This window comes from Stygiolobus sp. RP850M (assembly GCF_037389295.1).
GTDB lineage: Archaea > Thermoproteota > Thermoprotei_A > Sulfolobales > Sulfolobaceae > Stygiolobus.
In genome coordinates, this window is the sequence record NZ_JBBHKU010000056.1 from 1 (window position 1) to 50,330 (window position 50,330).

The window sequence follows — 50,330 nt, forward strand, 5'->3', positions numbered from 1 at the left end:
TATAATTAGGTCCGCCCTCGTTTATACAAACTTTTCTACGAAAAATCTTATTCTTTCGACTTTTTATGTATTTTATTCATCTCATTTTTTACGCTAAAAAAGAGATTCCCATACTGACGTCCAACATCTCCTTGGCCAAGTCGATCTTGGTCTTGAACTCGGTGACCATCCCCAAATCCAACATCTTCCTCACGGCGTAGGGGAAGGCTCCCACCATGAACGCCCTGCCCGTGGAGAGGTCTACTATGGCGACCGTGAGGAGTTGCACACCCCTCTCGAACCTCCCGTGGGTGTGGCAGTAGATCCAGTAGTTCCCGTGGGGGCTCACGTCCTTCCCCCGGGAGTACTCCTTGTGGTCCACGGTGTCGTCTATGATTACTGCCACCTCACCCTTCACCAGCCCCGACAGGACCTTCAAGTAGTCCCTCCACGCGTCTTCGAGTTCCCCCAACGCCTCCAGCAGGTTCGCGTAGTCTAACCCGAACGTCTCAGCAACATTCTTCACGCTGGACCTCCCACCTAGCAGGGTCATGAGGGCTAGTGCTAGTCCTACCCTCCTGCTCCTCTCGTTCCTCCTCACTATGCCCAGTATCTGGTTCACTGCCTTGACCAACTTCTCCTTGGCTAACTCGATTTGTCCTTTTCCGTTTGACATCTTTTCAGTATGAAGACGTCTAAAATTAAAAACTTCTCGCTAATACCGACTTCTTAGTATTACCTCCCTAAGATTCCCATAACTGCTGTTATGTGATTAAAAATATGGTAATGAGAAAAAACATAGAAAATTATTTTAAGTAGCAATAATTTTATATTTTTGAGAAATATCAGATCCAATGATGAAAGACGAGGAAATAACCGATATTAAAGAAATAAGGAAGAAAATAGGAGAAGCAACTGGTAAATTAATTTTTTATATAGTGCTCTATGTGGTAGTAGAAGCGATAATCAACAACCTAGTTTTTCCCATTTTAGAGAAAGTGACTACCTCATTACCTAGTATACCTTATATCAGTTCGTCTAGCAGTTCTACCAACGCCTCTGCAAGTACACAATCGGTAGCCGGCTACGAACCTTACGTAAATGTTCTATTATCGCTATTGTTTGGATACTTTATAGTTCAAGCATTTGCTAATGTTTTATACTGGAATTTGAGATTAAAGTACGACCATTCGACCGCTGCTTCAATGAGAAGTGTTTTTAGACTAATAGGAATTGGAGCATTAGTAGCTACAATAGCCGGTGGAGTAGCTGGAGGGGCCGCAGGTGTAGCATTAGGTGGTTTTATAGGAATTGTAATAGGTTTTGCATCACAACAAGTTCTAGGCCAAGCAGTAGCTGGCATGTTCATCCTTCTAGCTAGGCCATTTAGGATTAAGGATCATGTTAATATTCTTAGCGAAGAAGGAATAATTGAAGAAGTTAGTACATTATTCACATATTTAAGCAAGCCAGACGGAACAACGGTATTAGTGCCAAATAACTCTATAATAGGGAATAAGATCTATCTACTACCTAAATCGGGACAACAAGAAAAGAAGAGTTAGTTACTTTCTGAGTTCTTTTTTTAAATGCCTTTTAATACTCAGTAATACTTAACGTAATTTGTGGATAGAATAAAATTTTGGAATAAGTTCGTCTTACGTTTTTTAGAGATTTTTGCTGCACCGTACTCAGTTCTTAGAAAAATATACCCTCAATTAGCAATTCTATCAATAGTAGTTTACGTAATAGCACTAGTATTCGTCTATTATCAACATCTCGACTGGATTTCAGCAATTTACGCTGCTGTAAACGTCATAACTACTGTAGGTCTTTACGCTCCAGACATCAACACAATGCCTAGTAATGAGAAATTGTTCTTAACCGTACTGATCTTGTTCACTGTAGGTCTTTTTGCATCTATGGTTCAATCTTTAATTGGAACCCTTGTAAATAAAAATACATGGATAGATGCCAGAGCGAGATGGAGAGGACAACATATGGTAAACCACATAGTCTTGATAGGAAATGCTGAAAGCATAGTTTCAGCTGCCAGAAAGTTACAGCAATTAGGAAGGGATTACGTAGTTTTAACTTCGTCTAAAATTCTTTATGAAGAACTAAAAGGGGATAATGTAATACTGGGAGATCCAAAAGAAGAAAATAATCTAATATCAGCAGGAGTTGAGAAGGCATCAGCCGCGATAATTGCAATGGACGACGATTCCGAAACACTTCTAGTAACATTAAGAGTTCAAAAACTAAATCCTCCTTTAAAAGTAGTTACTATGGTTAAGGACATTTCAATGATAGATATTATGAAAACAGCTGGTGCAGATGTGGTTATACCCTATGAGGATATAATGGGAAGAATGCTAGCATTTGCCTCACTTTCTAACTCCTTTGCAGGTATTATCTACTCAAGCAGAGAAAGAGAGTACTCAATAGGAGTGTTCGACGTTAAGAAGGGAATAAAGCTAAAAGATCTTCCTCCCAAGGTAATTCCGATCGCAATTCTTAGAGACGGTCATTTAGATCCCTATTTCGATAAAGAAACTGAAGTGAAGCCTGGGGAATCCTTGTTCGTTTTAGGAGATCCTTCAGCGTTTAAAGAAGTTGAAAAACTTCTGAGCTAAAAAGATTGTTTTAAGTTCCGTATCTCCACTGCTTCATATATTCTATCTGCTCCTTGGTCATGGGCTCTAACTCTATTCCCATTCCTCTTAGTTTTAGCATAGCTACAGTTTCGTCAATCTCTTGAGGAACATTATACACTTTCGGCTCCAACTTGTCTTTATTCTCGATAAGGTACTTCACTGACAAGGCTTGATTAGAGAAGCTTAAATCCATAACTTCGCTCGGATGTCCTTCAGCCGCCGCAAGGTTCACTAATCTACCGTCAGCTAATAAGTATATTCTTTTACCGTCATCTAGCGTATACTCCTCAAGGTAAGGTCTTATAGTCCTCACTTGCTTTGCTATTTCTCTCAACCCTTTCACATTTATCTCCACGTTAAAATGACCTGAGTTAGCTAATATCGCTCCGTCTTTCATTTTCAGAAAGTGTTCCTTATTTATAACGTTAATATTTCCAGTTGCTGTTACGAATATCTCTCCGATTTCCGCAGCCTTACTCATAGGCATGACGTCAAAACCATCCATTACCGCTTCTAAAGCCCTTAAAGGCGATACCTCAACGACAATAACCCTAGCTCCCATACCTCTAAGCCTTTGAGCTATACCTCTACCTACCCATCCGTAACCTGCCACCACGGCAACCTTACCAGCTATCAAAATATTGGTAGCCCTCAAAATTCCATCGATAGTGCTCTGTCCAGTCCCTATTCTGTTGTCGAATAAATACTTTGTAAATGCATTATTTACTGCTACCACGGGGTATTTCAACACTTTCTCCTCTTCCATAGCCTTTAGTCTGATAACTCCTGTCGTTGTCTCCTCAGTTCCTCCTATGATTTTCCCTGAGTAATTCTCGTGTATGTAAGCATGTAGGTCACCACCATCGTCCATAACTATTTGAGGCTCATACTTCATTATCTCTTTAATGTTATTGTAATAATCATTCTCGTTCTCGCCTTTCCATGCGAAGACGCGTATACCTTCTTCGACTAAGGCTGCAGCAACATCATCTTGTGTTGATAAGGGATTACTTCCAGCTAAAGCAACCTCAGCTCCTCCGGCTTTTAGCGTCTTGACTAGCGCAGCTGTTTCCTTAGTCACATGAAGGACTGCACTTATTCTGATCCCCTTAAGAGGTTTTTCCGCTTCGAACTGTTTTCTAATCTCCATTAAAGCTGGCATGTGAAGTTCTGCCCATTCTATTTGCTTTTTACCTTGCTCTGCGAGTGAGAGGTCTTTAACCTTATAGTCCATATTTTAACCTCCTTTGCTTAATCTTCACATGGAAATTTAAGTATACCTACGGCGAATTTGTTAAAGAGATGATTTAATGGATGGCAATGTCTCTTCCTTACTTTGATATGTCAATAATGGTCATAGCTACTTCCTAGGTGCTCTTCCTATAACCCTATCATCATATTGGATAAGGAAAATCAATTTAGATTGGGGCTCTCCCATTTCGAAGTCAGATTCAATTAGAATGTGTGCGATTTACTAGGAAAAACGAAAAGTTACAGATAATTTTACAAAGATGTTAAACTCAATTCCTTTTCCTTATGGATTAACTTAGTTAACTAATTCTGATAGTGTGCAGTATTGAGGGAGAGATGGGATTCCTCTGTTAGGTTTAATTGGTAAAAACGACCATAACATTTTTAAAACATTCCTTAACACTATTATAGTGTTAGGGCCCGTAGCTTAGCCCGGTAGAGCGCCCGGCTCATAACGTCTTTGAGAGACCGGGTGGTCCGGGGTTCAAGTCCCCGCGGGCCCACTGGTTTTCCTTGGTTAGTTTAATAAACATGATGAGTCTTATATGCTAAAAAGTAAAATGGTTATGAAGAGCTTTTCTTAAGGATTTGCTTTCTTGGCTGAAATGCAATTTAACGATAAAGAAAATAGGAATATGAAAAGTATGCGGGGGGTGGGACTTGAACCCACGCAGGCCTACGCCAGCGGATCACTTCCGCGGAGTCTTAAGTCCGCCCCCTTTGACCAGCTCGGGCACCCCCGCGCAAGTATTTCATATTATGTCTGACTTTATATTTCTTTCCCATGCTATTAAGGATTTATTTTACCCGCCTATACGTGAACTTATATGATACAATGAACAGCTTAGGGATTGTAATAAAAAGCAAAAATCTTAATTTATACTCTGATTGTAGTTTTTAGGGGTAAATATAGTATGGTTGCTCACTCTAAAGGTTATAGGACTAGGACTAGAAAGTTACTAACAAAAAGCGTTAGGGAGCGTGGTGCTGTACCACCTTTAAGTTCTTTAATGTATGAGTATAAGGAGGGAGAATACGTAACAATAAGAATCAATCCCTCTATACATAAGGGGATGCCCCACAGAAGATATCATGGTAGAGTAGGTATAATAGTGGGAAAGAGAGGAAAGGCTTACGAGGTTAAAGTAACCCTTGGTGATAAGGAGAAGGTAATTATCGTCAGACCTGAACATTTAGAACCTTTTAATGGCGTTAAAAGGTGAAAATTTTTGTCCTATTCCATTCGAGTTATAGAAGAGCATCATATTCCTTATTCTGTAGCTAAAAAATACCTACAAGATTTAATAAGTAATGGTAATTCATCGAATCTACTTCAGAGGACGTTCGATTACTTAAATTCTATCTCAAAGTGTGATAGTAAGGGAGCAGAACAAATAATGGAGGAGTTAAAGGAAATAGTTAAAAAAGAAGAACTTAGGGCTATGATTGCTAGCCTATGCCCTCAGACTATAGACGAGGTTAGAATTATTTTGGCAACTGATACTTCCACAACTTATACTACAGAACAAGTCCAAAAGATTATTGAAATAGTTAAGAACCATATGGAGAGTTGAGGTTTTTACTTTTAAAATTATATAATACACTGTATGCAAAGGAAAAGACCAATTAAGGAGCGGATGGAGAAAGCAGTATACGTCCTAGACTATCTAAGGGAAGGTAATCCTCTTGACAAACACACTGTACATAAAAACAGACCAGTACTCCAACTAGTAGGAGAAGATTATTTCATGCTTATGGAAGCTTCTCCTCTTAATTCCCACCAAGACTTTCAGTTGGAGCAGAGAATAGAGTTAGTAGACAACTCTTATCTGAAGATAGACTTTCACATCACATATGAGGATCTCACGTCTGTTGCTAAGGATGAACTAGTGAAAGTACTGAGATTAATAGTAGAAAATAAAGCCAAGTTGTTTACGGAGTTTTTCAATAAAGCTGAGCCTTTAACGTTAAAATTACACGCACTCGAGCTATTACCTAATATTGGGAAGAAGACGTTGAAGACAATCTTAGAAGAACGAAAGAAAGAACCCTTTAAAGATTTGAGAGATATAGAACAAAGAGTCGGGATAAAGGACGTTATCGGAATAATAGTAGAAAGAATAATAAAGGAAATACAAGGAGGTGAAAAATACTATCTCTTTGTATATCCATTGGAAGAGAAGAAAAAACCTACAGAACACTTCGTGTATTTGGGCTATTTGGAAAGATTGAGTAAAGATGCCCAGTAAGGGTCAGCATTTTTTAATAGATTTAACAGCCATAAACAAAGTAATTTCTTACGTTGATTTTTCCAAGAGACCTATTATCGAAGTAGGAGGAGGAAAAGGTGCTTTAACTACATTACTAAGACCGGACTTAACTGTTGAAATTGATAATTCATTAACTAAGTATTTGAAGGATTATAACCTCGTAATAGCCGATGCCGTAGCTTCGCCTTTTTTTAGGGGTCAGGTAGTTTCATCACTTCCTTACTATATAACTTATGATTTTATGAGAGAAATGGTAAAAAATTCTAGGATATTTAGACTAGTTCTTCTATTACAAAAAGATTTTATAGACAAAGTTTTCAACAAGGCTACATATATATCATTTACACTCCACTATCATTTTACCATCCATTCTAAAGATATAATTCCTCCGAGAGCTTTTTCACCTAGACCTAGAGTTTATTCTCAAATAGCAATCTTCGAGAGAGTTAGAGATTATAATCGGCATGTGGACGAAGTTCTAAAGTGTGTTAGTTCGTATAAGAATAAAAAACTCAATTCAGTAGCTAAATTGTGTGGATTAAATGTCACTTCAGATAGGAGGATAAGGGACTTTAAACCATGTCAAGTAATAGAGTTATTGAATTTTCTGGGTATAGAATATGTATAAATGAAAACGTTTATGAACCAGGGGAAGATACAGAAATACTCCTAGATCTTTTGAAGATCAATCAAGGAGACAAAGTATTAGACATGGGATCTGGAAGCGGCATTCTAGGTTTCTATGCAATAAGAAAAGGGGCTAAGGTTACGTTTATTGATATAAATCCTTATGCAACTGAGGCAACTCTATGCACCCTTAAACTAAATAACGTGAACCCCGAGAAATTTGATATAATTAACTGTGATCTTCTCTCTTGTTTACGTAAGGATGTAGCTTATGATGTAGCTATTTTTAATCCACCTTACCTTCCTTACGAAGAGTACAATTCTTGGATAGGGTATAGTTGGTCTGGAGGTAAGAATGGGATCGAAGTCCTTCTGAGATTTCTTAATAGTATTAGAGCTAAAAGAATATATATTGTATTCTCCTCTTTATCGGATTTAGACAATTTACTTATAGAAATTAAATATATAAATTATAAAATAACAGATAAGAGGGAAATAACAATAGGTTATGAGACAATTATGGGATTGGAGTTGGTAGCTAATGATAAGGCTCATCGTCGTGGAACCTGAAGGAGCATATAACGTAGGTTTTATAGCTAGACTTGTAAAGAATTTTAGTGTAGATGAATTCTATTTAATTAATCCTAAATGTAACATGCAGGAAGCAATTAATTTCTCTGCCCAAGGTAGGGAGATATTAGAAAAGAAAGTCGTTATAGTTTCCAATTACGATGACGCGATTGAAGACCTTGATATAAAGATAGCTACCTCAAGCATAGCAGATAATGAAGGAGATTTATTGAGAAAGTCGATTAAACCATGGAATCTGGACAGATTTATTGAGGATAACAAGAAAATAGGGTTAATATTTGGTAGAGAAAGCGTAGGGTTAACAAGAGAGGAGATCATGAAGGCAGACTTCTTACTATATATACCTGGAAATCCTGAATACCCAGTCTTGAATTTATCCCATGCAGTCAGTATAATTTTATATGAAGTTTTCAAGTTACGAAACGTTAAAAAGGCAGAAACAAATGAGGGTGAGAGAATTTCGAGTGAGTCCATCAAACTCCTAGATTATTACTCTAAAAAAATAGTAGATATGTTAAAACGTAGTGAAGGAGACGAGTACATGTATATTGCCCTCAAGAGAGCTCTTCTAAAAGGTATCTCTAATGAGGTAGAAGCAAGGACGATTATAAGGCTTTTACGAAAGGTGTACGTAAAAGTTAGCATTGCTGAGGGAAAGAGTGAAGATGAAATAGAGTGAAAATTTTTTATAAAGGTTGTTGGATTAAAAGTTAGTCATGTCATCAAAAGCTAGCTCGACGATTAAGGACAAGTGGAAGCTTAAGAAGTGGTTTACAATCCTAGCACCTAAAGTATTTGGGGAAGTACCCTTAGGTAGTACTCCAGCTTTCGATGTCTCGCAGACGATTAACAGAAAAGTTGAGGCAACACTTTATGATTTAACCGGAGATTTTAGTATGGTTTATGTGCACTTATATTTTAAGATAGTAGGGAATGAAGGAGAAAGAGTAGTAACGAGATTCGCAGGTCATGAGTTATCCAGAGACTATATTAGGTCTTTAATTAGAAGAAAAAGTTCGAAAATAAACGCAATAATAGATGTAACAACTCAGGACGGGTATGTAGTTAGGGTTAAGGGATTAGCTCTTACTACATACAGGGCTCATAGGTCACAAAAAACAGCTATTAGGAAGATAATGGCTGACATTGTTACAAAGAAGGCTGCAGAATCGACATTTGATCAATTTGTACAAGACGTTGTATTTGGTAAACTAGCTAATGATATATTTCAAGAGGCTAAGAAGATATATCCTCTTAGAAAGGTAGAGGTCGAGAAAACTAAAGTAATTAAAGTTCCTGCATCATAACATTTTTATGAAAGCTGTAATATTAGCTGCAGGTCAAGGTGAAAGATTAGAACCTATTACTCATACTCGTCCTAAACCTTTTATTCCTATCTTGGATAAACCTTTAATTCTTGATACAATAGAGCAGGTAAGGAAGTACGTAAATGAGGTTTTGGTCGTAATAAGTCCTGATCATAAAGAATATTTTGAAAAAAACATAAGTGGTGTAGCATTAATCGAACAGAAGGAAGGAAAAGGAACTGGAGCTGCACTGAAAGCTGTATCTTCAGTAATTAATGATGACTTTATCTTAATTTACGGTGACGTGTTTATAGGAGATAAGAGTGTTCTTAAGCAATTCTTAAGCGAAAAAAACGCAATCCTTGGCGTAGAGGTGAAAAATCCTAAGGATTACGGAGTTCTGGTAATTAACAACGGTAACTTATCAAAAATAATAGAAAAACCAGAAATACCGCCTTCTAACCTTATCAACGGAGGGATCTACAAGTTTTCTCCTGACATATTTGCCTACCTAGATAAAATTTCCCTATCCGAAAGAGGTGAGCTAGAACTTACTGATGCCGTGACGATGCTAGCTAAAGAATCGCAAGTCAAGGTTATTAGATATCAAGGATTTTGGCTAGATATAGGGAAGCCGTGGAACATATTAGATGTGAATAAATGGGTTTTAGACAATTTACCTTCCAGTGAAAATTTCGGTAAAGTAGAAGAAAATGTAAAAATTAAGGGAAAGGTTGTCATTGGAGACGGAGTAGAAATAAAATCCGGTACATATATAGAAGGACCAGTTTTTATAGGGGAAGGAAGCGTTATCGGTCCCAACTCTTATTTACGTCCTTATACTGTTCTAGTAAAAGATAATAAGGTAGGAAATGCTGTGGAGATAAAGGAGAGCGTAATCATGGAAGAAAGTAAAATCCCTCATTTAAGTTATGTAGGGGACTCTGTTATTGCTGAAGATGTGAATTTTGGGGCTGGTACTCTAATAGCTAACCTGAGGTTTGATGAGGATGAAGTAAAGGTTAATATCAAAGGCAAAAAAGTAGGAAGCGGACGAAAAAAACTTGGTGCTATAATAGGAGGTCACGTGAGAACGGGTATAAATGTTACAATTCTACCTGGTGTTAAGATAGGAGCTTATGCTAGGATATATCCTGGGGCTGTGGTAAATAGAGATGTAGGGCGTGGTGAATTTTTCAGGGCTTAGCAGTAGATGAAACTATTTTTATTATATCGTTATTTTGTAACTTATAATCATCTCCTACTCTCATTTTGTTTCTAACATTTATTGCATAGAGAAAACCTTTAGCAAGCTCAGAGTGTATTTCTTGAGCTAAATCTTTCGGCGTGGATCCTTTTCGTATTAATATCGCGTCCGGAAGTACGTTACCATTATGGTCTGTCAACTTTTTCTCGTCCTCTACGGGATAAACCACTATCATTCCCAGAGCATCAAATACAGCTGAGTTTATCGCCTGCTGAACTCCGGTGCTCCCGTACTCTTCTAAAACGTTTTTCTTTATATAATCTAATGCGTCTCTCTGTTTTTGAGGGAGTTGTTTTAGCACCTTAAAGTCTCTTTCACCTGGGATATATTCTATCAAGCCGCTCTTAGCAGCTTTTCTTAGAGCTAATTCTGCCTCTGCACTAGTTGGTATTACCCACTTGTATTTTTTAGTAAGTTTTTGGATAAATTGTTTTGCTTCTGGTATATCTGACTTATTTGCTGCTATGATAATAGGTTTAGAAATTTTCCTAAGTTTTTTGCTAAAATTTCTGAGATCTTCTTCGCTCCATTGCATTAATTTTAGATTTTCTAACTTTGTTTCTCTGAGTGTTTCTATAATGTGATATTTGTTAATTGATAGCCCTGAGAGCTTAGATAAAAGCTCGTCCACGGGATCTCTGTTAGTGAGATCGACGGTTCTTGCAAACTTTTGCCAATCTTTAGATATAATAGAAAAGAACCATTCCTCAATTTCTTTTTCTATGAAACTTATATCTTCTTCAGGATCCCTTATACCCGGTTTTACTGGAATTCCTTCTTCATTTGTACTTCCGCTAGCATCTACTACATGAATTAACACGTCAGCTTTTCTTAACTCATCAAGGAATTTATTTCCTAAACCTCTTCCCTCATGGGCACCTGGAATTAATCCTGCCACATCTACTAGTTTAACTGGAATAAAGCGATAATCGTTGATGCATATTGAATTTCTGGGGTTACATTTAACATTAAACTCTTTATGTACACAGAGTTGTTTTACGTATGCAACACCCACATTAGGTTCAATAGTTACGAAAGGTCTATTAGCTATCTCTACATCTAACATAGTTGCAGCAGCAAAAAATGTACTTTTCCCTACGTTTGTTTTTCCTATCAGTCCTACAGTTATCATTCAAGATATTATCGGACAAATGAGTTTATTAATTAGTTGTTAATTAAGTGAGTAGAAGAATTATGGCATCATCAATGTATAGTCACATAGAAGCGACATGGCAAAAAGAGGAGTGGAAAAAGAGTGTGCTGAGGAAAAGGTTAATAGAATGGAGAAGAGATGAAGCTATTGTAAGAATAGAGAAGCCGACTAGATTAAATAGAGCGAGGGCTTTAGGTTACAAGGCTAAGCAAGGTTTTGTAGTAGTCAGAGTTAGAGTAAGAAGAGGAGGTTTAAATAAGCCTAGACCTAACAGCGGCAGGAGACCCAAAAGAATGGGTGTTTATGGATACTCCCCATCTAAGGGGTATAGGTGGATTGCCGAAGAAAGAGCTGCAAGAAAGTTCCCCAACTTAGAAGTCTTAGGTAGTTATTATGTCGGAGAGGACGGTTTGTATAAATACTATGAGATAATAATGGTCGATCCAAACCACCCAGTCATTAAGGCTGATCCTAACTTAAAGTGGTTACAAGACCCTGCTAATAGGAAGAGGGTATTTAGAGGTTTAACAAGTGCTGGAAAGAAAGCTAGAGGATTAAGGAAGAGTAGAGGGTTAAAAGGAACGATATCACATAAGTGGAAGAAGAAACAGAAGGAGAGAGAACTAAAGAAAAGACACGAAGCTTCAAAGTACTATAGATTACAGAATTTCAATAAGATACCTGGGAAATGAAGGTAGCTTTTATTTCAATTTCTGTATTTTGTCACGAAACAGAAGATAGAAATAAAATACTTAACTCATTAGAGTCCTTTTTTAGCTTAGACAATGCCGAAGTCAAGGATAGCGTAGTTCAAGGTCACTACGGCAATAGAATTGAAATTATAGAATACAAAATGAAAGGAAGAGAGGCTCAAAATGTTTTCGAGAAGATTCTTAACTCATTAGACAAGATGGATCTAATTTTGTTAGCGTCTACTTTACAGTCAAGGACTGACAAAGGAAAATTACATTTAAGGATAGATAAGCAGAGATTTATAGAGGAAAATAAGATTTTCCTAAGAGATGGGGATGATGTTATAAAATTAGTAATATCCTTTAAGAACTTTAGGAATACAGATGAAATTGTTGAAGAGCTGAAATATCTTGTTAGTAGAGACCTGCGTAAAGACAATTGAATTAAGAGAGTATGCAAAAAAACTGGGCTACGATGAAGTTCTTTCAGAGGATAAGTACGACTCCAGATATAGACTTTCTTTGGAATTAAGTTCTAAAGAGGAGATAGCTAAGTATATACGTAAGATTAAAGATAATAAGGTAATCTTGTTCGTAAAGCCACTATCATTTGAGGCTTTTAAGTATTCTTTACAATCTCCCAAAGTAGCAGCTTTGATACTAGACAGAAAAAACATAGGACTAATTGGTAAGAAGGGTAGTTTGAATTTAATAAGACAAGCCAAGAAGCCGGTTGAAGTGCAGTTAAAAAACCTAGAGGTAGACGTCATCTATAAAGTAATCCAGTGGAATAAGTGGATTGAATATCCTATTCTCTCATCGTGTGCTTCAAAGTTTAATGAAATATGGTCTCCATTATCTAAATTTTCCCTCTTAGTAACATTGGGTGCTAATGAGAGCGACGCGTTAAAGTGGATTTATAATAACCCTACATTACTAATTGGTAATTATGATAGGACAACTACTTATTGATGTCGTTATATTTATCTGGCTTGTCATTCTCACATTATATTCAATTAGGTATAAGGTGATATATTTCAAAAAATTGAGGGCTGGTAAAAACGTTAAGGTGAAAAGATATATCGTATTCGAAATGATCCCTACCCCTTTTCCACAAGCTGAATTAGAATCGGCAATTCGTAATGCTGTAAAGGAATTAGGAGGTAAGGCTTGGCTAGAGATTTCTAACCCAAAAGTAATATTAACTTACCAAAATTACGGGGTTATATCGAGTACTAGAGCTGGATACAAAATAGTTATCGCTAGTCTACCTCTCGTAAAGAGCATCAACGGGCAAGAAGTTTTACTAGTCCCCAGAAGAACTACAGGAAGCTTAAAAAGGGCAAAGAAATTAATAGGTATTAGATGATGACGCCGTCCCAGACTGTAAGAATGATGTGTACGCGACGAGCTGAATAACACTTTTTTACCTAAAGTATGTACTCATAATTGGGAGAAAAAATTGGCATTTGGACCAGCGGCAATGGGATATGATAGAGCCATAACCATATTCTCTCCAGATGGCTCATTATACCAAGTAGATTATGCATTTGAAGCTGTAAGAAAAGGATGGACTACTTTGGGAGTTAAAACAAAGTCTGCAGTAGTACTATTATCAGAGAAAAAGAAAGCAACACAATTATTAGATGTTGACAATATAGAGAAAGTTTATCTGCTAGATGATCATGTAGGTTGTAGCTTTGCCGGTTTAGCTTCAGATGGCAGAATTTTAATTGACTATGCTAGGTCTCAAGCACTACAACATAGGTTAATTTATGACGAGCCTATAAATATTGACTATTTGACCAAACTTGTGGCTGATATAAAGCAAGCCTATACACAACATGGTGGAGTAAGACCATTTGGTGTAGCACTGATAATTGGCGGAGTTGACAAAGGGGGAATACCAAAATTACTTATGACAGAGCCTAGCGGACAGTTCATGCCTTATTATGCAGTAGCAATTGGACAAGGAGGTTCTGTGGCAACTGAGTATCTAGAGAAGAATTATAAAGAAGATTTATCAGTAGAAGATACGATACTTTTAGCACTCAGGGCTTTAGCTTCTACATTAAAACCTGGTGAGAAATTAACTTCCTCTACGGTAGAAATAGGCTATGCCTCTACAGATGTCGGAATTTTCAGGAAGATGGCGGTTGAGGAAAGAACTTCTATTTTACAGAAGTTATAGGGGGGCGTTAAAAAATATATGACGAAAAAGGAGGAAATGGTTATTGCTAGATACGAACACGGGGGAGAAAGGTTTGAAATATTAGTGAGACCGAAAGAGGCTATGGATTTAAGAAATGGGAAGAGTGTTAGCTTGTCTGACGTAGTCGTTTCAGATACTATTTATAAAGATGTTAAAAAAGGTTTGAAAGCATCACCTTCTTCCCTAAAGAAAGTATTTGGTACTACTGATTTTGAAGAAGTGGCTAAACAGATAATACTAAAAGGTGAGATACCGCTAACGGCAGAACAAAGAAAGGAAATACTAGAGAATAAAAGGAAACAAGTGATAGATTATATAGCTAGGAACGCGATAGATCCAAAAACTAATTTACCAATTCCTAGAACTAGAATAGAAATGGCTATGGAACAAGCTAAAGTTCAAATCGATCCAAATAAGGACGTCGAGGGACAAGCATTACAGATTGTAAAGGAAATAGCTAAAGTAATTCCTATAAAGATAGCCAAGGCTTTAATTGAGATAAAAGTAGATCCTAAATACAGTTCAAAGGTTAAGTCTCAGTTACATAATTTGGGAGAGGTAAAGAAGACTAATTGGTTGGGAGATGGGACATTAGTAGCTGAAATAGAGATACCGGCTGGTGCTCAACAGGAAGTTATAGATAAGCTAAATTCTCTAACTAAAGGAGAGGTTGAAGTGAAAATTGTCCAGGTGAAATAGATGGTAGAAAATTCAGGTTCTAAAATTTTCTATCAAGATAGGAGTATTGTCACACCAGGTGATTTGATAGCTGAGGGAGAATTCCAAGTTCCGTGGTCTCCTTATTTTTACAAGATAGGTAATAAGTATTATTCGGCAATTACGGGACTTCTCAGCGTAAAAGAAGGAAATATTTTCGAGGTAATACCTCTTGAGGGTCAGCGTTATTATCCTAGAATCGGGGATACAGTCATAGGTTTGATCGAAGACATAGAAATATATGGATGGGTAGTCGATATTAAATCTTTTTATTCTGCATATTTACCAGCGTCTTCCTTGCTAGGAAGGGCAATAGCACCAGGAGAAGATCTGAGGAGGTTTCTAAACATAGGTGATTATATATTAGCAAAAGTTGAAGCATATGATAGGACAATTAATCCAGTTTTAACAGTTAAAGGTAAAGGATTGGGTAGAATATCTTCTGGGGTTATAGTGGAGATCTCTCCTGCTAAAGTACCAAGAGTTATAGGTAAAAATAAGAGTATGTTAGAGGTTTTAACATCAGAGACTGGTTGTGATATCCAAGTAGCTCAGAATGGTAGGATTCTCGTAAAATGTGCAAATAGCTTAAGTGAAGAAACGGCAATAAGTGCCATCAACATCATTCAATCAGAGTCGCATATAAAAGGCTTAACAGAAAGAATAAGAGCTTATTTGAGAGAGAAATTAGGTGGGAGTAAAAATGATGCAAGTGCAGAAGCCAAGACTAATACTTGAAAATGGGCTAAGGACTGACGGTAGAAGACCTGACGAAATGAGGCCTATAAAGATAGAATTGGGAGTATTGAAAAACGCAGATGGTTCGGCTATTTTTGAAATGGGAAATACCAAAGTACTAGCGGCGGTTTATGGACCAAAGGAGATGCACCCAAGGCATTTAGCTTTGCCAGATAGGGCATCTTTGAGAGTAAGATATCATATGACACCTTTTTCGACAGATGAGAGGAAAAATCCTGCACCCAGTAGACGTGAAATTGAGTTATCTAAAGTTATAAGAGAGGCTTTAGAGTCTACAGTGTTAACTGAATTATTTCCGAGAACAGTTATAGATGTCTTTATGGAAGTCTTGCAGGCAGATGCAGGAACTAGGTTAGTGTCTCTTATGGCAGCGTCGATGGCTTTAGCTGATGCTGGTATACCTTTGAGGGATTTGATAGCAGGGGTGGCAGTAGGAAAAGCTGATGGAATAATAGTTTTAGATCTTAATGAGCCGGAAGATATGTGGGGAGAAGCTGATATGCCTGTCGCAATGCTTCCCTCTCTAGGACAAGTAGCTTTGCTTCAACTTAACGGTAATATGACTCCTGAAGAGTTTAGGAAAGGTCTTGAGCTTGCTCAAAAAGGGATTAATATTATTTATAATTTACAAAAAGATGCTTTGAGGAAGAAGTACGCAGAATATAAGGAGGAGTAAAAGAAATGTCAGTTACACCTTCTAATCAAAATATAGTCCCGTTTGTTAAAAAGGAGAATATACTAGCAGCATTAGATAGAGGAGTCAGGATAGACGGCAGAAAGTTGAACGAATATAGAAAACTTTCGATAACTTTGGGATATGCAAAAAAAGCTGAGGGCTCGGCTCTAGTTAAGTTAGGTGACACTACTGTTTTAGCTGGTGTAAAACTAGAAGAAGAGGAACCATTTCCAGATACTCCAAATCAAGGTAATTTGGTCGTTAACGTTGAGTTATTACCATTAGCTTATGAGACTTTTGAACCCGGTCCACCAGACGAGAACGCTATTGAGTTAGCAAGAGTAGTTGATAGAAGTTTAAGGGATTCCAAGGCTGTAGATCTATCAAAATTAGTGATTATACCTGGTAAAAAAATATGGACAGCATGGGTTGACGTCTATGTACTTAACTATGACGGAAATATACTTGATGCTTGTACTTTAGCTTCAGTAGCCGCGTTGTATAATACAAAGTTACCTAAGATAGAGGTAGAGGGAGAGAATGTTCGTATTATAAGAGAGGAAAAAACTGATATTATTCCAATTAATTATCCAGTTGTTACTGTAACTGCAGCGAAAATAGGAAACCATATTATTGTAGATCCGAACATTGATGAGGAAAGTATAGCTGATGTGAAGTTATCAATCTCATATACTAGAGATGGTAGGATAGTTGGTATGCAGAAGAACTTCAGTGGTAGTCTAACTTTGCAAGATGTAGATATGATGGAGAATATAAGTAGGAGTGCAGCTCAATATTTACTCGAAGAACTTAAAAAGTACCTTAACCTTTAAGAGTGTGAAGAACTATGGGGAAAGTTACCGGAATAGCAGGTAGATTTGGACCGAGATATGGATCATCGCTGAGGAAAAAGTGGAAAGAAATAATGGAGAAAAGGTATAAAGATCATCAATGTCCTGTGTGTAAAACTACCGGTAAGGTAGTCAGGTTAGCGGCCGGTATATGGTATTGTGAGAAGTGCGGCGCAAAGTGGGCGGGGCTTGCCTATACGCCGTACTAGAGTTATTCTCACGTCTACTAGAGACGCCCCGGTTAGAGTTAGATCGTTTTTGAATGAACTCGAAGATATTATACCTTTCTCAAAGCGTATAAACAGAGGTAGACAAAGCCTAGATGCAATTCTTAGGAAAGCCAAGTTTTTTCAAGCATCGTATCTTGTGGTTGTTGGGATAAGAAAGGGTAATCCTTGGTTTTTTCTAGTTTATGATCTTTATACCTCTTCTCTAGAGTATAACCTTAGAATTTTGGGAGTAACATTGAGGAAAGAGATACTAAAGGTCGAAAAAGATTCAAAAAAAGTAAGAAAAGGATGTATAGGGTCAATAGAACATGATACAATAAAGAAATTGTTACTAGATTTAGGCTATTATTCGATATCTTCATGTGATGCATATGCATACGGCGAGGCGATTATCACTGAAGGTAATAAGAAGTTGTATCAAGTAAAGTTCTTAGATAACCAAAATAATATTTTAGGTCCCATAATTAGGTTTGATTATAATGAAGGTATTGATCGAAATCAAATTTGAGAATGTAGATGACAGCTTGAGGAAAATTTTGTTTAATTCGATATTATTGGAGAAGGTAGACCAAAGAGTAGTAAATATTGACAAGGATAAAAGTCTTATTATAATAAGTGCTAATTCGATAAGTAGGGGAAGAGCTATAATGAACTCTTATATATCCTGGATATACACAATAATAGAGACATTAAACAGGGTGAAAAATAATGACCGAAAGAATACCCCCCGAGCTTAAGGCTGAGATTGTAAAACTTCAGCAATTACAAGATCAACTTAATAGAGTATTAACAGAGAAAAGTGTTATAGATAATCAATTACGTGAAGTAAATAAAGTTTTGCAAGAATTAACTCAGCTACCTTCCGATGCTATAGTATATAAAATGGTAGGAAACTTATTAGTTAAGGTCAATAAAGACGAGATTCAGAAAGAACTAGACGAACAGAAGACTATACTTGAGTTAAGGTCAAGGACTTATCAGAACCAAGAGGCTAAGTTGAGAGCACAACTCGAAGAGAGGCAAAAGAAGGTCAACGAATTAATGGCTAAGTATTATCCACAAGGCAGTGGAGTACCAAAGGCTTAAGTAGTCATTACAACGATTTTTTATACTGTGTTACGCATTTATGCAGACTATAGGGAAAAGGAAAGTGGGATTCCAGATCTTCTTAAAGATTTTGGTGTGGTTGTTGTTTTAGAAAATTTAAGCGTTGCAGATTATGTTATATCCGAGAGGATCGGGGTAGAAAGGAAGTCGGTTTCTGACTTAGTAGCTTCAGTTTATGACAAGAGGTTTTTCGACCAGTTGTCAAGGCTGAAGGAAGCTTATGAAGAACCCTTCTTACTCGTTGAAGGAAAGCTGGATTATGTGAGAAATATTACGGATAAATGGGACGCAATAAATGCTGCCCTTATATCCGCATTAGTGGACTATGAAGTTAGGATTATCTATTCTACGAGCAAAAGAGATACTGCTTATATTCTATATAAACTAGCTGATAAAGTAGTAAATCATCAAGATAATGGATACAGAAGTATTATCAATCTTCATGATAAGCCTAAGTTTGAGAGCTTGAAAGATATGCAAATATACGTCGTGGAGTCTTTGCCTCACGTAGGTAGTAAATTAGCGCCTAAGCTTTTAGAAAAATTCGGTTCAATAGAAGGATTATGTAAGGCCTCTATTACAGAACTGGAAAAAGTCATAGGGAGCAGAAAAAGAGCTGAAGAAATTTACAGAGTTCTTCATACAAAGTATGTTGCTGATAGCGAAAATAGGCAGGAGAAAAAATCAGGAGGGATATTAGATTTTCTCTAAGTTACAATCTTAATTGCATACTGAATTTCTTTTTCTCGGCCTTCCAATCAACATTGACCGGTGGTAAGCCAGATTTACTCCTAAGATAATTGTATGCCGATAAGGCTGCCTTAACTCCCTCCGCTGCTGCTACTACTGCTTGTTTGTAGGGAGTTGATGTCACATCACCAGCCGCAAATACACCCTCCATACTTGTTTTTCCTAGCTCATCAACTATAATTTCTCCTTTATCATTTAATTTCACTAAATCTTTTACAAAGTCAGTTCTCAGCTCATAACCCATCTCTATAATAACTCCTTCTACCTCTAACACCTCAGTCTTTCCGTCTTTTAAGTTACTTATCACTATTCTAGAAACTTTCTGGTCTCCTTGTATTTCCTTTACAGTATACCCTAAATATAACTTTATATTATTGTTACTAAGTACACCCTTAACTAGATTTTCGTCTGAACCTACTAACACTGCGGATCTAGATATATAATAAGCTGGCTTTGCATATCTGGAAAGTAACTCTATCGCCTCTAACCCCGGTTCTCCTTCACCTACTACAGCCGCAGGTTTGTCTTTAAAGAAAGCGGCATCGCATATTGCACAATATGACACACCTTTTCCTTTAAATTCTTGTTCTCCTTTCACATGGAGTTCTCTAGGAGTTTTACCGAATGCAAGGATCAAAGCCTTTGCTGTATACTCTCCTTTTATTCCCTTTACTAAGAAAATATCTCCCTTTTTCTCGATCTTATTTATTTCTTCTCCGTAAATAAACATAGCTCCGAATTTTTTAGCCTGCTTCTCTACTTTTTGAGCTAAGGCAAGTCCGGTAGATGACTCTATTGCGGGATAATTCTCTATAAGTTCGGTCAACGTAAGTTGTCCTCCTAAATCTTTTGACACTACTAATGTCTTCATTTTCTGTCTTGCTGTATAAAGGGCTGCACTCAAACCTGCTATTCCGGCTCCAATTATGATCACATCATATACAATATTTTCGCTCATATATTGATTAAGTAAGTTCTTATAATAAAAATTTAATTTATGAAACAATCTTATTGGATATTTTCGCTCATATATTGAGTAAAATTGATAATCAATGAACTTTAATTAATTATTCTCACAGTTGAGAAAGTTATAAACTATCGTAAGTATAACTCCCAATACACTTTAATATTCAAACTCATTACTTACTAACTAAATACGGTGATATAAGCCTTGCCACGTTATAAGACAGTAGAACAAGTACTGTCTTTAATGAAAGATGTAACAAGAGTTAGAAATATCGGTATAATTGCTCATGTAGATCACGGTAAAACTACAACGAGTGATACATTATTAGCAGCATCAGGAATTATTTCCCAGAAAGTTGCTGGTGAGGCATTAGCGTTAGATTATCTATCTGTAGAGCAACAAAGAGGTATCACAGTAAAGGCTGCTAACGTCAGCCTCTACCACGAGGTTGAAGGTAAAGGTTACGTAATTAACTTGATTGATACACCAGGTCACGTAGATTTTAGTGGTAGAGTAACTAGAAGTCTTAGAGTTTTAGACGGATCCATTGTTGTTGTTGACGCAGTAGAAGGAGTAATGACACAGACAGAAACAGTATTGAGGCAGAGCCTCGAAGAAAGGGTAAGACCTATTCTATTTATAAACAAAGTAGATAGATTGGTAAAAGAGCTAAAACTTAGTCCTCAAGAAGTTCAGAAGAAACTTACGGATCTGATAATGGAAGTTAACAACTTAATAGAGATGTATGCTGAACCAGAATTTAAAGAGCAATGGAGAATAAGACCAGAACTAGGTAACGTGGTATTTGGTTCAGCTAAGGATAAGTGGGGATTCACGGTCCCCATGGCAGCTAAAAAGGGAGTCAAATTCAGTGATGTAGTAAACGCTTACTCGAGCGGAGATAAATCAAAGATCGAAGAATTAAGTTCAAAATCTCCCATACATGAGGCTCTTTTAGACACTGTAATTAGGTTAGTTCCGAACCCGAGAGAGGCTCAGAAGTATAGAATTCCGAAGATATGGAAAGGCGACTTAGACAATGATTTAGTAAAGGCAATGCTCAATGCAGATCCTAACGGACCTATCGTACTCATGATCAACGATATGAAAGTTGACCCGCATGCCGGTCTTGTTGCTACTGGTAGAGTGTTCTCAGGAACTTTGAGAGCCGGAGAAGAAATCTGGCTTGTGAACGCTAAGAAGCAGCAAAGAGTTTTACAAGTAAGCCTTTACATGGGTGCAACGAGGGAATTAGCCGAAGAGATTCCAGCTGGTAACATTGCAGCTGCACTAGGTCTTGACGCGGCGAGGTCAGGTGAGACAGCAATAGATGTGAGGTTCAAAGACACTAATTTTGGAAGCTTTGAGAGCCTACACTACGTTTCAGAGCCAGTAGTGACTATTTCAGTAGAACCGAAGAATCCGAAAGACTTAACTAAGATGATTGATGCGTTAAGAAAGCTAAGTATTGAAGACCCTAACTTAGTTGTAAAAATTAATGAGGAGACTGGCGAATACTTGCTTTCAGGTATGGGATTCCTTCATTTAGAAGTATCGTTACAACTACTAAAAGAGAATTACGGTGTAGACGTAGTAACAACACCACCAATTATAGTTTATAGAGAAAGCATAAGAGCTAAGAGTCAAGTGTTTGAAGGTAAGTCGCCCAATAAGCACAATAAGTTGTATATAAGTGTAGAGCCGTTAAATAATGAGACTATCGAGCTTATTGCGAACGGTACAATAAAGGAGGATATGGACAATAAAGAGATGGCTAAGATATTGAGAGATAATGCTGGTTGGGACTATGATGAGGCTAAAAAGATAGTAGCAATTGATGAAAACATAAACGTCTTCGTTGATGCAACCAGTGGTGTACAACACCTGAGAGAAGTAATGGACACTATAATCCAAGGATATAGGCTAGCTATGAAAGAGGGTCCATTAGCATTTGAACCCGTTAGAGGAGTAAAAGTAGTGCTTCACGACGCAGTAATACATGAAGACCCAGCCCATAGGGGCCCAGCTCAGTTATACCCAGCAGTGAGAAATGCGATTTTCGCGGGCTTCCTAACCGCTAAGCCCACATTATTAGAACCTTTACAGAAGCTTGACATAAGAGTACCAATGGAGTACGTAGGTAATGTATCTGGAGTTATAACTAGGAAAAGAGGAAAAGTACTTGACATGACTCAAAGCGGAAACGTTGCCAGGATTACCGCTGAGATCCCAGTATCAGAGTCTTTCGAATTAGCCAGTGAATTGAGAGCAGCAAGTGCGGGTAGAGCATTCTGGGGAACTGAGTTTAGCAGATGGGCTCCAGTTCCAGACAGCTTACTAACTGATATCGTTATGAAAATAAGGGAGAGAAAAGGAAAGCCCAAGCAATTGCCTAAAGTTGAGGACTTCTTATCGTGATTGTATATGGAAGAGATTAACGTTTTTAGAAATACTAGTGCTATTTTTTTCGACTTTGATAATACATTGGTTTCTTTTGAGGAAAAATCACACGAAGCATTACAGAAAGTAGTAGATGATATTTACAATTACGTAGTAGAGAATTATTCAAATAATAAGCTTGAAAAAAATGAAATTAAGAAAGTTGTTTTTGAGGTAGCTAAGTCTTTAGATGAAGAAGGCGTTTATGACAGAAAAATATGGTGGCAGACAGCTTTAGATAGGTTGGGAATCAAAGCAGGGATGGAGGATTTATACGAATGGACGCAAATTTATTGGAGCGTTGTATCCAATAACGTGCCTTACGAGGATGCATTAGACCTTATTGAGTACTTAAAGAGGAAAGGTTTCAAACTAGGCATAATAACAAATAGTGATGGAGAGTGGGGAGATAAGAAATCAAGGCTTTCAAAGTTTCCTCTAATTTCTTATTTCGACATAATCATCATAGGAGGAGAAAATAATATCAAGCCTAAGCCTAATGTAGAACCGTTTATAGTTGCTTGTGAAAAGATGGGCCTTAATACTAGTTCATGTGTTATGGTAGGCGACGATCCAGTAAAGGATTGTTTAGCGGCTAAAAAAGCTGGATTAAGAGCTATACTTGTTGATAGAAAAGGGCGAGTTAAATACGCCGAATTATATGCGGATTACGTCGTAAATAATCTAAAGGAATTAGAGGAAATATTCTAAAATATATCTGATAATAGAGCGTAGAATTTTTTAGTCTCTTCTCTGTATAGACGATTTAAATACGTGAAATAATTGACCTCGCTAGAACCTTCCTTGTGTTCTATTTCTCCAAAGTCTTCTAGTGCTATATAAATATCAAAGTAACTTTCTTTTATTCCCTTAAGCGTGTGGAAAATTGTGGTCATTATTTTTCCGTTAGAATAGAGGATTGATTTATAAAGAGGAAGGATTGTATTATAATTAAATCTTTTACCTTCAATGTTAGTAATTAGTGTTTTAATTTCTACTGGTAGCTCAATAACTTGGTTTTTAATATAGTTCATAAAAACTTGCAATGAAGTTAGCCTAGTATTCCTTAAGGTGTTTATTATCAAAGGGATAATATTTTCCTCTATTATTTTAGCCTCCTCTACTGTCAATATATCGTGACTAGAATGATAATACTTGTAATTTATGGAATGAAAGGATATGGTTGGGATTCCAGCACTTAAGAATCTATAACTATCTGTGTAAGGCGACGGATAACTCACATCTGTGATGTTATTAGAAAGGGGTATAGACAATATTGGCGTGTAGTATACATAGAGAGAGTCGGTTATATTATCAAGCGAAAGAACAAACTTTGTACCTTCAAGTCTCTTTGCATTATTTTCCACGAACGTTTTAGAGCCACATGCCCACGAGAAACTTTCAAAATAGCAACCGCTCTCTTCTGCAGTAAATGATATAGCATGGATTTCGTTATCATACTTTTCATTCATGAGTTCAGTCAGTAACGCTACTCCAACGAGATCGTCATGCTCACCGTAAAACCAATGGTCGTGATGCGCAGTAACATATATTTTTTCATCATTCTTTCTGTTAGATATGCCTTCTATACTGTAACCAATAGAATTTTTAAAGATATTCTCAGTATAGAATCTGCATTTACCTTTAAGAAATTTAAGCGTATTTTGGGTTACGAAAAATGCTGGAGTATAAGGTGGAGGTTGAGGAGAATTCTGGAGTAATATTCTATTTTTCAAAACTACCTTTCGTAAAGTATCATCGTTTAATGTAAAAATTAGTACTTTTCCTTCGTTACCAAGTAATCCGTATTTTACGTTTAGTTCCGTCAAGTTATTCAAACTAATTATCTTATAGTTCTCAGTCTCGAGATCAGCTGAAGGCGAGTAAGGTAGTGTAACTATATCGCTTTTAGGAACTTTTCCCCCCTCACATTCTATTTCTAGTTCCTTATTAGACCAACTAAGGACTTCAGTCGGGTATATCTTAATTTCATCGAAGTGGGGCTCGAACTGAGCCTTAATTTGCTTTACAAGATATTTTTCTTTCCTATCTCCGCTAACTACTTCCCCGTATCGTGAAAGCTCTTTTACCTTTTCATATAATCCCATATTTATGAGTGTGGTTGAAGATTACATAAATAAGGTATTCCCTCACAATGGAGTTTTTGAGATCATACTCGGAACCTCAGGAATATCTGAAAATCTTTCTCCTATCGGTATAATTAGGGACGGAAATAATTACTTTTCAAAAATTTTTAGGAATACGTTAACTTATTATAATCTAAAAGCCAGAAACTCATGCATAATTAACGTTACTCACGATCCTATGATTTTCTACAAACTTTTATTTGACGAAAACAGTCCTGACTTAGGGAAAAAAATATACGACGGTATCCCTTACTTAGAAAATGCCATAAGTATTCTTTCTAACTGCAAAGAAGCGGAAGTAAAAGAGGAATTCTCTATTTTCGAGTATAGATTTGTAAAAATAATTAATGAAGGAGTTATCTATAAAGCGTTCAGCAGGAGCGATTCACTATTTATTGATTTACTTGTGCATGTAACGAGACTCGATATTTACTCGAAGGAGGAATTGGAAACGTATTCAACAGTGATACAGTATGAAGTGAAAACTATAGCCAGGCTATCGCCTAATCTTTTGGAAATTCTTAGGGATCTTGTCGCATTAATTAATGCTAAAGGGTTAAAAATCAGTTTATAATGCTTATTATGATGAGCTTCACAGTAGCCCTTATTCAAGGAGATGGGATAGGTCCAGAAATAGTGTCAAAGTCAAAAATAATCTTAGCTAAACTCAATGAAATATACAGCTTACCTATAAACTATGTAGAGGTAGAGGCCGGTGATAGGGCTCTAGCTAAATACGGGGAGGCATTACCTAAAGAAAGTCTTAAAATTATAGATAAGACTGATATGATCCTTAAGGGACCTGTAGGGGAGTCAGCTGCTGATGTTGTTGTAAAACTAAGACTTATGTATGATATGTACGCCAACTTAAGGCCTGCTAAGTCTCTACCAAATGTTGAAAGTAAGTACTCGAATGTAGACATTTTGGTTGTGAGAGAAAACACAGAGGATCTTTATAAGGGCTTTGAGTATATTGTGGCTGACGGGGTAGCGGTAGGTATGAAAATAATTACATGGAAAGCCTCAGTAAGAATAGCCCAAGTGGCGTTAAATGAAGCTTTAAAAAGAAGGAAGAAAGTAACGTGCGTTCACAAATCTAATGTAATGAGGGTTACGGATGGTTTATTTGCAGAGGCATGTAGAAGTGTGCTAAAGGGTAAAGTCGACTATTCTGAGATGTACGTCGATGCGGCTGCCGCTAATTTGGTGAGAAATCCTAATATGTTTGATGTAATAGTTACAGAGAACGTTTATGGGGATATACTAAGTGATGAGGCTGGACAAATAGCTGGAAGCTTGGGTATATCTCCTTCTGCAAATATTGGGGATAAAAAGTCTTTATTTGAACCCGTTCATGGTGCCGCTTTCGATATTGCTGGCAAAAATGTAGCAAATCCTACGGCATTCTTGTTGTCTGTGGCGATGATGCTAGATAGGATGTATGATTTATCTAAAGAGGATAGATATGCAAAAGCTGCAGATGCGCTGCGTAATGCCATTTATAAAGTATACGAGGAAAAGAAACACCTAACCCCTGATGTAGGGGGTAACAGTACCACGGACGAGCTGGTAAATGCGATTTCCCATTATCTAAGTTAATGCTTAAATAACGTTAGTTAATAATTCAAGTAAGGTGATGTAAATTATCTCAGCGTCAGATAAGACCCCTAAATTCTAAATTTGATCCTCTAAAAACGGAGGATGAAGTATTAAAATACTGGAATGATAATAATATATATAAAAAACTTAAAGAATATAATAATAAATTACCTAGAAAGTTTCTATTCATAGACGGACCTCCTTATCCTTCTAGCCCCATTCCTCACATAGGTACGGTATGGAATAAAGTGATAAAAGACTGTATATTACGTTACGAGAGATTAGCTGGTTATCGTACTTACGACCAGCCAGGTTACGATACTCATGGTTTACCAATAGAAGTTGCTACCGAAAAGCAATTAGGTATACAAAAAAAATCAGACATTATAGAAAAAATAGGGGTTGCAAACTTTATAAATAAATGCAGGGAACTAGCGTTAACTAACGCCTCAGCCTTAACACAGAACTTTAAGAACGTGGGAGTCTTCATGGATTGGGATAACCCTTACTATACTCTGGACAGCACGTATATTTCTAACTCTTGGGCAGTAATAAAGAAGGCATATGAAAGAGGACTTCTATATAGAGATGTCCACGTCTTACATTGGTGTCCTAGATGCGAAACTACGCTAGCGGATTATGAAGTTTCTGAGTATAGAGACCTCGAGGATCCCTCTATATATGTAAAGTTTAAGGTTAAAGGAACACCAAATAAATATTTACTCATATGGACGACTACGCCATGGACGATCCCCGCTAATGTATTTATCATGATAAATAAAGAGTTTGAGTATGCCGAGGTCGAAGTAAAAGGCGAGATTTTGATCATCGCAAAGGATAGAGTGAGAGAAGTTATGAAAGACGCCGGAATAACAGAGTATAAGGTATTAAGGACGTTTAAGGGAGGTGAATTAATAGGGTTAGAATACGAACATCCTCTACGAGATATAGTACCAGCACAATCTAAAGCTGAAGGATATCATAAAGTTGTTGATGCAGGCGAGAATGTAACCTTGACCGAAGGTACTGGATTAGTTCATTCAGCACCAGGTCATGGTGATGTAGACTTTGAAATAGGCAAAAAGTATAACATGCCCGTTCTCATGTTTGTTAATGACCAAGGAATCTACACGGAAGAGGCTGGTAAGTATAAGGGTAAAAAGGTAAGGGAGGCTGCGAATGAAATAATAAATGACTTGAAGGATAGAAACGCTTTACTATATGCAGGTAAAATCGTTCACAGATATCCAGTATGCTGGAGATGCAAGAGTCCATTAATACTAAGAGCTATAGAACAATGGTTCATCGGCGTGTCTAAACTCAAGAACGAACTTATGTCAGAAATTGATAACGTGAATTGGGTTCCTGAGTGGGGGAAGACTAGGATAGGAAATATGGTTAAGGAAATTAGAGATTGGGTCATAAGTAGGCAAAGATTCTGGGGAACACCCTTACCTATATGGGTATGTCAGAAATGCGGAAATACAATAGTTGTAGGTAGTAAGGAAGAGCTGAAGAAAGTTGCAATAAACGACGTACCTGAAGACCTTCACAGACCTTGGATAGATAATGTTAAAGTTAGGTGTAATAAGTGTGGAGGAGAAGCTGTAAGAGTTCCAGATGTTGCAGACGTATGGTTTGACAGCGGTGTAGCATTCTTTGCAAGTTTAGGTGAGAATTGGGAAAAAACCTGGCAGGAGATAGGTCCCGTAGATCTTGTGTTAGAAGGGCATGATCAGCTTAGGGGTTGGTTCTTTAGCCTCTTAAGAGCTGGAGTTATATTACTGGATAAAGCTCCTTACAAATCGGTTTTAGTTCATGGGTTTATGCTTGACGAACAAGGTAGAGAGATGCATAAGAGCCTTGGGAACTATGTTGAGCCTTCTCAAGTGATCAGTAAGTATGGTAGAGACGTTCTGAGACTATGGCTATTGAGAAATACTACTTGGGAGGACGCTAAATTCTCGTGGAAGTCTTTAGATCTTACTAGGAGGGATCTTAACGTAATATGGAACGTTTACGTGTTTGCATCCACTTATATGAATCTTGACAACTTCGATCCGAATCAATATACATTTGAATCACTAAAGCGGTATCTCAAACCAGAAGATAGATGGTTATTATCTAGGTACTACAGAATGCTAAGGGAAGTTACAGAAGCAATGAAGAACTACAAAGTTCATGAACTGGCTAATAAGGTTACGACGTTTATAACAGAAGATGTAAGTAGGTTCTATCTTAGGTTAACCAGAAAGAGAGCATGGAATGAAGCTAATGACCCTGATAAGATAGCGATGTACTATGTGTTGTATCAGGTTCTCAAAGGTTCGTTAATATTGCTATCTACAGTAACTCCCTTTATAGCGGAGAAAATTTATCATGACTTCGTTGTTGACGGATTGGAGTCAGTTAGTATGGAGAGAGTACCAGAGGTAAAAGAAGAGTTTATTGATAAAGAGATAGAGGAGGCATTTGAACTGGCTAAAGAAATAGCTGAAGCTGGTCTTAATGCTAGAGCTAAAGCTGAGATAAAACTAAGGTGGCCGATAAAAGAAGCATATGTATTCTTAGTTTCTGAGCAAGATCGTAGGTTAGTTAGTAACATAATAGATGTATTAAGGTCAATGCTTAACTCCAAGGAGGTTAAAGTAGAGGGTATTGAGGGCTATAAGAGATTTAGTAAAGTAAAGGCACTTCCTAATAAAGGAACTATAGGTCCAGAATTTAAGAAACTTTCAGCTAAAGTAGTGTCCTATATAGAGGAGAACGGAGAAGATGTTGCTAACGATATTGTAAACAAAGGAATACATGAAACAGTAATCGAAGGACAACCCGTCCAAATAAAAGTAAATCACGTCAATATTATAGAGGAAACTCAGCTTGGGTATGTTTCTGCAAGGTTCAACAAAGGTGTAATTGTAATCAATAAAGAAATTAGTAAAGAGGAAGAAGAGGAAGGAATAATAAGAGACCTTGTAAGGAGAATACAGTTCATGAGGAAGGAACTATCCCTTAATGTTAACGATTATATAAATCTTACAATAAAAGCACCAGAAGAGAGAGCGTCTATAATTAAGAAGTGGATTAATTATATAAAAGAAGAGACTAGAGCAAAAGAAATAACAATCGGTGAAGCCAAAGGAGAAGTAGTTAGAGATTGGGAAATAGAAGACGAAACATATACGATAGGAGTAAGCAAGGCTTGATTTTTCCCTACCCTAGAAGGAAAAAGTTAATTGTTACACTCTTTATCTCAATTTTAGACGTAGAGAGCTCACTGAGCGAAATTACCATAAAACTATCTTACGTATTGAGAACTCTAGCCGAGTTCAGAGTAAGCGAGGTTTTATGGGTATATGAGACCGAGAAAGAGAGGAAAGGCTGGAAATTGATTAAAGAAATTTCTGATTATGCACTTACACCTCCTTACTTAAAGAAGTACATTCCTAAAAGAAAGTCTCTCTCTAAGGTCGGACTTCTTCAACCTCTCAATATTGCGTCTCACCAAGTTTCGCCAGAATTTATTGAAGGAGAGATCCGTCTGGGCAAAAAGGGAGATTTCGGGCTTAGGTTCTCCTATGATTATTTTCATTCCGATTATGTTATAGTAAGTGATAGCTTGGCAAAGAAGGTTAAACCTTACTCCTTTTACCCTTATTATAAAGGGTTTACTTCTAGATTGATATCCTATCAAAAGATGCTCGAAAGAGTGACTCATTCAGATAATGTAATTATAGCCAGTAGATCTGGAGCTAATCTAAGCCAGGTTGAAGGCAAGATTAGGGAGGTATATGAAGAGAAAGGATTATACTTAGTAATTGGCCCTCCTAAACACGGGGTTTTAAGGGATTTGCACGATTTTAAGGGGTTTATAGTAAATTTTATACCGAAACAAGGAGTTAAAGACGTGAGAGCTGAAGAAGCTCTCCAAGCCTCCTTAGCTTTACTTAACTTCATACTGAATTAAAATAGTTACACTTATAAGCTAATGGAATTTAAGAAAGAGGGACTGAGGGAAATTTAATGGGTCATCGTAAGTTATCCTCGCCAAGACGTGGATCAGCAGCTTTGCGTCCCAGAAAGAGGTCTAGAGAGTTCCTTCCAACTCCTAAGAGCTGGCCTATAATTCAATCTAATGAGCCTAAGCTACTCGGTTTTATTGGTTACAAAGCCGGAATGACTCATATTTTCATGATTGATGATAAACAAACTTCCCCAAATTACGGAAAGGAGATATACGTTCCAGTTACTATATTAGAAACACCGCCAATTATACCGGTTGCCTTGAGAGCCTACTACATTAACTCAAAAGGAGAACCAGCTGTTCTCACTGAATATTGGGGGGACATTAATGATAAGCTAATGAAGATATTGAGCGAGAGAAAGATAACTAATCTGAAATTAGATAAGGAAAAAATGAAGGCTAAACTTGATGAAATAACAAATAATCTGGATAAGATAATAGCCCTAAGAGTTTTAACTGTGACACAGCCTTATCTAGTTCCCTCTTTAGGGAAGAAAAAGCCCGATGTAGCTGAGATACAAATAGGTGGAGGTAGCGGTATAAAGCAGCAACTCGAGTATGCTCTATCAATACTAGGTAAGGAAGTACCGGTGAAAAATGTGTTCAAGGAGGGACAGTTGATCGATATTATTGGAGTGACAAAAGGAAAAGGATTCCAAGGAGTAATAAAAAGGTATAGTGTTGTTGAGTTACCGAGATGGCATAAGCACAGAAAAGGAAGCAGAAAAATAGGTGCTAGAGGTCCTTCAATATCAACCCCAAGTTATACTCCTCAACCCGGTCAGATGGGCTTCCACAGAAGAACTGAGTATAATAAGAGGATACTTAGGATAGGAGAAGATCTCAAAGAGATAAATCCAGCAGGAGGATTTGTTAATTATGGTTTAGTAAGAAACACGTACTTAGTGATTGAAGGATCCACCATAGGCAGCAAGAAGAGGCCGTTATTCTTGAGGTATCCTATAAGACCTACTTGGACTCCTCAGTCAGCTCCTAAAATAACTTATGTAAATCTGACCAGCCAACAAGGGTGAAAATTATGTATTTAGAACTAGTATCAAAAAAGGTTCCAATCCTAGATCTTCAAGGTAATAAAATAGAGGAGTTAGAACTACCAAGTTTCTTTAGTTACCCGGTTAGAAAAGATCTAATAAGAAGAGTGTTTATCTCAGAATTTACGAAATCACTTCAGTCCAAAGGAAGAGACCCTATGGCAGGGAAGAGAACAAGTGCATTAAGCTTTGGAATAAACCTAGGATTAGCCAGAGTTCCAAGAGTTAAGCAGAGCGGGGAAGCCGCACTAGCACCGAACACCGTGGGTGGAAGGTTAGCATTTCCTCCTACCACAGAAAAGAGAATAATAGAGGAAGTTAATGAGAAGGAGAAAAGATTAGCAGTGATAAGTGCACTTGCAGCCACCGCACTTCCTGAATTCGTAAAAGCTAGGGGTCATAGATTTTCAGCACAAGAGCTCCCAATAGTTGTAAGTGATGATTTAGAGAAGGTAGATAAAGCTAAAGTATTGGTTAACGAGGTATTTCCCAAACTCAGTGTTTATGAAGATATTGAGAGAGTTAAAGATAGAGTGAGAATAAGAGCGGGCAAAGGAAAAATGAGGGGTAGGAAATATAAAAGAGCAAAGGGTCCTCTTATAATTGTTTCAGACATTAAGGCTCCTATTGTAAAAGCTGGCTCAAACATAGAGGGAGTGGATGTAGTTGCGGCTAATTTAGTAAGCGTTATTCATTTAGCTCCAGGTGGTCATCCAGGTAGGTTAACAATATATACGAAGTCATCTATCGATATTTTGTCTAAAAGATTACAAGGGAGAGTGATTTCATGATAGTGAAAGAGTTTTTAGCCACAGAAAAAGCTATTAGACTACTTGAGTCTCAGAATATCCTGACAGTTATAGTTGATAAAAATGCTACAAAACCTCAAATTAAAAAAGAGATCGAAAATATGTTTAATGTAAAAGTAGAAAAAGTAAACACACTCATTACACCGCTTGGAGAGAAAAAAGCATATGTTAAGCTTAAGAAGGAGTTTAATGCGAGTGAAATAGCCCACAAATTAGGTATATTGTAAGGTGATGTAAATGGGTAAGAAGTTGCTCCAACAAAGAGCAGGACGTGGAGGAATTAATTTCAGAAGCCCAAGTTGGAGGAGAGTAGGTCCAGCAAGGTATCCCAACATTAATGGGGATCATAAAGGCAAGGTAACAAACATACTACATAATCCGGGGGTAAATGCACCGGTTGCACAGATTAAGTTAGATACTGGAGAAACGTTCTTCATTCCTGCTGTTCAAGGACTCACAGTAGGTCAAATAATCCAGATAGGAAGTGATGCTCCAGTTAGTAATGGTAATATAGTTGAAGTAGGCAACTTACCAGAGGGAACAGTAGTTTGTAATGTAGAAAAGACCAGGGGGGATGGCGGTAAATTCGCCAGAGCTGCTGGTGCTTACGCAACTATAATAGGAAGAAGTGGAGATAAAGTCTTGATAAAGCTTACCTCAGAAAAAATAGTTCAAGTAAGTGCATCTGCAAGAGCGACTATTGGTGTAATAGCCGGGGGAGGAATTACAGAGAAACCGTTATTAAAAGCTGGAAATAATTATTGGAAATATAAAGTTAAGGCTACTAAATGGCCACATGTAAGGGGTGTTGCTATGAACGCAGTATCACATCCACACGGTGGTGGATTACATCAGAGCGTAAGCAGGCCATCAACTGTTTCAAGGAATGCACCTCCAGGTAGGAAAGTTGGTCACATAGCAGCTAGAAGGACTGGAAGGCGTGAGGGAGCATGATTTTTTATTTAACTTTTAAATATGAATTTGGGGTGATTACGTGTCAATAGAATATCCATCAGAGTGGAAAAAGTTCAAATATAGGGGTAAGACGTTAGACGAACTTGTAAATATGCCTATGGATGAATTTATAAAGCTCTTACCCGCAAGGCAAAGAAGGTCTCTAACTAGAGGATTTTCAGATAGGCAAAGAAGACTTCTAGAAAAGATAAGAAAATATTTAAGAGAAGGAAAATATAATAAGGTAATTAAAACTCACGTAAGAGATATGATAATATTACCCGAAATGGTAGGTTTGAAGTTTGCAGTTTATAATGGTAAGGAGTTCGTTGAGTTTCAAGTAACGCCGGAGATGATAGGTCATTACCTAGGTGAATTCTCGATAACTACGAAGAAGGTAGAACACGGTGAACCTGGATTAAAGGCAACTAGATCAAGCCTATTCCTAGCTATGAAGGGATGAAATATGGCTTCATGGACTTATCCTCAATTATCTATACCTGAAGATAGAGCAGCTAAAGCTGTAATAACGAACGTGGACTCTTCAATACGTGATTTATATAATGTTTGTAAAGCTGTAAGAGGTATGAAATTGAATGAGGCTAAAGCTTTCCTAGAAAGAGTATTAAGGCAAGAAGAAGCGTTACCTTTCTGGAGATATTCTCATGGAGCATCCCATAGATCGAACATATCAGAGAAATGGAAAGTTAAGAGCGGTCGATACCCCAAAAAAGCAATAAAGTATGTGCTTAAAGTCTTACAAAATGCCGAAAATAATGCAACCGTAAAAGGGCTAGATATTGATAATGTAAGGATAGTTCACATAGCTGCGCATAGAGGAGTAACTATAAAGAGGTATATGCCTAGAGCCTTTGGCAGAGCAACACGTAAGTATAAATACACTTCTCATATTGAAGTAGTTTTGGCTGAGGTGGAGTAAATATGGTTTTGATAAAGAAATATTTCCTACAAAAGTCTATGATTAAGGTTAAGGTAGACGAATACTTAGCTAAGCAATTCTATAATGCAGAGTATGCGGGCGTAGATATAATAAAAACTCCTATTGGGACTAGAGTTGTTATATATGCTGGGAGACCTGCTTTCATTATAGGGAAGCAGGGTAAGACAATTAAGCAATTAGCGCAGATTTTGGAAAGACTGTTTGGGTTAGAAAATCCGCAAATAACCGTAACTACAGTTGAGAATCCAGAACTTAACGCGAGAGTTATGGCATTTAGATTGGCAATAGCTCTAGAAAAAGGGTATCATTTCAGGAGAGCTGCGTTCATAACAATCAGGAGAATTATGAAAGCTGGGGCTTATGGTGCAGAAGTTGTAGTTAGTGGAAAGTTAACATCTGAAAGAGCAAAATATGAGAAGCTTAAAGAAGGGATTGTATATAAGAGCGGACAGCAGTTAGAAAGGATTGTAGATAGGGCAATAGCAATCGCGATGTTAAAACCTGGTGTATACGGTGTTGAAGTCATAATTACAAAGCCCATGAAGAGTGTGGACAAGATAGAACTGAGAGAAAAACCAAAGGGAGGAGAAGAAGGAGGAACTGTTACAGTTACGAATGTGAGTTTCATCGACGAGAACAAAGGAGGTAGTTAAAGATGCCCTTAAATCCAAAGGAACTTAGAGAAAAAAATGTGAAAGAGTTACTCGATCAATTAAAAGAGTTACAGTCACAGATGTTAAAACTGAGGGCTGAGGCGAGATTAGGAACTTTAAAGAATACAGCTGCTATTAGAAATACAAGAAAGGATATAGCAAGAATATTAATTGTTTTAGCTGAGAAGAAGCAAGGGAAAACTGAACAAGCTACTTCTCAGTCTTCTTCTAAATAGGAGGCCAAACAATAGTGGATTTAATTGGTGGAAAAGTTACTATTTTATCTTATCCTGATTCTTCTCTGCTCAACAAATCTGGAGTTATAATAGATGAAACGTATAAGACTTTGGTTATAGACGTCGGTAAAAGGAAAGTTAGGCTCTTAAAAGAAAATGGAATTTACGCGATAATTTTTAAAGGTAGATTTTTTGTGGTATCTGGGATTAAGTTAGTTGGTAAACCCGAGAAAAGGTGGATGTGATGGGTAAAAAAGGTCAGCTGATTAAAAGCGTAGGTATAGAGGGTGTAGAAGCTCCTTCAAAAGCTTGTGATGATCAAAACTGTCCGTTCCATGGGAGTTTAAGAGTAAGAGGGTTAATACTAGACGGCATTTTAATAAAGTTTAAAGCTATGAGGACGGGAGTGGTTGAAAGAGAGTATTTATATTTCAACACGAAGTACAAGAGATACGAAAGGCGTAGAAGTAGGATTCATGTTCATATACCTCCTTGCTTAGATGTAAAGGAAGGGGATAAAGTTATAATCGGGGAAACTAGACCAATAGCTAAGTCAGTATCATTTGTGGTCTTGGGAAAGTCTAGGTGAGATATATGCCTGAGAAGTTAAACGTTTTAGGAAGTAGAAAAGGCTTCACTCCTGCACTACAGCATTACAGTAGAGTAGTTGTTGCAGATAACAGTGGCGCAAAAGAAGCTATGATTATCGGAGTTTATGGATATAGAGGAGTATTAAGGAGAGTTCCTTTTGCTAACATAGCTGATCTAGTAATGGTAAGTGTTAAGAAAGGGACTCCAGAAGTAAGGAAACAGAAGTTCAAGGCAGTTGTAGTTAGGCAGAGAATGCCCTTTAGAAGACCTGACGGAACGTGGATATCTTTTGAAGATAATGCTGTAGTAATTGTAAACCCTGATGGAACTCCTAAAGGTACGGAGATTAGAGGACCTATTGCTAGAGAAGCTGCTGAGAGATGGCCTAAAGTAGCAAGCATAGCCACTATGGTGATTTAAAATGGTTTCATCTAAGCCGGTTAAGCAAAGACGATTAATAAGAGAGTCACCCAAACATCTAAGACATAAGTTACTAACGGCTAAACTTTCAGAGGATTTAGAGAAACAATATGGAATTAAAAGATTGCCAGTAAGAAAAGGTGATACCGTGAAAGTTATGAGAGGAAACCACATAGGATATGAGGGTAAAGTCATCGATGTAAATACTAAGACTGGGAGGATTGCAATAGAGGGTTTAACTAGGAAGAAGGCGGATGGAACGCCGGTTTTCATTTGGGTTCATGCCTCTAAAGTTATGATAACTAAGCTAGATACTAGTGACAAAGAGAGAATCGCTACTATTGATAGGAAAAGAAAAGCTAGAGAGGAGTATCTGAAGAGAAAAGAGGATAAAAAGGAGGGAAGTTAAAATGACACACATTACACGATTTGAAGCTCCTTGGTTCTTAAAGGCACCTAAAAAAGAGTATAAATGGATAATAAGGGCTTCAGCTGGTCCCCATAAACTGTCCGAAAGCATACCTTTAGCTATTCTGTTAAAATACTATCTAAAAATAGCTGAGACTACGAGGGAGGCAAAAAGGGTAATTTTTGATGGTAAAGTACTTGTAGACGGTAGAGTTAGAAGGGATTATAAATATCCAGTAGGTTTAATGGATGTAGTTGAGATACTATCGGCTGATATAAGAGTGAGGCTTATTCCGAATAATTTAAGATTCTTAGATATAGTAAATATTAGTAAAGAAGATGCTAGATATAAATTTGTCAGAATTTTGAATAAGACCACTCAAAAGGGTGGAGACATTCAGCTAAACCTTGAAGATGGTAGGAATGTGTTGATACCTAAAGACAAATTGAAAGACTATAATTTATCTACTTTAGATACATTAAAAATAGAAATACCTTCGCAAAACATCATTAAGAGTTATTCGATAAAAGAAGGAAACTATGCCATAATAACGGGAGGTAAAAACGTCGGTATCGTAGGTAAAATAAAGAGTATACAATGGGCTAAATATAAAAGAAGAGTATATAGTATAGTGACTCTCGAATCCAGTAATGCAACCTACCAGACTAATCTTATAAATGTGATGGTCTTAGGAGAAAACGAGTTAGATCCAAACGTAGGGGTGAAGTTATGACTGAGCAGGCAGTTCAAAAAAACTTTATGAGAAGGATTATTCTAGATAAAGTTACAGTAAATATAGGCTTAGGGGAATCAGGGGAAAGATTACAGAAAGCTTATCAATTACTTCAAGATTTAACTGGAGCTAAGCCTGTATATACTAAAGCTAGAAAATCAATAAGAGAGTTCGGTGTAAGAAAGGGAGCACCAATAGGAGTTAAGGTGACCCTGAGGGGAGAAAAGGCTGTAGAATTTCTTAAGAAAGCATTAGCTGCTGTTAACTACAGAATTAAGGCATCGAGTTTCGACGATTATGGGAATGTAGGTTTTGGAATTACTGAGCACGTTTTAATACCAGGTACTAGGTATGATCCTGAGGTTGGTATATTTGGTATGGATGTCGACATAACTTTGATAAAACCTGGCTATAGGGTGATGAGGAGGAGAAGAAAGTATACAAGGATACCTAAGAGACATAGAGTAACTAAAGAAGAGGCAATGGAATTCCTTAAGCAAAGCTTTAATGTGACAATAATAGAAGGGTGATGGATATGGGTAAGTATAGACCTCCAGCTGAGAGAAAGCATGGTAGAGGAGTTCAAGTTTGCCAAAGATGTGGTAGTAGGGACTCTGTAATTCAGAAATACGAAATGTACTTGTGCAGACAATGTTTTAGGGAAGTCGCATATAATATGGGGTTTAAGAAAACGAGGTGACAGTTATGCCTTCCTTAAATCCTCTCGCAAATGCGTTAACTACACTTTATAATAATGAAGTAAGGAGGAAGAAGCAGGCAATAATCATGCCTGCATCAAAGCTAATAATAAATGTGCTCAGAGTACTCCAAAAGGAGGGCTATATTGGTGAGTTTGAATATATTGATGATGGTAGAGCAGGTAAGATAACAGTGCAATTACTGGGTAGAATAAATAAATGTGGTCCTATTACACCTAGATACCCCCTCACTTATAAAGACTTGTTAACTCTCCCCGACTATGTTAGAAAATACTTACCATCTAAAGAGATAGGAATACTAATAATATCAACTCCGAAAGGAGTGATGGCTCATAAGGAAGCTTTGAAAGAAAGGATAGGTGGAGTTGCACTTGGATATGTATATTGAGTAGGGTGGTAGGATGAAGGCAGTGTATTTATATGAGGAGATCCAGATTCCTGAAAAAGTGACAGCAAGGTTAGAAGGCACTACTTTGGTAATAAAAGGTCCTAAAGGAGAGATCAAAAAAGATTTCGGTTATGCAAAAGGGATTTTAATGAGGCAAGAGGGTAATAAGATAATTTTAGAGACTACATTTGCGGATAGGAGAAAGAAGTCTTTATTCTACTCGATTAAAGCGCATATGGAAAATATGATAACGGGTGTTACCAAGGGCTATAGGTACTACCTAAAGATAATATATACTCACTTTCCAATGACGGTAAAGGTAGCTGGAGACGAGGTTCAAATAACGAATTTAATAGGTGAGAAAAACGTAAGAAGGGCTAAAATTCTACCTGGTGTTAAAGTAACTGTAAAAGGAGAGGACATTGAAGTAGAAGGTATTGACGTTTATAATGTCTCCCAGACTGCTGCTAACATTGAAAGGGCTGCAAAGATAACAGGTTACGATAGAAGAGTATTCTCAGATGGCATTTTCATGTATAAGAAAGAGGTGATTGGCAATGAGAAGTAAAGAAATTTATAAAATTAAGGAAAAAATAGAAAAAATAAGAAGCTCCAAGCCAGATTTCTATAGATATGATTGGGGTAAGTATTATAGGATAGGGAGGCAAGAGACATGGAGGAGACCAAAGGGAATAGACAACGCAATGAGATTAGAGTTAAAGGGATATTCTCCAAAAGTAAAAATTGGATATGGTAGTCCTAAGGATATCAGAGGTCTACACCCCTCAGGGCTTATTCCCGTATTAGTTAGTTCCGTTACCGACTTAGAAAAAATAAAGGACAAGAAGGATAAGGTCATCGTTATTTTAAGTAGCAAGTTAGGGTTAAAGAAAAGGTTAGAGTTATTAAAGAGGGCCGACGAATTAGGTATTCGTGTGTCTAATAGGTGATAACTATGCCAGAATTGGCTTTACAGAGGAGGTTAGCTGCTCAAATAAAGAAAGTTGGAGAGAACAATGTCAAATTTAACCCAGAGTACCTTGATGAGATCGCGGAAGCTTTAACAAGAAAGGATGTGAAAAAGCTAATAAAAGATGGCAAGATAATCATAGAAGAACGTAATGGTATTAGTAACGGTAGACTCAAGGAGAGAAAAGAAAAAAAGAGGAAAAGAGGGGAAAGACGTAAGGAAGGTAGTAGAAAAGGTAAAGCCGGTGCTAGGAGAGGTAAGAAAGAGCAATGGATTTCCAAAATAAGAAAGATAAGAAAATACCTCAAATGGTTGAGGGATAATAATGTAATCGATAAAAAGGCCTATAGGCTAGCTTATAAGAGAGCAAAGGGGAATGCGTTTAAGAGCTTGAATGATGTTAAAACGTTCCTAAATCAGTTAGGTTATAAGGTGGAGTAGATGGCTCACGGTTCAAATTATAAGGTTAAGTATAGAAGAAGGAGAGAAGGTAAAACCAATTATTATAAGAGATATATATACGTCATCAGTAACACAATAAGGTTTGTACCTAGAATAACTAACGAGTATGTAATAATTAATGTTGCTAAATTCGATCCTAAGGGGGACGTAATGTTAGCTGTAGCTCACTCAATAGAACTAGTGAAGAAATACGGATGGAAGGGAGATACTAACAATACACCTGCAGCTTATCTTACGGGCTATTTAGCAGGGTTAAGGGCTCTTAAAGCTGGAGTCAAGAATGCGGTTGCTGATATAGGCTTATTTGTGCCGACGAAAGGAGGAAGAATCTTCGCAACAATAAAAGGTGCGATAGATGCAGGTTTACAAATTCCGGTAGGAGATATAGGAGATATTGAAAAAAGAGTAAAAGGCGTGCATATATCCGAATATGCTAAGAAATTACAAGCTGAGAATCCAGAGTTTTATAACAAATTATTCTCAAGGTATTTGGCTAGAGGCTTAGATCCTCAAAATCTTCCTCAACATTTTGAGGAAGTCCTCAAGAAGATAAAGGAGGTGGGTTCATAATGGCAGAAGAAGTTCCAGTTTTAAACCCAGAGGAGTGGAAACCTAGGACTAAGATAGGGCAGATGGTTAAAGAAGGGAAGATAACTTCAATGAAAGAGTTATTCGAAAAGAATTATCCCATTGTGGAGCCAGAAATAGTAGACATTTTATTACCCAAATTAAAGTATGAAGTTTTGGACATAAAGATAGTACAAAAGCAAACTGATGCCGGAGAAATATCGAAGTACAAGGTACTTATAGTAATGGGTAATATGGATGGTTACGTAAGCTATGGCACAGGGAAGGCTAAGCAACTGAGAGTCGCAATCCAAAAGGCGGTAAGAAATGCAAAACTTAATATTATCCCAGTAAGGAGAGGATGTGGTAGTTGGGAATGTACGTGTGGCGAATCTCATAGCCTTCCCTTCAAAGTTTATGGTAAAGCAGGTAGTGTGGAAGTGTTCCTATTACCTGCACCGAAAGGAACAGGCTTGGTTGTAGGACCTGCTCTGAAGACATTATTAACTTATGCAGGAATAAGGGACGCTTGGTCGCGTACTAGGGGTTCAACGTTTACAACGGAGAACTTTATTAAAGCTGGTTATAATGCTTTATACAATACTTACAAGTTTGTGACTCCGACTGATTGGGGGAGAAAGAAATGACTGAGCTTATTGGTATCATAAGAATAAGAGGTTGGGCTGCAACACCGTGGTACATTCAAGACACTCTAGAGATGTTAAGGCTAATACGAAGGTTTAGCGCAATGATCTATCCGAAGAGCTCGGCATTGGAGGGGATGTTGAAATTGACAGCTCCCTATGTAACTTGGGGAGAGCTAAATGATGAAGGTTTAAACTTATTGCTAACAAGGCTGAAGACTATTGACGGGAACAAGGTAAATGAGGAGTTTGTGACTAAGGTTATGAAGCTAAGTGGATACACAGAGTTTGTCAAGAAGGTAAAAGAGGGCGAACTGAAATTAAATAAGCTGGATAATTATTTTAAGCTTCCAATCACTTTGCATCCTCCTAAAGGAGGATTTAAGGGAAAGGTTAATAGACCTTATGGTTCAAATGGAGAGTTTGGGTATAGAGGAGAAAAAATTAATGAATTGATTAAGAGGATGGTGTAAGATGGTAGTAAGAAAAGAAAAGAAAAGTAGGAAGTTTAGGGGATACAGAACACATGGATGGGGAACAAAAGGACAGCATAGGGATAGAGGTGCGGAAGGTGGAAGAACTATAGGAATGCATAAGGAGAAATGGTCTTGGTTAGTTAAGTATGGAGAAGGCTGGTATGGTAAACATGGATTTAGGAATCCTACATCTAAAGTTATTAATTCAATTAACTTAAGAAAACTTCAAACTTTAATAGACAATGGGACAATTAGACCCACAGAGGAAAACAGTAAGCAAGTAATAGATTTAGAGAAATATGGATATGAGAAGTTACTTGCTGGTGGTAGTTTAACTTCTAAGGTTGTAATAAAAGTTAGACACGCTACGGAAAAAGCTGTCGAAAAGGTTAAACAATTAGGAGGAGAAATTATATTAACCTCAAAGGAGTAAGGCTTTTTAGATTGCAATGGGTTTTGTTGACTTCTTAGAAAAATTAGGGGAATACTTACCAGCGGTTACTAAACCTAAGCAAAAGCCTTCTTTGAGCCAAAAGCTAATGTGGTCATTTATTGCTCTTATAGTATATCTAGTAATGTCATCAATCCCCTTGTATGGCGTCTCATCTACAAATTCTTTTTTAAGTAACTTTTTAGCTGAACAGATAATCTTTGCATCTTCTCAAGGCACTTTAGCCCAATTGGGAATAGGTCCTATAATTACGTCAGGACTTATAATGCAAATTCTTGTTGGTTCTAAACTTATAGAGATGGATTTAGCAAATGAGGAAGACCAGATTAAGTTTACTGAAGCTGAAAAGGGATTAGCTTTCATATTCATTATCGTAGAGTCAGCTCTTTTCGGATATGTATTTACAAAAGCTACTAATAGCCTACTCTTGGCAACAATAGTGACTACCCAATTAATAGTAGCAACATACATAATTTTGCTCTTAGATGAAATGATTCAGAAAGGTTGGGGTTTAGGATCAGGGATAAGCTTGTTCATTCTTGCTGGTGTAACAAAAATAATGTTCTGGGATATGTTTGGAATAGCTAATGTTCAAAACCAAGATTTACCAGTTGGATTTTTCCCAACTTTAGTATCGTATATTGTATCTGGAAAGAATTTGCTTAACTTAATTGTAAACACTAACACAACAACACCATTTCAGCCGGATCTAGTAGGGTTAATATCAACTATTGCATTAATTTTGCTAATAATTTATTTAACTAATATTAATGTACAAATTCCCGTTACTAGTCCTAGACTTAGGGGTATAAGAAGTACCATTCCTTTAAACTTCTTGTATGTTAGTAGCATTCCAGTTATATTTGTAAGCGTTCTGGGAGCTGATTTTGAATTATTTGCCTCAATAGCCTCTGGAGTATCTTCTGCTGCTGGAACAATACTAGGAGATATAGCTAATGCTTTCTTCTTCCCTCCTTCAAATATACCTCACAGTGTATATGCTTTAGTTCTAGATCCGGTAGGTGCAGTAATATATGCTGCTGTATTTATAGTCCTATCGATAGTTTTCGGAATACTATGGATCGATGTTGCCGGGTTGGATCCAGCTACACAAGCTCAACAGATGGTTGAAGCTGGAGTAGAAATACCGGGTATGAGGAATAATCCGAAAGTTATTGAATCTATCTTAGCTAAATATATTTACCCGTTAGGGTTCTACAGCTCACTCATTGTGGGTGTAATAGCTGTGTTAGCAACATTTCTAGGTGTATATGGAACTGGAGTAGGATTGTTATTAGCTGTCACTATAGCGGTTCAATACTATAATTTATTAGCCTATGAGAGGACACTAGAGATGTACCCGTTATTAAAGAGAATTATTGGTGAGTGAGAGTTGAAAATAGGTATAGTAACTGGTATTCCGGGTGTAGGTAAAACTACCGTTCTACAAAAAGTCAAGGAAATTTTAGATAAAGAAGGTATAAATAACAAGATAATCAACTATGGTGACTTCATGTTAAAGACTGCAATAAGCCTTGGTTATGTAAACAATAGAGATGAGATGAGAAAACTTCCAGTAGAGAAGCAGAGGCAACTTCAAATTGATGCAGCTAAAGGCATTGCTAAAGAGGCAAAAGAAGGAGGAGATGGTATGCTATTCATCGACACTCACGCTGTCATTAAAACTCCTTCAGGTTATCTGCCTGGGCTACCGAAATACGTAATTGAAGAGATAAATCCCTATATTATATTCCTACTTGAAGCGGAACCTAGGTTAATACTTGAAAGACAGAAAAGGGACACCACGAGAAGCAGGACAGACTACAGCGATGAGAAAGTAATTATCGAGACCATAAACTTTGCTAGATACGCTGCTATGGCCTCAGCTGTGCTAGTGGGAGCTACTGTGAAGGTGGTTATTAACGCTGAAGGGGATCCGAGCATAGCAGCAAATGAAATAATAAGGTCGATGAAGTGAATTGCTAGATGTTTTATACAGTTTTAGAAATACTTTTAATATCTTTTTTATTTAATTTTATCCTCTATCTGTGGTATAGGTTCTATTTAAATCCAAAAATGACCAAAACAATATTGTTAATAAGAAAGTACGAAGATAGAATATCTTCTATCACCTCTAACAAAAGGAGAAACAAAGTAATGAGAGCTGTATCTTCTGAAGTCCAGACTTATACTAACAAGTTGAGAAATTATATGTTCATCCAATCATTAACAGTCATAACGGTCTATATGGTAGGTTTAGTAATAGTTCTAAACTATATATATCCTTCTTATGTTTATTTTCCATACTCTACCATACTCACTCCCCCAATCAGCGGTAAGCCCGAGATAAATAACTTGTTCGTTTATATTCTGTCATTCTTGCTGTTTACGCCCTTGTCGTTAAGGAGACCAAAGCTTTTATAAACTTAGGATAAATTCATTTAAATATGCCTTCTCCTCAGCAAAGGTCAAGATCGTTGAGAAGGGTTCAGGTTAGAACACCTTCAGGAAGAACGGTAACTCATTATGAAGATAAGAAAAATTCACAAGCCTTGTGTGCAATATGTAAAAAGCCTTTAAGAGGTGTAAAAACTAATAAGATTCTTAAGTACAGTAAAACTGAAAAGAGGCCTGAGAGACCTTTTGGAGGCTATTTATGCCATGATTGTTTGGAAAGATTAATAAAATTAGCAGTAAGAGGGTTTTGATGTTAATAATAATAAGTGGCCCTCCAGGTAGTGGTAAGTCATCTGTAGCTAAGATTTTGGCTAGTTCTTTAAAGATAGAATATGTTTCAGCAGGAATGATTTTCAGAAAGATGGCAGAAGAGAAAAAGTTATCACTAATCGAACTGAATAAAATGGCTGAAAAAGATTTTAACATTGATAAAGCTGTAGATATGGAGTTATTTAACATAATAAGAACAAGCAAAAACTTAGTAGTTGAATCCCATATTGCAGGATGGCTATTTCATAACTACTCGGATTTAACCGTGTACTTAACAGCATCCCTACATACTAGGGCTCAGAGAGTAGCCAAAAGAGATAACATGACAGAAGCCGAAGCTCTGGATCAAATAATAAAAAGGGAAGAAAGTCATAGGGACCGTTTCTTACGATATTATGGTATAGACATGTTGGATCTCTCTGTTTTTGATTTAGTAATAAATACTGAAAACATTACACCGCCATCTATAGTTAATGTAATAGTTGAGTATCTAAAAGGAAAACAAATTCAGTTATCTCCCTCACGTTAAAATAAAGTAATATTTTCGACTAAGAAATGACGTTAGAAGCTTTTATAACAAACTTAACTGGAACAGTAACCGAAATAGGCTGGAGTATCTTCATATTAGCGTGGGCTGTTGGGTGGGCCCTCAGGGGTTCGCCAATACCTATATTTAGGATAAAAAGAGGAGGACAAGATATTCTTGAAGATGCTATAATAGCCGCCTTCTTCTTAGCAATAGGGAGTACTGTGTTCTATCTAATATCATATGTGGCCTCGCAGGTGTGAGAAATGTACAATATATTTGACATACTTTATTATGCACAACTTCTTGCTACTTTAACCTATTTTTTAGGTTCCTTAATTTACGGCCTTCCTATTCCTATATATGGAGTGAAAAAATGGGCTCCCAGACTTATAACGGATGCTATCTACGTGATAGTATGGAATAGCATTTACTTAACAGTCCTTTCCTTCTTAACTCAATTACTAGACATGTTAGGGGTTAGTTGGTCTAATTATGAGATATGGTTAAACCAGGTATTGAATTTTGAGGAAGTATTATATGCTGTTTTGAAGGTATTAATATCGACTCTAAATGTTACCGAGGCAGGTATGGTTTTGACAATCCCTTTAGGCCAACTTATGTCTATTCTACTTACAATTATCACTTACACTGAAAGTTTGATTTCAATATCGAATTTGATATATCAGTATGTAGGAGTTCTAATAGCTTTAGGAATACTGTTCTTAGCAATTCCATTCAGGATAGGACGGGGCGCAGGCGGTGCTATGATAGGAACTTCTATAGTATTTTACGTAGGTTTACCTTATTTACCCCAGTTCCTTGATAACTTAGGGCTTGACCCGTTAAACTATTCTGTATCTCCATCGAGCCAAAACGATATGTACTCATACTTTTACCAGCAGGTATTACCTCATTTAATTACTTCGCTGATTCTAGGTCCTTCAATTTATATATTTTTACTGCTGGCTTTTAGTGCGGGTTTATCTAATCTAATATCTGGATATGGTAGTAGATTACCTTTACCTATAGACTTATACTGAGGTGTAAGAAGTGAAATCATATGAGTTAGTTAGTATATTATTAATCATAGATTCTATGATATTTTATATAAACAATCAAAAAAATTTTTGTATAATGTTCTTTGGAATACTGATATCACTTGCTATTTTATTTTCTCTGAGATTTATTTACCGCCGCTTTGTGAAGTAGTAGTTCCCTTTTTACCCTCTTTCTTGACCTCTTTATTCATAAAAATTGTAGTTCTTTGCCTACCTCCCATTTAATATCAGTTAAAGTTAAAGTTTTACTTCCTTTTAATTTCTTGGGTTATGTCAATCGGTAAAAAATACGAATTTTTTGATCACACTGCAGACGTAGGGATTAAGGCTTATGGAAAGGATCTAAATGAGGCCTTTGAAAATGCTGCTCTAGCTGTGTTTGAAGTAATGACAGACACTTCTAAGGTAGAACCTAAGGAAAGTAGAGAAATAGAGATTGACGGAATGGATCTTGAAAATTTACTTTATAGATGGATAGAAAGTTTATTAGTTTATCATGATTCCGAACTACTTCTATTTGGAAAATTTAAAGTAAAAATAGATCTCGAGAATTTAAGACTTAATGCAATAGCGTGGGGGGAGAAGTTTAACCCCGATAAACACGAAAGGAGAACAGTTGTAAAAGCTGTGACCTATCATGAAATGAGCATAGTAAAGACCAATAATGGTTATGAACTAACCTTTGTTGTTGATATTTAATAACAAAGCTGTACATTTAGGACAAAAAACATAACCTTTTTTGTCTATATCCTCAACTGAATTTACCTTATTCATAACACAGCTTGGAGTTGAACAATCATTTAGTCCTAACGTATGTCCTATTTCATGTACAATCTCTTTTTTAACTCTAGATACAAACTTATCTATACTTCCTTTTTCATCCTCGTATTTATAAGAAAAAACAATACCTATCTTTTCTTTGTGCAGTCCTATAACGTATTTCTCGTTATCTATGTATGCATTTAAATGACCAATAGCTATGATTGAGTCATAAGGAAAATTAGAGAATCTTTCGGATAAATAATTTACAATTTTTTCAGCATCATACTGTAGTCTGTCCCAGTTAAACATAAACATGTTAAGGTGCAAGACTTCATTGAGATAATGAACTTCGAAACCTAATTTCCTCAAGTGACATATAACCTCTTTAAGTATTATATGATCAAATGTAGTGAGCTTTACCAGCAATACCCTATACATTATTACCTCTTCCTAAGTGATCTAAATAATAATAAGAAATTAATTAGTGCTAAAATCAAGTTAAGCCCCTAGAGCAAGAGTAGCTACCATTAAATAGTCCCTGAGCTCCCTAGTTATGAGGAAGTTTCTCCTTACATGTTCTCTTCCAGCTCTTCCCAACTTCTCTCTTATATCCTTTTGCCTTATTAGATATAGTGCGTAATGCGCTGCTTCCTCCGGAGTATTTACAAGATATCCGTTCACGCCATGAATTATTTGTAAGGGTATGCCTCCGGTATTACCACCTATTACAGCCTTTTTCTTCCATAGTGCTTCGCTAACAGTCAGACCAAACCCTTCCTTAATGGACTTCTGCATGACTACAGTTGATCCCCTTTGGAATGCATTAATCTCTAGATCGCTATTAGGAGGTAGCATTAGAAGCTTAATGTCTTTATCATCTCCAGCGGCTTGAACAGTCTCTCTATACACGATCTCCCCTTCAGGATCATCCGCTGCTGGACTACCTACATAAGCTAGCTGTACATCTGCATGCTTCTTAACTAATTTATAAGCCCTTATAACACCTGACGGGTCTTTTGCTCTATCAAATCTTAATACTTGAGTTATAATAGGGCGATCTGGATCTAAGTCGAACTTATGCAAGATTCTCTTTACTGTAATCTCTGGAATATCTCTATTCTTTATACTCAAGGGATCTATAGATGGAGGAATTATAAACTGGGGATTCTTTAAGTCGTCCCTCGCAAATACGGCAGAAGATACTATTACTGAATCATATTTCTGTATATACCCACGTAGGAAGTTCCCTACTGGTTGATATGGGTTTGATATATCAACACGGCATTTCCATATCCATTTGCCTTTCTTTCTGAAGGTTATTTGCCCGGCTGGTTGCGGGTCGTGAATAAACACTACATCGTAATCTAAATCAAGTTCGTTACCGTTTATTTCTTGCCATTTTCTATAAATCTCAAATGCACCTTGTGATAGCTCTCCTAATCCGTTTTGTAAGGAGTTATGAAAGGACTTAGTGACTTTAAAAAACTCAGGATCCCCTCTTATAATCTTCCAATCCGTGTTAATTCCTAACTCTTTCATCAAGGGAACTAGCTTACTTAGAATCTCCGCTACTCCTCCTCCAGCTCGGTAGACCCAAAATCATATTAGAAAAAATATTTCTGGTAGGATAATATCTAATCCCTAAAAAATTTATAAGAGTGTAAAGAATTGAAGAAAAGGTTTAAGGTGAGGGAGACAGAGTATTACTACGTGAGATAGGGAGATGGTGATACCCGGTCTCCCTCACCAAAATAACATTCAACAAATAGGATATAAATTACTTTCCATGCTAAACTTTAATGGAAAGAAAGGAGAAGAAGTAGCAAAAACCCTCATCTCCGCGTGTTTATGGAACGATTCAGTAGAGAACAAGTCCAAAGCGTATGACGTATCCCCACAAACCGTGAGGAATTACGTAGAGAAACAAGGGATAGAGGTAATTGAAAAACTATTGGAAAGAGTGAGAAAAATATCCTTAGAAGTACTGAAGGGGGTAAAAGAGATAGATCTCTCAATAGACTGGACAACCAAGACGTGGTACGGGAAACCGGTGAAAGGACTCGGGAGCTCTGAAAAGGGAAGCTCGTGGAACTACGCAACTGCAACAACAAAGTATAAGGGGAAAGTACTATTACTTGCCTTTATTCCGCAAGTGAACGGTATGACTAAGGAAGAGATAGTGAAGGCTCTAGTGGAGCAAGTTGTTGCAATGGGATTCAAGATAAGGTTGATAACACTTGACGCCGGTTTCTACACTGTGGATGTGCTCAATTTCATTTCACAGTTTAATTACATAATTGCTGTCCCAGTTGGTTACGTTAAGGTTTATGAGGAGTTTGATGGTGATTACAAGACTAATAGTAAGAGGCATAGGAAGGATGAGCAAGTCAAGTTCAGACTTCTCGTGTACAGTAGAGAGAAGGTTAGGAGAAAGAAGAAGAGGTTTGTTTATTTTGCTAGGGCTACTAATCTAGACTTGCCCAAGAGGGAAGTGTTGAATTTATACAATAAGGTGAGAGGTCCAATAGAGACGTCATATAGGAACATTAAGGCTTTTCTCCCATTTACTAGTTCTACTAAGTTTGTTTTCCGCACGTTGATCTTCGTACTAGCCCTTGTACTCTACTCTTTATATACCGTAATCAAGGATGAGATGGGGAGAGAGGAGTTTAGATTATTATTAATTCTTTTATTTTTTCCAGATTTATTCAATCCAGAGAATTTTACAATTAATGTAATTGAAACACTTATTTACACTATAGATTTATTATTAAGGAGGTGATTTTGGGTCTACCGAGCTGGAGTAGAATTAACGTGAAGGATTGATAAACCTTTTAGTTTTTCGGCTATTTTAAAAATACTATCCAATTCATTTTCTCCTATAATCTCTGCGTATCTCTCTATCATTTTAACAACATCTCCTGCTCAAATATTTTTAGAAGATCTTCCCTTAACATCTCCTCATCAGTATAGGTCTGTGGGTCGAGTGAACTAAGCTTCTTTGATAGTTCAGTCAATCCATAATTATCTTCTATCCATTTTGAGAAATCATTCTTATCTTCGTACCCAATAATACGCCTAAAGATAAAGTGATAGGCAATAGACCTAATACTTATTGAAGCGATTATGTCAAGAACTCGGCCAAGCTCTTTGCTACTCTCTCTGTATTATACACTACTGGTTTACAAGTTATGAAGTAAAATGGTTTATTAGCTGTTCTCGAGATCCTCGCCTCGGTGCTTTGTTGATCTCTTCAATTTATTTCATAAGCATGATATGATACATTGAGAATTTTTCAGTAATTAATATTTATTTCAACGTTATTCGCAAGCTCACACCCTAATACCCGGAGCTCTACCAACTAAAGAATTAGCCAAGTGGACCATCCACGCATAAGCCCAGAACTTGAGCTTAGCCTCAACCACTTGTCCCAAAAAGCTTGTAGCCCTGACGGATTCCCCAAAAGTGCGCTTCACAGCTGAGAATA

General features: G+C 37.1%; 66 protein-coding genes, 2 tRNA genes and 4 pseudogenes. 62 read left to right on the forward strand and 10 right to left on the reverse strand.

The genetic code is table 11. The annotated features are described in order from the left end of the window. Positions 1-106: 106 nt before the first annotated feature. Positions 107-655, reverse strand: a pseudogene (locus tag WIW52_RS06900) (IS701 family transposase); the annotation flags it as partial. A gap of 178 nt (positions 656-833) precedes the next feature. On the opposite strand from WIW52_RS06900, the gene WIW52_RS06905 reads away from it, so the two are divergent. Then, positions 834-1,544: a mechanosensitive ion channel domain-containing protein gene (locus WIW52_RS06905; RefSeq protein WP_443295602.1), complete on the forward strand. Its 711-nt coding sequence runs from the start codon at positions 834-836 to the stop codon at positions 1,542-1,544. A gap of 60 nt (positions 1,545-1,604) precedes the next feature. After that, the gene (locus tag WIW52_RS06910) at positions 1,605-2,615 is read left to right on the forward strand and encodes a potassium channel family protein (RefSeq protein WP_337709492.1); all 1,011 of its coding nucleotides are present in this window, start codon (positions 1,605-1,607) and stop codon (positions 2,613-2,615) included. 10 nt (positions 2,616-2,625) lie between these two features. Here WIW52_RS06910 and ahcY read toward each other — a convergent pair whose 3' ends face one another. Beyond that, positions 2,626-3,870 carry an adenosylhomocysteinase gene (ahcY, locus tag WIW52_RS06915; protein WP_337709495.1) on the reverse strand — a complete coding sequence of 415 codons (1,245 nt, stop codon included), beginning with the start codon at positions 3,868-3,870 and terminating at the stop codon, positions 2,626-2,628. Positions 3,871-4,303: 433 nt separating this feature from the next. Between ahcY and WIW52_RS06920 the strand changes: the two genes are divergently transcribed. Further along, a tRNA-Ile gene (locus WIW52_RS06920) sits at positions 4,304-4,390 on the forward strand. A gap of 142 nt (positions 4,391-4,532) precedes the next feature. Here the strand turns inward: WIW52_RS06920 and WIW52_RS06925 are convergent. Further along, positions 4,533-4,630, reverse strand: a tRNA-Leu gene (locus tag WIW52_RS06925). 171 nt (positions 4,631-4,801) lie between these two features. On the opposite strand from WIW52_RS06925, the gene WIW52_RS06930 reads away from it, so the two are divergent. The 8 genes from WIW52_RS06930 to spn are packed head-to-tail and all read left to right on the forward strand — an operon-like array spanning position 4,802 to position 9,889. Beyond that, positions 4,802-5,110: a 50S ribosomal protein L21e gene (locus tag WIW52_RS06930; protein ID WP_337700780.1), complete on the forward strand. Its 309-nt coding sequence runs from the start codon at positions 4,802-4,804 to the stop codon at positions 5,108-5,110. Between the two features lie 6 nt (positions 5,111-5,116). Beyond that, positions 5,117-5,461 carry a DNA-directed RNA polymerase subunit F gene (locus WIW52_RS06935; RefSeq protein WP_337700778.1) on the forward strand — a complete coding sequence of 115 codons (345 nt, stop codon included), beginning with the start codon at positions 5,117-5,119 and terminating at the stop codon, positions 5,459-5,461. 33 nt (positions 5,462-5,494) lie between these two features. Further along, positions 5,495-6,136: a DUF655 domain-containing protein gene (locus tag WIW52_RS06940; RefSeq protein WP_337709496.1), complete on the forward strand. Its 642-nt coding sequence runs from the start codon at positions 5,495-5,497 to the stop codon at positions 6,134-6,136. Next, positions 6,126-6,785 carry a 16S ribosomal RNA methyltransferase A gene (locus WIW52_RS06945; RefSeq protein WP_337709498.1) on the forward strand — a complete coding sequence of 220 codons (660 nt, stop codon included), beginning with the start codon at positions 6,126-6,128 and terminating at the stop codon, positions 6,783-6,785. The genes WIW52_RS06940 and WIW52_RS06945 overlap by 11 nt, the downstream gene beginning before the upstream one ends. Then, positions 6,737-7,354 carry a HemK2/MTQ2 family protein methyltransferase gene (locus WIW52_RS06950; protein WP_337709500.1) on the forward strand — a complete coding sequence of 206 codons (618 nt, stop codon included), beginning with the start codon at positions 6,737-6,739 and terminating at the stop codon, positions 7,352-7,354. Before WIW52_RS06945 ends, WIW52_RS06950 begins: the two co-directional genes overlap by 49 nt. Then, positions 7,326-8,054: a tRNA (cytidine-2'-O-)-methyltransferase TrmJ gene (gene trmJ, locus WIW52_RS06955; RefSeq protein ID WP_337709502.1), complete on the forward strand. Its 729-nt coding sequence runs from the start codon at positions 7,326-7,328 to the stop codon at positions 8,052-8,054. Before WIW52_RS06950 ends, trmJ begins: the two co-directional genes overlap by 29 nt. A gap of 37 nt (positions 8,055-8,091) precedes the next feature. Then, on the forward strand, positions 8,092-8,682 hold the full coding sequence (locus WIW52_RS06960; RefSeq protein WP_337709504.1) for a 30S ribosomal protein S3ae: 591 nt from the start codon (positions 8,092-8,094) through the stop codon (positions 8,680-8,682). A 7-nt stretch (positions 8,683-8,689) separates the two neighbouring features. Beyond that, a complete protein-coding gene (gene spn / locus WIW52_RS06965) occupies positions 8,690-9,889 on the forward strand; it encodes a bifunctional sugar-1-phosphate nucleotidylyltransferase/acetyltransferase (protein ID WP_337709506.1) in 1,200 nt (399 codons plus the stop codon). On the opposite strand, the gene WIW52_RS06970 is transcribed toward spn, so the two are convergent. Continuing rightward, complete coding sequence (locus WIW52_RS06970; RefSeq protein WP_337709508.1) at positions 9,879-11,081, reverse strand: redox-regulated ATPase YchF; 1,203 nt, start codon at positions 11,079-11,081, stop codon at positions 9,879-9,881. The genes spn and WIW52_RS06970 overlap by 11 nt on opposite strands. Positions 11,082-11,143: 62 nt before the next feature. Between WIW52_RS06970 and WIW52_RS06975 the strand changes: the two genes are divergently transcribed. The 13 genes from WIW52_RS06975 to xpf all read left to right on the forward strand — a co-directional run bounded on the left by WIW52_RS06975 (position 11,144) and on the right by xpf (position 19,057). Beyond that, positions 11,144-11,794, forward strand: coding sequence for a 50S ribosomal protein L15e (locus WIW52_RS06975; protein ID WP_337709559.1), 651 nt, complete (start codon positions 11,144-11,146; stop codon positions 11,792-11,794). Then, positions 11,791-12,237: an RNA-binding domain-containing protein gene (locus WIW52_RS06980; RefSeq protein WP_337709509.1), complete on the forward strand. Its 447-nt coding sequence runs from the start codon at positions 11,791-11,793 to the stop codon at positions 12,235-12,237. Before WIW52_RS06975 ends, WIW52_RS06980 begins: the two co-directional genes overlap by 4 nt. Continuing rightward, positions 12,206-12,766 (forward strand): RNase P p30-like protein, encoded by a 561-nt coding sequence (locus WIW52_RS06985; RefSeq protein WP_337709511.1) that lies wholly within the window; start codon positions 12,206-12,208, stop codon positions 12,764-12,766. Before WIW52_RS06980 ends, WIW52_RS06985 begins: the two co-directional genes overlap by 32 nt. Next, positions 12,744-13,163, forward strand: a complete 420-nt coding sequence (locus WIW52_RS06990) for an Rpp14/Pop5 family protein (RefSeq protein WP_443295606.1) — start codon at positions 12,744-12,746, stop codon at positions 13,161-13,163. The genes WIW52_RS06985 and WIW52_RS06990 overlap by 23 nt, the downstream gene beginning before the upstream one ends. 93 nt (positions 13,164-13,256) lie before the next feature. Beyond that, positions 13,257-13,985, forward strand: a complete 729-nt coding sequence (psmA, locus tag WIW52_RS06995) for an archaeal proteasome endopeptidase complex subunit alpha (protein WP_337709513.1) — start codon at positions 13,257-13,259, stop codon at positions 13,983-13,985. A gap of 18 nt (positions 13,986-14,003) precedes the next feature. Further along, positions 14,004-14,705 carry a ribosome assembly factor SBDS gene (locus WIW52_RS07000; RefSeq protein WP_337700756.1) on the forward strand — a complete coding sequence of 234 codons (702 nt, stop codon included), beginning with the start codon at positions 14,004-14,006 and terminating at the stop codon, positions 14,703-14,705. Beyond that, positions 14,706-15,461: an exosome complex RNA-binding protein Rrp4 gene (gene rrp4 / locus WIW52_RS07005; protein WP_337700754.1), complete on the forward strand. Its 756-nt coding sequence runs from the start codon at positions 14,706-14,708 to the stop codon at positions 15,459-15,461. Continuing rightward, positions 15,427-16,158 (forward strand): exosome complex exonuclease Rrp41, encoded by a 732-nt coding sequence (gene rrp41 / locus WIW52_RS07010; protein ID WP_337709514.1) that lies wholly within the window; start codon positions 15,427-15,429, stop codon positions 16,156-16,158. The genes rrp4 and rrp41 overlap by 35 nt, the downstream gene beginning before the upstream one ends. 5 nt (positions 16,159-16,163) lie before the next feature. Then, on the forward strand, positions 16,164-16,991 hold the full coding sequence (rrp42, locus tag WIW52_RS07015) for an exosome complex protein Rrp42 (RefSeq protein WP_337700750.1): 828 nt from the start codon (positions 16,164-16,166) through the stop codon (positions 16,989-16,991). A 14-nt stretch (positions 16,992-17,005) separates the two neighbouring features. Beyond that, complete coding sequence (locus WIW52_RS07020; protein ID WP_156005136.1) at positions 17,006-17,218, forward strand: 50S ribosomal protein L37ae; 213 nt, start codon at positions 17,006-17,008, stop codon at positions 17,216-17,218. Further along, positions 17,199-17,747, forward strand: a complete 549-nt coding sequence (locus WIW52_RS07025; protein ID WP_337709516.1) for a Brix domain-containing protein — start codon at positions 17,199-17,201, stop codon at positions 17,745-17,747. Before WIW52_RS07020 ends, WIW52_RS07025 begins: the two co-directional genes overlap by 20 nt. 200 nt (positions 17,748-17,947) lie before the next feature. Then, entirely contained in the window at positions 17,948-18,325 is a 378-nt protein-coding gene (locus WIW52_RS07030) for a prefoldin subunit beta (protein ID WP_337700746.1), read from the forward strand. Positions 18,326-18,352: 27 nt separating this feature from the next. Further along, positions 18,353-19,057 (forward strand): 3'-flap repair endonuclease Xpf, encoded by a 705-nt coding sequence (xpf, locus tag WIW52_RS07035; protein WP_337709518.1) that lies wholly within the window; start codon positions 18,353-18,355, stop codon positions 19,055-19,057. Between the two features lies 1 nt (position 19,058). On the opposite strand, the gene WIW52_RS07040 is transcribed toward xpf, so the two are convergent. After that, positions 19,059-20,054 carry an NAD(P)/FAD-dependent oxidoreductase gene (locus WIW52_RS07040; protein ID WP_337709520.1) on the reverse strand — a complete coding sequence of 332 codons (996 nt, stop codon included), beginning with the start codon at positions 20,052-20,054 and terminating at the stop codon, positions 19,059-19,061. 213 nt (positions 20,055-20,267) lie between these two features. On the opposite strand from WIW52_RS07040, the gene WIW52_RS07045 reads away from it, so the two are divergent. Together WIW52_RS07045 and WIW52_RS07050 are read left to right on the forward strand one after the other, a co-directional pair. Beyond that, positions 20,268-22,481 (forward strand): elongation factor EF-2, encoded by a 2,214-nt coding sequence (locus tag WIW52_RS07045; protein WP_337700740.1) that lies wholly within the window; start codon positions 20,268-20,270, stop codon positions 22,479-22,481. A gap of 6 nt (positions 22,482-22,487) precedes the next feature. Continuing rightward, positions 22,488-23,213, forward strand: coding sequence for an HAD family hydrolase (locus WIW52_RS07050; RefSeq protein ID WP_337709522.1), 726 nt, complete (start codon positions 22,488-22,490; stop codon positions 23,211-23,213). Here WIW52_RS07050 and WIW52_RS07055 read toward each other — a convergent pair. Beyond that, on the reverse strand, positions 23,210-24,610 hold the full coding sequence (locus WIW52_RS07055) for a M28 family peptidase (RefSeq protein ID WP_337709523.1): 1,401 nt from the start codon (positions 24,608-24,610) through the stop codon (positions 23,210-23,212). The genes WIW52_RS07050 and WIW52_RS07055 overlap by 4 nt on opposite strands. Positions 24,611-24,614: 4 nt before the next feature. Between WIW52_RS07055 and WIW52_RS07060 the strand changes: the two genes are divergently transcribed. From WIW52_RS07060 to WIW52_RS07230, 35 genes are all read left to right on the forward strand, one after another. After that, positions 24,615-25,223: a DUF447 domain-containing protein gene (locus tag WIW52_RS07060; RefSeq protein WP_337709525.1), complete on the forward strand. Its 609-nt coding sequence runs from the start codon at positions 24,615-24,617 to the stop codon at positions 25,221-25,223. Between the two features lie 11 nt (positions 25,224-25,234). Further along, entirely contained in the window at positions 25,235-26,248 is a 1,014-nt protein-coding gene (gene leuB / locus WIW52_RS07065) for a 3-isopropylmalate dehydrogenase (protein WP_337709563.1), read from the forward strand. Between the two features lie 59 nt (positions 26,249-26,307). Beyond that, positions 26,308-29,454, forward strand: coding sequence for an isoleucine--tRNA ligase (gene ileS, locus WIW52_RS07070; RefSeq protein WP_337709565.1), 3,147 nt, complete (start codon positions 26,308-26,310; stop codon positions 29,452-29,454). Continuing rightward, the gene (locus WIW52_RS07075) at positions 29,451-30,215 is read left to right on the forward strand and encodes a putative RNA uridine N3 methyltransferase (protein ID WP_337700730.1); all 765 of its coding nucleotides are present in this window, start codon (positions 29,451-29,453) and stop codon (positions 30,213-30,215) included. Before ileS ends, WIW52_RS07075 begins: the two co-directional genes overlap by 4 nt. Positions 30,216-30,271: 56 nt before the next feature. Then, entirely contained in the window at positions 30,272-31,306 is a 1,035-nt protein-coding gene (locus WIW52_RS07080) for a 50S ribosomal protein L3 (protein ID WP_337700728.1), read from the forward strand. Between the two features lie 5 nt (positions 31,307-31,311). Then, the gene (rpl4p, locus tag WIW52_RS07085) at positions 31,312-32,115 is read left to right on the forward strand and encodes a 50S ribosomal protein L4 (RefSeq protein ID WP_337709527.1); all 804 of its coding nucleotides are present in this window, start codon (positions 31,312-31,314) and stop codon (positions 32,113-32,115) included. After that, the gene (locus WIW52_RS07090; RefSeq protein ID WP_337700724.1) at positions 32,112-32,360 is read left to right on the forward strand and encodes a 50S ribosomal protein L23; all 249 of its coding nucleotides are present in this window, start codon (positions 32,112-32,114) and stop codon (positions 32,358-32,360) included. The genes rpl4p and WIW52_RS07090 overlap by 4 nt, the downstream gene beginning before the upstream one ends. Positions 32,361-32,370: 10 nt before the next feature. Then, positions 32,371-33,087: a 50S ribosomal protein L2 gene (locus WIW52_RS07095; protein ID WP_337709528.1), complete on the forward strand. Its 717-nt coding sequence runs from the start codon at positions 32,371-32,373 to the stop codon at positions 33,085-33,087. A 40-nt stretch (positions 33,088-33,127) separates the two neighbouring features. Next, positions 33,128-33,550: a 30S ribosomal protein S19 gene (locus WIW52_RS07100; protein WP_337700719.1), complete on the forward strand. Its 423-nt coding sequence runs from the start codon at positions 33,128-33,130 to the stop codon at positions 33,548-33,550. Between the two features lie 3 nt (positions 33,551-33,553). Continuing rightward, positions 33,554-34,027, forward strand: coding sequence for a 50S ribosomal protein L22 (locus WIW52_RS07105; RefSeq protein ID WP_337709530.1), 474 nt, complete (start codon positions 33,554-33,556; stop codon positions 34,025-34,027). Positions 34,028-34,029: 2 nt separating this feature from the next. Then, on the forward strand, positions 34,030-34,701 hold the full coding sequence (locus tag WIW52_RS07110) for a 30S ribosomal protein S3 (protein ID WP_337709531.1): 672 nt from the start codon (positions 34,030-34,032) through the stop codon (positions 34,699-34,701). Positions 34,702-34,703: 2 nt separating this feature from the next. After that, positions 34,704-34,937 carry a 50S ribosomal protein L29 gene (gene rpmC, locus WIW52_RS07115; RefSeq protein ID WP_337709532.1) on the forward strand — a complete coding sequence of 78 codons (234 nt, stop codon included), beginning with the start codon at positions 34,704-34,706 and terminating at the stop codon, positions 34,935-34,937. Positions 34,938-34,951: 14 nt separating this feature from the next. Beyond that, on the forward strand, positions 34,952-35,182 hold the full coding sequence (locus WIW52_RS07120; RefSeq protein ID WP_337709534.1) for a ribonuclease P protein subunit: 231 nt from the start codon (positions 34,952-34,954) through the stop codon (positions 35,180-35,182). Beyond that, a complete protein-coding gene (locus WIW52_RS07125) occupies positions 35,182-35,526 on the forward strand; it encodes a 30S ribosomal protein S17 (protein WP_337700708.1) in 345 nt (114 codons plus the stop codon). The genes WIW52_RS07120 and WIW52_RS07125 overlap by 1 nt, the downstream gene beginning before the upstream one ends. A gap of 5 nt (positions 35,527-35,531) precedes the next feature. After that, positions 35,532-35,948 carry a 50S ribosomal protein L14 gene (locus WIW52_RS07130; protein WP_337700706.1) on the forward strand — a complete coding sequence of 139 codons (417 nt, stop codon included), beginning with the start codon at positions 35,532-35,534 and terminating at the stop codon, positions 35,946-35,948. 1 nt (position 35,949) lies between these two features. After that, positions 35,950-36,357, forward strand: a complete 408-nt coding sequence (rplX, locus tag WIW52_RS07135) for a 50S ribosomal protein L24 (protein ID WP_337709536.1) — start codon at positions 35,950-35,952, stop codon at positions 36,355-36,357. Position 36,358: 1 nt separating this feature from the next. After that, a complete protein-coding gene (locus WIW52_RS07140) occupies positions 36,359-37,090 on the forward strand; it encodes a 30S ribosomal protein S4e (protein ID WP_337709537.1) in 732 nt (243 codons plus the stop codon). Further along, entirely contained in the window at positions 37,087-37,620 is a 534-nt protein-coding gene (locus WIW52_RS07145) for a 50S ribosomal protein L5 (RefSeq protein ID WP_337709538.1), read from the forward strand. The genes WIW52_RS07140 and WIW52_RS07145 overlap by 4 nt, the downstream gene beginning before the upstream one ends. A gap of 5 nt (positions 37,621-37,625) precedes the next feature. Further along, on the forward strand, positions 37,626-37,790 hold the full coding sequence (locus WIW52_RS07150; protein WP_337700699.1) for a 30S ribosomal protein S14: 165 nt from the start codon (positions 37,626-37,628) through the stop codon (positions 37,788-37,790). A gap of 5 nt (positions 37,791-37,795) precedes the next feature. Further along, on the forward strand, positions 37,796-38,197 hold the full coding sequence (locus WIW52_RS07155) for a 30S ribosomal protein S8 (protein ID WP_337700697.1): 402 nt from the start codon (positions 37,796-37,798) through the stop codon (positions 38,195-38,197). Between the two features lie 13 nt (positions 38,198-38,210). Continuing rightward, positions 38,211-38,765 carry a 50S ribosomal protein L6 gene (locus WIW52_RS07160; protein WP_337709539.1) on the forward strand — a complete coding sequence of 185 codons (555 nt, stop codon included), beginning with the start codon at positions 38,211-38,213 and terminating at the stop codon, positions 38,763-38,765. After that, complete coding sequence (locus WIW52_RS07165; RefSeq protein ID WP_337709541.1) at positions 38,755-39,147, forward strand: 50S ribosomal protein L32e; 393 nt, start codon at positions 38,755-38,757, stop codon at positions 39,145-39,147. Before WIW52_RS07160 ends, WIW52_RS07165 begins: the two co-directional genes overlap by 11 nt. Before the next feature lie 5 nt (positions 39,148-39,152). Next, positions 39,153-39,608 carry a 50S ribosomal protein L19e gene (locus WIW52_RS07170; RefSeq protein ID WP_337700691.1) on the forward strand — a complete coding sequence of 152 codons (456 nt, stop codon included), beginning with the start codon at positions 39,153-39,155 and terminating at the stop codon, positions 39,606-39,608. After that, positions 39,609-40,199, forward strand: a complete 591-nt coding sequence (locus WIW52_RS07175; RefSeq protein ID WP_337700688.1) for a 50S ribosomal protein L18 — start codon at positions 39,609-39,611, stop codon at positions 40,197-40,199. Next, positions 40,199-40,843 carry a 30S ribosomal protein S5 gene (locus WIW52_RS07180; protein WP_337700686.1) on the forward strand — a complete coding sequence of 215 codons (645 nt, stop codon included), beginning with the start codon at positions 40,199-40,201 and terminating at the stop codon, positions 40,841-40,843. The genes WIW52_RS07175 and WIW52_RS07180 overlap by 1 nt, the downstream gene beginning before the upstream one ends. Continuing rightward, the gene (locus tag WIW52_RS07185) at positions 40,840-41,313 is read left to right on the forward strand and encodes a 50S ribosomal protein L30 (RefSeq protein ID WP_337709543.1); all 474 of its coding nucleotides are present in this window, start codon (positions 40,840-40,842) and stop codon (positions 41,311-41,313) included. The genes WIW52_RS07180 and WIW52_RS07185 overlap by 4 nt, the downstream gene beginning before the upstream one ends. A 1-nt stretch (position 41,314) precedes the next feature. Further along, on the forward strand, positions 41,315-41,749 hold the full coding sequence (locus WIW52_RS07190; RefSeq protein WP_337709545.1) for an uL15 family ribosomal protein: 435 nt from the start codon (positions 41,315-41,317) through the stop codon (positions 41,747-41,749). 16 nt (positions 41,750-41,765) lie between these two features. Continuing rightward, positions 41,766-43,157: a preprotein translocase subunit SecY gene (gene secY, locus WIW52_RS07195; protein ID WP_337709546.1), complete on the forward strand. Its 1,392-nt coding sequence runs from the start codon at positions 41,766-41,768 to the stop codon at positions 43,155-43,157. 3 nt (positions 43,158-43,160) lie between these two features. Further along, positions 43,161-43,745, forward strand: a complete 585-nt coding sequence (locus WIW52_RS07200; RefSeq protein WP_156005171.1) for an adenylate kinase — start codon at positions 43,161-43,163, stop codon at positions 43,743-43,745. Between the two features lie 113 nt (positions 43,746-43,858). After that, positions 43,859-44,191 carry a hypothetical protein gene (locus WIW52_RS07205; protein ID WP_337700680.1) on the forward strand — a complete coding sequence of 111 codons (333 nt, stop codon included), beginning with the start codon at positions 43,859-43,861 and terminating at the stop codon, positions 44,189-44,191. A gap of 23 nt (positions 44,192-44,214) precedes the next feature. Beyond that, positions 44,215-44,475 carry a 50S ribosomal protein L34e gene (locus WIW52_RS07210; protein ID WP_337709547.1) on the forward strand — a complete coding sequence of 87 codons (261 nt, stop codon included), beginning with the start codon at positions 44,215-44,217 and terminating at the stop codon, positions 44,473-44,475. Beyond that, positions 44,475-45,023 carry a (d)CMP kinase gene (gene cmk, locus WIW52_RS07215; RefSeq protein ID WP_337709549.1) on the forward strand — a complete coding sequence of 183 codons (549 nt, stop codon included), beginning with the start codon at positions 44,475-44,477 and terminating at the stop codon, positions 45,021-45,023. The genes WIW52_RS07210 and cmk overlap by 1 nt, the downstream gene beginning before the upstream one ends. 26 nt (positions 45,024-45,049) lie before the next feature. Then, on the forward strand, positions 45,050-45,283 hold the full coding sequence (cedA1, locus tag WIW52_RS07220) for a DNA import protein CedA1 (RefSeq protein ID WP_337700674.1): 234 nt from the start codon (positions 45,050-45,052) through the stop codon (positions 45,281-45,283). A 3-nt stretch (positions 45,284-45,286) separates the two neighbouring features. Beyond that, complete coding sequence (gene cedA / locus WIW52_RS07225; RefSeq protein WP_337700672.1) at positions 45,287-46,063, forward strand: DNA import protein CedA; 777 nt, start codon at positions 45,287-45,289, stop codon at positions 46,061-46,063. Positions 46,064-46,351: 288 nt separating this feature from the next. Further along, complete coding sequence (locus WIW52_RS07230; protein WP_337709551.1) at positions 46,352-46,780, forward strand: archease; 429 nt, start codon at positions 46,352-46,354, stop codon at positions 46,778-46,780. Here WIW52_RS07230 and WIW52_RS07235 read toward each other — a convergent pair. Next, the gene (locus WIW52_RS07235; protein ID WP_337709553.1) at positions 46,757-47,281 is read right to left on the reverse strand and encodes an archemetzincin; all 525 of its coding nucleotides are present in this window, start codon (positions 47,279-47,281) and stop codon (positions 46,757-46,759) included. The two genes, WIW52_RS07230 and WIW52_RS07235, sit on opposite strands and share 24 nt — an antisense overlap. Positions 47,282-47,341: 60 nt before the next feature. Further along, positions 47,342-48,430, reverse strand: a pseudogene (locus WIW52_RS07240) (glycosyltransferase); the annotation flags it as partial. A 136-nt stretch (positions 48,431-48,566) separates the two neighbouring features. Between WIW52_RS07240 and WIW52_RS07245 the strand changes: the two are divergent. Beyond that, positions 48,567-49,625: an ISH3 family transposase gene (locus WIW52_RS07245; protein ID WP_337709555.1), complete on the forward strand. Its 1,059-nt coding sequence runs from the start codon at positions 48,567-48,569 to the stop codon at positions 49,623-49,625. A gap of 121 nt (positions 49,626-49,746) precedes the next feature. Here WIW52_RS07245 and WIW52_RS11290 read toward each other — a convergent pair. Both WIW52_RS11290 and WIW52_RS07250 read right to left on the reverse strand, forming a co-directional pair. After that, a pseudogene (locus tag WIW52_RS11290) lies at positions 49,747-50,069 on the reverse strand (DUF5752 family protein). A 106-nt stretch (positions 50,070-50,175) separates the two neighbouring features. Beyond that, positions 50,176-50,330: pseudogene (locus WIW52_RS07250) on the reverse strand (IS5/IS1182 family transposase); the annotation flags it as partial.

Excerpts from the sequence above, each read along its gene's own strand:
- WIW52_RS06990 (WP_443295606.1), top strand. The coding sequence starts at position 12,744 with ATGATAGGACAACTACTTATTGATGTCGTTATATTTATCTGGCTTGTC.
- rplX (WP_337709536.1), top strand. The coding sequence starts at position 35,950 with ATGGTTTCATCTAAGCCGGTTAAGCAAAGACGATTAATAAGAGAGTCA.
- WIW52_RS07170 (WP_337700691.1), top strand. The coding sequence starts at position 39,153 with ATGCCAGAATTGGCTTTACAGAGGAGGTTAGCTGCTCAAATAAAGAAA.
- WIW52_RS07050 (WP_337709522.1), top strand. The coding sequence starts at position 22,488 with ATGGAAGAGATTAACGTTTTTAGAAATACTAGTGCTATTTTTTTCGAC.
- WIW52_RS06905 (WP_443295602.1), top strand. The coding sequence starts at position 834 with ATGATGAAAGACGAGGAAATAACCGATATTAAAGAAATAAGGAAGAAA.
- WIW52_RS07230 (WP_337709551.1), top strand. The coding sequence starts at position 46,352 with ATGTCAATCGGTAAAAAATACGAATTTTTTGATCACACTGCAGACGTA.
- WIW52_RS07130 (WP_337700706.1), top strand. The coding sequence starts at position 35,532 with ATGCCTGAGAAGTTAAACGTTTTAGGAAGTAGAAAAGGCTTCACTCCT.
- WIW52_RS06940 (WP_337709496.1), top strand. The coding sequence starts at position 5,495 with ATGCAAAGGAAAAGACCAATTAAGGAGCGGATGGAGAAAGCAGTATAC.
- WIW52_RS07235 (WP_337709553.1), bottom strand. The coding sequence starts at position 47,281 with ATGTATAGGGTATTGCTGGTAAAGCTCACTACATTTGATCATATAATA.
- rpl4p (WP_337709527.1), top strand. The coding sequence starts at position 31,312 with ATGTATTTAGAACTAGTATCAAAAAAGGTTCCAATCCTAGATCTTCAA.
- WIW52_RS07000 (WP_337700756.1), top strand. The coding sequence starts at position 14,004 with ATGACGAAAAAGGAGGAAATGGTTATTGCTAGATACGAACACGGGGGA.
- WIW52_RS07095 (WP_337709528.1), top strand. The coding sequence starts at position 32,371 with ATGGGTAAGAAGTTGCTCCAACAAAGAGCAGGACGTGGAGGAATTAAT.
- rrp41 (WP_337709514.1), top strand. The coding sequence starts at position 15,427 with ATGATGCAAGTGCAGAAGCCAAGACTAATACTTGAAAATGGGCTAAGG.
- WIW52_RS06975 (WP_337709559.1), top strand. The coding sequence starts at position 11,144 with ATGGCATCATCAATGTATAGTCACATAGAAGCGACATGGCAAAAAGAG.
- trmJ (WP_337709502.1), top strand. The coding sequence starts at position 7,326 with ATGATAAGGCTCATCGTCGTGGAACCTGAAGGAGCATATAACGTAGGT.
- WIW52_RS07040 (WP_337709520.1), bottom strand. The coding sequence starts at position 20,054 with ATGAGCGAAAATATTGTATATGATGTGATCATAATTGGAGCCGGAATA.
- WIW52_RS07150 (WP_337700699.1), top strand. The coding sequence starts at position 37,626 with ATGGGTAAGTATAGACCTCCAGCTGAGAGAAAGCATGGTAGAGGAGTT.
- rrp4 (WP_337700754.1), top strand. The coding sequence starts at position 14,706 with ATGGTAGAAAATTCAGGTTCTAAAATTTTCTATCAAGATAGGAGTATT.
- WIW52_RS07140 (WP_337709537.1), top strand. The coding sequence starts at position 36,359 with ATGACACACATTACACGATTTGAAGCTCCTTGGTTCTTAAAGGCACCT.
- WIW52_RS07090 (WP_337700724.1), top strand. The coding sequence starts at position 32,112 with ATGATAGTGAAAGAGTTTTTAGCCACAGAAAAAGCTATTAGACTACTT.
- WIW52_RS06980 (WP_337709509.1), top strand. The coding sequence starts at position 11,791 with ATGAAGGTAGCTTTTATTTCAATTTCTGTATTTTGTCACGAAACAGAA.
- WIW52_RS07110 (WP_337709531.1), top strand. The coding sequence starts at position 34,030 with ATGGTTTTGATAAAGAAATATTTCCTACAAAAGTCTATGATTAAGGTT.
- WIW52_RS07080 (WP_337700728.1), top strand. The coding sequence starts at position 30,272 with ATGGGTCATCGTAAGTTATCCTCGCCAAGACGTGGATCAGCAGCTTTG.
- WIW52_RS07125 (WP_337700708.1), top strand. The coding sequence starts at position 35,182 with ATGGGTAAAAAAGGTCAGCTGATTAAAAGCGTAGGTATAGAGGGTGTA.
- WIW52_RS07245 (WP_337709555.1), top strand. The coding sequence starts at position 48,567 with ATGGTGATACCCGGTCTCCCTCACCAAAATAACATTCAACAAATAGGA.
- WIW52_RS07030 (WP_337700746.1), top strand. The coding sequence starts at position 17,948 with ATGACCGAAAGAATACCCCCCGAGCTTAAGGCTGAGATTGTAAAACTT.
- WIW52_RS07165 (WP_337709541.1), top strand. The coding sequence starts at position 38,755 with ATGAGAAGTAAAGAAATTTATAAAATTAAGGAAAAAATAGAAAAAATA.
- WIW52_RS07160 (WP_337709539.1), top strand. The coding sequence starts at position 38,211 with ATGAAGGCAGTGTATTTATATGAGGAGATCCAGATTCCTGAAAAAGTG.
- leuB (WP_337709563.1), top strand. The coding sequence starts at position 25,235 with ATGAGCTTCACAGTAGCCCTTATTCAAGGAGATGGGATAGGTCCAGAA.
- WIW52_RS07020 (WP_156005136.1), top strand. The coding sequence starts at position 17,006 with ATGGGGAAAGTTACCGGAATAGCAGGTAGATTTGGACCGAGATATGGA.
- WIW52_RS06950 (WP_337709500.1), top strand. The coding sequence starts at position 6,737 with ATGTCAAGTAATAGAGTTATTGAATTTTCTGGGTATAGAATATGTATA.
- WIW52_RS07175 (WP_337700688.1), top strand. The coding sequence starts at position 39,609 with ATGGCTCACGGTTCAAATTATAAGGTTAAGTATAGAAGAAGGAGAGAA.
- WIW52_RS07105 (WP_337709530.1), top strand. The coding sequence starts at position 33,554 with ATGGCTTCATGGACTTATCCTCAATTATCTATACCTGAAGATAGAGCA.
- WIW52_RS07055 (WP_337709523.1), bottom strand. The coding sequence starts at position 24,610 with ATGGGATTATATGAAAAGGTAAAAGAGCTTTCACGATACGGGGAAGTA.
- ahcY (WP_337709495.1), bottom strand. The coding sequence starts at position 3,870 with ATGGACTATAAGGTTAAAGACCTCTCACTCGCAGAGCAAGGTAAAAAG.
- cmk (WP_337709549.1), top strand. The coding sequence starts at position 44,475 with ATGTTAATAATAATAAGTGGCCCTCCAGGTAGTGGTAAGTCATCTGTA.
- cedA (WP_337700672.1), top strand. The coding sequence starts at position 45,287 with ATGTACAATATATTTGACATACTTTATTATGCACAACTTCTTGCTACT.
- cedA1 (WP_337700674.1), top strand. The coding sequence starts at position 45,050 with ATGACGTTAGAAGCTTTTATAACAAACTTAACTGGAACAGTAACCGAA.
- spn (WP_337709506.1), top strand. The coding sequence starts at position 8,690 with ATGAAAGCTGTAATATTAGCTGCAGGTCAAGGTGAAAGATTAGAACCT.
- WIW52_RS07210 (WP_337709547.1), top strand. The coding sequence starts at position 44,215 with ATGCCTTCTCCTCAGCAAAGGTCAAGATCGTTGAGAAGGGTTCAGGTT.
- WIW52_RS06930 (WP_337700780.1), top strand. The coding sequence starts at position 4,802 with ATGGTTGCTCACTCTAAAGGTTATAGGACTAGGACTAGAAAGTTACTA.
- WIW52_RS06960 (WP_337709504.1), top strand. The coding sequence starts at position 8,092 with ATGTCATCAAAAGCTAGCTCGACGATTAAGGACAAGTGGAAGCTTAAG.
- WIW52_RS06970 (WP_337709508.1), bottom strand. The coding sequence starts at position 11,081 with ATGATAACTGTAGGACTGATAGGAAAAACAAACGTAGGGAAAAGTACA.
- WIW52_RS07060 (WP_337709525.1), top strand. The coding sequence starts at position 24,615 with ATGAGTGTGGTTGAAGATTACATAAATAAGGTATTCCCTCACAATGGA.
- WIW52_RS07185 (WP_337709543.1), top strand. The coding sequence starts at position 40,840 with ATGACTGAGCTTATTGGTATCATAAGAATAAGAGGTTGGGCTGCAACA.
- WIW52_RS07180 (WP_337700686.1), top strand. The coding sequence starts at position 40,199 with ATGGCAGAAGAAGTTCCAGTTTTAAACCCAGAGGAGTGGAAACCTAGG.
- WIW52_RS07145 (WP_337709538.1), top strand. The coding sequence starts at position 37,087 with ATGACTGAGCAGGCAGTTCAAAAAAACTTTATGAGAAGGATTATTCTA.
- rpmC (WP_337709532.1), top strand. The coding sequence starts at position 34,704 with ATGCCCTTAAATCCAAAGGAACTTAGAGAAAAAAATGTGAAAGAGTTA.
- WIW52_RS07190 (WP_337709545.1), top strand. The coding sequence starts at position 41,315 with ATGGTAGTAAGAAAAGAAAAGAAAAGTAGGAAGTTTAGGGGATACAGA.
- secY (WP_337709546.1), top strand. The coding sequence starts at position 41,766 with ATGGGTTTTGTTGACTTCTTAGAAAAATTAGGGGAATACTTACCAGCG.
- rrp42 (WP_337700750.1), top strand. The coding sequence starts at position 16,164 with ATGTCAGTTACACCTTCTAATCAAAATATAGTCCCGTTTGTTAAAAAG.
- WIW52_RS06945 (WP_337709498.1), top strand. The coding sequence starts at position 6,126 with ATGCCCAGTAAGGGTCAGCATTTTTTAATAGATTTAACAGCCATAAAC.
- WIW52_RS07155 (WP_337700697.1), top strand. The coding sequence starts at position 37,796 with ATGCCTTCCTTAAATCCTCTCGCAAATGCGTTAACTACACTTTATAAT.